Consider the following 48,206-nt stretch of genomic DNA (forward strand, 5'->3'; position numbering starts at 1 on the left):
ATGCGTCGCGCGACCAGTTGCTGATCCAGTTGCAGGACTGGTGTCATCGCGCTGAGCAAAGCGGTATCAAAGCGCTGCAGGACTTTGCGATGCGACTGCGCCGTTATGCTTGATCGCGAAATCCATTAAAATTTCGTTACGTCACAAAACCCCGCGTTGGCGGGGTTTTGCTTTTTGGGCCGCGGAAATTGCAACGACACGAGATTGACGGTCGGCGGCGGCAGAGCGAAGGCAGAGGAGATCATGGATCAGCAGGCGATCAGGACGGTCGAATATGACCGGCCGCTAGCGCAGGGCACGACCTGCGGGATCGGGCAGGCGTGGGCAAAGGTGCCCGACATGCCATCGGCGAAAGAGAAAGTGGCGCTCAAGGCGCGCATCCGTGCATTGCTTGAGCGCGAAAAGGCTGTGCTCGTCGCGCACTATTATGTCGACGCGGAGTTGCAGGAGCTTGCCGATGAGACCGGCGGCTGCGTAGCCGATTCCCTCGAGATGGCGCGCTTCGGACGCGATCACGCGGCGCAGACGCTCGTGGTGGCCGGTGTGCGCTTCATGGGCGAGACCGCGAAAATCCTCAGTCCGGACAAGCGGATTCTGATGCCGGACCTCGATGCGACCTGTTCGCTCGACCTTGGCTGCCCGGTGGACGAATTTTCCGCGTTCTGTGACGCGCATCCGGATCGCACGGTGGTCGTGTATGCGAACACCAGCGCGGCGGTCAAGGCGCGCGCGGACTGGATGGTGACGTCGTCGATCGGGCTGGAGATCGTCGCCGACCTGCACGCGCGCGGCGAAAAGATCATCTGGGCGCCGGACCGGCATCTCGGCAGCTACATCCAGAGCAAGACCGGCGCGGACATGTTGCTCTGGCAGGGCTCGTGTCTCGTGCATGACGAATTCAAAGGGATCGAACTCGATCTGCTGCGTGCCGAATATCCGGGCGCCAAAGTGCTCGTGCATCCGGAATCGCCGGCCAACGTGGTCGCGCAAGCGGATGTGGTGGGTTCGACCACTCAGCTCATCGACGCCGCGCAAAAACTCGACGCCACGCATTTCATCGTCGCGACCGACCTCGGCATTCTGCACAAGATGCAACTCGCGGCGCCGGGCAAGACGCTGATCGCCGCGCCGACGGCCGGCAACAGCGCGACCTGCAAGAGTTGCGCGCATTGCCCGTGGATGGCGATGAACGGTCTCGCGAATCTGGCGGACGTGCTCGAGCGCGGCCACAACGAAATATTCGTCGATCGGTCGATCGGCGAGCGGGCGCGTTTGCCGATCGACCGCATGCTGGATTTTGCCGCGCGTCACAAGAAGCGTGTGCAGGCAAGCGGCGATCTTGCGCGCGACGCGCAACTGTATTCGAACGTGGGGGCAGCGTAATGGGAGCCGTTCAGGAAGCGGTTGCGCGCAATCAGACCGAGGCGGTGTCGCCGCTGTTCGCTGAGATTCACGCGCAGTACGGCGCGGCTTTCGACGCGGCGCTGGCGCGCAATGTCGCCGACGCGCTGGCCGAAGATATCGGCACGGGCGATCAGACCGGCCGCCTTGTTCCCGCCGACGACGTGCGCAATGCACGCATCATTGTTCGTGAGGACGCGGTGCTATGCGGCGTACCGTGGTTCAACGCGGTGCTGCGCGAGGTCGATCCGCGAATCGACGTGCAGTGGCTCTACCGTGAAGGTGACCGGATGGCCGCGGATGCGCCGGTGTGCGAACTGCGCGGCCCGGCTCGCGCGTTGCTCACAGCGGAGCGCAATGCGCTGAACTTCCTGCAACTGCTGTCGGGCGTGGCGAGCGCAACGCGCCGCTATGTCGACGCGATCGCCCACACGCGCACGCGCGTTCTCGACACGCGCAAGACTTTGCCTGGCTTGCGGCTCGCGCAGAAGTACGCGGTGCGCGTGGGCGGCGGGGCGAATCAGCGGCTCGCGTTGTACGACGGCATTCTCATCAAGGAAAACCATATCGCCGCCGCAGGCGGTGTGGGTGCGGCGATGGACGCGGCGCTCGCATTGAATGCGGGCGTCTCGATCCAGATCGAAGTCGAGACGCTCGAGCAATTGAAGACCGCGCTGGCGCATCGCGCGCAATCCATTCTGCTGGACAACTTCTCATTCGAAGCGATGCGCGACGCGGTCCGCATCACGGCGGGGCGAGCAGTGCTGGAGGTGTCCGGTGGCGTGAACTTCGAGACCGTGCGGACGATCGCCGAGACGGGTGTCGATCGCGTGTCGATCGGCGCGCTGACCAAAGACGTTCGCGCAACGGATTACTCGATGCGGATCGTGTGATACTCGCGCGTTAGCGCGCGCACCTGCTGTTGAGAAAAGTCATCGCCGGATGAATCCGGCGATGACTTTTTCGTTTTAGCGCATCGCCATCACACGTTGCGATTGCGCACGTGTTCCGGCGACAGAACCGTCGGCAGCGCTTTGGGCAAGGTGGCCGGCCAGTCGCGGCTGAAATGCAGACCGCGGCTCTCACGCCGCGCGCGCGCGCCCTCGACGATCAGCGACGCGACGTCCACCAGATTGCGCAGTTCGAGCAGATCGCGGCTGACCTTGAAGTTCGCGTAATACTCGTGAATTTCGTCACGCAGCAACGCCAGCCGATGCTTCGCGCGCGCGAGCCGCTTGTCGGTGCGCACGATGCCCACGTAATTCCACATCAGCCGCCGCAGCTCGTCCCAATTGTGCGCGACCACCACTTCCTCGTCGGGGTCGGAGACGCGGCTTTCGTCCCAGTCAGGCAACGGTGCATGGACTGCCGCGCTGAAACCTTCTTCCTCGATCGCTTGCGCAGCGGAGCGGCCGATCACGAGGCATTCGAGCAGCGAGTTGCTGGCCAGCCGGTTCGCGCCGTGCAGGCCGGTACAGGACGTCTCGCCGACGGCATACAGGCCGGCGAGGTCGGTGCGGCCCGCAAGATCGGTCACGACGCCCCCGCACGTGTAGTGTGCGGCCGGCACGACCGGGATCGGCTCTTTGGTGATGTCGATGCCGAACTCCTCGCAGCGAGCCAGGATCGTCGGGAAGTGCTCGCGCAGAAATTCAGGCGGCTGATGGCTGATGTCGAGGTACACGCAGTCGATGCCGCGTTTCTTGATTTCGAAATCGATCGCACGCGCGACGATATCGCGCGGCGCGAGTTCGGCGCGCTCGTCGTGATGCGGCATGAAACGCGTGCCGTCCGGCAGCTTCAGGACGCCGCCTTCACCGCGCACCGCTTCCGAGATCAGAAACGACTTGGCGTACGGGTGGAACAGGCAGGTCGGATGGAATTGAATGAATTCCATGTTCGACACGCGGCAGCCGGCCCGCCATGCCATCGCGATGCCGTCGCCTGTCGCCGTGTCGGGGTTGGTGGTGTACAGATAAACCTTGCCGGCGCCGCCGGTGGCGAGCACCGTATGCGGCGCTTCGATCGTCACGGTGCGGCCGCTTTGCAGATCGAGCGCGTACAGGCCGTGACAACGGCGGCCGGGCAAACCGAGGCGGTCGGAGGTGATCAGGTCGATCGCGTAGTGATCTTCGAGCAGCGTGATGTTGGGGTGGCGGCGCACGCGTTCGCTGAGCGTGGCGACCACGGCGTGGCCGGTCGCGTCCGCGGCATGAATGATCCGGCGATGGCTATGGCCGCCTTCGCGCGTCAGATGAAAGCCGAGTTCGGCTGCGTCATCCTTGGTGAACGGAACGCCTTGTCCGATCAGCCATTCGATCGCGGCCCGGCCATGCTCGACAATGAAGCGCGTGGCAGCTTCGTCGCACAGGCCGCCGCCGGCAACCAGCGTGTCGCGTACGTGATTTTCGGTGCTGTCCGCCGAATCCAGTACCGCTGCGATGCCGCCTTGGGCCCAGTCGCTCGCGCCTTCAGTCATCGATCGCTTGGCGATCACCGCGACCCGCCGGGACTCCGCAAGATTGAGCGCGACGCTCAGACCAGCCAGACCGCTACCGACAATCGCCACATCGAATTCCATTGCCTACATCTCCGTCTTTCGTTTTGCCGTGACGGCGCGCATTTGCACGCCGCTAAAACGAGAAAGGATACGCGTGGCAGCGGATGAGGGAAAGCTGGCTGAAGGGGATAAGACTGTTTGAGAGGAACGGGAGCGGATAAACGACGCAATGACGCTGCAACGACGCGCCAAACAAAAAAGCCCCGCACGGATGCGAGGCTTTATTGCATGTCTTTTGCCTTCGTCAGGCAGGAACCAAGATTTACTTGATCTTGGTTTCCTTGTAGTCAACGTGCTTACGGACGACCGGATCAAATTTCTTGATCAGCATCTTTTCCGGCATGTTGCGTTTGTTCTTCGTCGTCGTGTAGAAGTGACCCGTGCCTGCGGTCGATTCCAGCTTGATCTTGTCGCGTGCGCCTTTCGCCATGATTTACTCCTTAGGCTTCACCGCGTGCGCGCAGATCTGCGAGCACAGCGTCGATACCGTTCTTGTCGATCAGGCGCAGGCCGGCGTTCGAAACGCGCAGACGCACCCAACGGTTTTCGCTTTCCACCCAAATGCGGCGGTTTTGCAGGTTCGGCAGGAACCGGCGCTTGGTTTTGTTGTTCGCGTGGGAAACGTTGTTGCCGCTCATCGGCGCTTTCCCAGTTACTTGGCATACGCGTGCCATGAGAGCACTCCTAATACGCTAATTCTGAGTTCGAACGCCGTGAAAGTTTCCCGAAAAGAGCCGCGCTTAAGTTCCTGGAACTAAAGTCGCTTGGTCCTTCCCGGAACGCCTTGATGGCTTCGGAACAGGGGGTTGGAAATAGGCAAACCGGAATTATAGCGGAAAAAAAGCCGCAAAATCAAACCTTATTTGCGATGCCGGACACGGCATGTCGCGCGTGCGCCCCTGCTTCGTGCGCAATCATGGCCAGCCGGCGCGCGCGAACGAGTAGACACTGTCGGCTCCGATCACCAGATGGTCGATCAGTTGCACGTCGATCAAAGCCAGCGCATCGCGCAGCGTGTGCGTCAGGCGGCAATCGCTCGCGCTCGGCTGGACGGCGCCGGAAGGGTGATTGTGCGCGACGATCAGACTGGCGGCATTCACGCTCAGCGCGCGCCGCACGATTTCGCGTGGATACACCGCCATGCGCGTGAGCGAGCCTTGTGCGCTTTCCTCGCAGCGGATTAGCCGATGCCTGGCGTCGAGAAAGAGCGACACGAAAACTTCCTGCGGACGGCCGCCGATCAGCAGCCGGAGATAGCTTTCCACGGCTTCGGGCGAGTTCATCAGCGAGCGCTTGCGCATTTTATCGTCTAGCGAGCGGCGTGCCATTTCCATGATCGCAAGCAGTTGCGCCTTTTTCGCCGGCCCGAGGCCGCGGATGCCGTCGAAGTCCGCGTAACTCGCGTCTAGCATCGCGCGCAGCGAGCCGAAGCGGTCGAGCAACGCCCGCGCGACGTCGAACACGTCGTGACCGGGCAGGCCCGAGCCCACCACCAGCACGATCATCTCAGTGTCCGACAGTACGCTGGGCCCGCGTTCGATCAAGCGCTCGCGCGGCATGTCGCTTTTGTGCCATTTGCCGCGCACGAGCGCTGAAGGCCCGCTCAGTGCACTTTCGCCGGCAGCGTCGACGACGCGCGCCCGTGGCCGTGGCGACGGCGCCTGCGAGGGCGCATCGTCAAGTGTGCAGACGTGATCGGTCATATAGATAGAAACCTCCGCTTCGGGTTGGTGGCGCGGGCGGCGCCGCAGCCGTGCCGCTGTGCGCACGACTGACCCACGCCGCCGGCCGCTATGTGGCTTACAATAGACGCTTTGCGCACGGCACCCCGAGGGTCTGCCACACGCGTGAACCGCGGCGTCAACTGCGTCTGCGGCGCACGCGTGGAGCGCGCTTCGACTGAGCGAGCATTGCATGAGCATCATCGACATTTCCGAAGTGAAGCCCGGTTCACATGTGACGCTTCATTACCGGCTTTCCCTTGCCGATGGCGCAGAAGTCATCAACACTTTCAACGACAAGCCGGCCACGCTGCTGCTCGGCGCCGGTCAACTGGCGCCGCCGCTGGAAGATATTTTGCTGGGTTTGAAGGTGGGCCACCATTCGACCTTTCAGCTAACGTCGAGTCAGGCGTTCGGTCCCCGCAATCCGGAGCTGATCCAGCGCGTGTCGCTGGCCACGCTGCGGGAAAACAGCATGATCGGCGAAGATTTTTCGCCAGGTGATCTGGTCGAATTCAACGCCCCGGGCGGCGGGCGCTACGCCGGTGTGCTCAAGGAAGTCGGCGAAACGTCGGCCCTGTTCGATTTCAACCATCCGCTTGCTGGCCAGGCGCTGGCGTTTGAAGTGAAAATCATCGGGATTCTGTAAACATGAGCATCACGGATACGACTCTTGCCGAAGCCGAGATCCTGCTGGCGCAGCCGCGCGGATTTTGTGCCGGCGTCGATCGGGCGATCGAGATCGTCGAGCGGGCCATCAAGCTGCATGGTTCGCCGATCTACGTGCGCCACGAAATCGTCCATAACGCCTATGTGGTCGAAGATCTGCGCAAGAAGGGTGCGATCTTTATCGAACGGCTGGAAGAAGTGCCGGCTGGCAACACGGTCATCTTCAGCGCGCACGGCGTGTCCAAAGCCGTGCGCTCGGAAGCGGAGTCGCGCGGCCTGCGGGTGTACGACGCCACCTGTCCGCTCGTGACCAAGGTGCATATCGAAGTCGCGAAGATGCGCCAGGACGGCTTCGACATCGTGATGATCGGCCACAAGGGCCACCCGGAAGTCGAAGGAACGATGGGGCAGGCGGGCGAGGGTATGCATCTCGTCGAGGACATCGAAGACGTGCAGGCCTTGCAGTTGGCCGATCCGGAGCGCATTGCGTTCGTCACGCAAACCACGTTGTCGGTCGACGACGCGGCCGAAATCATCGGCGCGCTGAAGGCCAAGTACCCGTCCATCCGTGAGCCGAAGAAGCAGGACATCTGCTACGCCACGCAGAACCGCCAGGACGCGGTGAAGTTCATGGCGCCGCAATGCGATGTCGTGATCGTGGTCGGAAGTCCGAATAGTTCGAACTCCAACCGGCTGCGCGAACTGGCCGAAAAGCTCGGCGTGCCGGCCTATATGGTGGATTCGCCCGACCAGATCGATCCGGTCTGGGTCGAGGGCAAGCGCCGCATCGGCGTGACGGCCGGCGCATCCGCGCCGGAGGTGCTGGCGCAGGCGGTGATCGCCCGGTTGCGTGATCTCGGCGTGCGCAATGTGCGCGCGCTCGACGGCATTGAGGAAAACATCGCGTTTCCGCTGCCGCGAGGACTAGGTCTGCCGGCCTGACAATCAGCTGGCCGAGTTGAAAGGAGAGCGCGCCCAAGGGCGCGCTTTTTTACGTCCGCGGCGCGGGCGAGTCCCTTCTAAATAAAGTGCCAGATCGTCAGAGCAAGCGGGTTTAAGTGAGCTGGCGCACAAATTCCTTTGAATTGTGATCCGGCTTTTTATGGGTTTTCAGTGATGCGGCCCCGTTTTAAAAGCCGTTAATCAGCTGCACCGAATTTTGACGCACTAAAATAGTGCGCCGTCCTCGGTATTGCGCAAAAGGTAATACTTATCGCAAAGCGCGCTGTAACAAGCAATTGCCGCAATGGACGGCAACACTTGATGCCATCGGCTTCCGAGGTGGTGCAACTGATGCACGAAAAACAGGCGCAACCAGGTTGCGCCTTTTAACGAATTTAGCTTCAAAAATAAGGTTGCAATGCAGGAAAACCCTGCCGGTTCAACAATATTGCCAGCTGCATAATTGGAGTTACAATGCGCGCGTTCTCAAGGCCTTAAGGTCCCGAACAATGGATTTTGCAAGGCGCAGGAGACCTACTTAATGCGAGTCAAATTTGCTTACGCCGTGTCCATCGCGACAGCGGTTGCGATGTTGACCGCGTGCGGCAAGAAACAGGAAGGCGAGGCGGGAGCGGGTGCATCGGCGGCTGCGGTTGCCGCGGCCCCCGCAAGTGAAGCGACCATTGTGAAGATCGGTCATGCGGCCCCTTTGACGGGCGGCATCGCGCATCTCGGTAAGGACAACGAAAACGGCGCGCGGCTGGCGGTCGAGGAAATCAATGCGCAGGGTTTGACCATCGACGGCCAGAAGATCCAGTTGCAGCTCGACGCGCAAGACGATGCGGCGGACCCGAAAACGGGTACGGCGGTCGCGCAGAAACTGGTCGACGACCACGTGGTCGCGGTGGTCGGGCATCTGAATTCGGGGGTGTCGATTCCGGCTTCGAAGATCTATAGCGATGCGGGCATCGTGCAGATCTCGCCGTCGTCGACCAATCCGGCGTACACGCAGCAGGGTTTCAAGACGACCTACCGGGTCGTCGCCACCGACGCGCAGCAAGGTCCGGCGCTCGCCAATTACGCCACGAAGGCGTTGGGCGCCAAACGCATCGCGATAGTGGACGATGCAACCGCCTACGGCAAGGGCCTCGCGGACGAATTCGCGAAGACCGTCGAGGCGAGCGGAGCGAAGGTCGTCGCGCGGGAGGCGACGAACGACCGGGCCACGGATTTCCGGGCCATCCTCACAAAGATCAAGAGTGTTCAGCCGGACGTGATCATGTTCGGCGGCATGGACGCGACGGGCGGGCCGCTTACGAAGCAGGCGGCGGGGCTCGGTATCAGGGCAAAAATCCTTGGCGGCGACGGTGTGTGTACCGACAAGGTGGGTGAGCTGGCGGGAACCGCCGTGCAAAACCTGGTCTGTTCGGAAGCAGGACTCGCGCTTTCGAAAATGGACCGCGGAGCGGACTTCGAAAAGAAGTACGAGGACCGCTTCCACACGCCGGTGCAGATTTACGCACCGTTCACGTATGACGCTGTGTACGTGATTGTCGATGCAATGAAGCGCGCTAATTCGATCGAGGCGCCCAAGGTGCTGGCTGCGATGCCGTCGACCGACTACAACGGGGTAATCGGTCACATCGCGTTCGACGACAAGGGTGATTTGAAAGAGGGCGCCATTACGCTTTACGACTTCAAGGACGGCAAGAAAGCCGTTCTCGACGTCGTGAAGATGTGATGACGGGATGTTCAGCCTGACGGCACCGAACCACCCAACGGTGCCGTTTTTGCATCCGTCCAAAGGCAAGCCCGCGACCGCATCCCGGTCGTAGAGCGAACCGGCGGCGGATAACCCTTACCGGTCTTTTACATCAGTACCCGCAGTGCCGTTGAGATTCCGTAGCGCATCACCGCCCACCGGCTGATGAAGAACGCGAATCCAGTCGCACGGGCTAAGGAGCATTAAATGGATATCTTCATCCAGCAGATCCTAAACGGACTGGTGCTTGGCAGCGTTTATGCCATCATCGCACTGGGCTATACGATGGTTTACGGCATCCTGGGCATCATCAACTTCGCTCACGGCGATGTGTTGATGGTGGGCGCGATGGTCGCGCTTTCCGCCATAGGCGTGCTGCAGAACCACTTCCCCGGCCTCGGCAACGTGCCGACGCTGATCATCGCGCTGATCATCGCGGCGGTGGTCTGCTCGGTGGTCGGCTACACGATCGAGCGCGTGGCCTACCGGCCGTTGCGTAAAGCACCGCGTCTCGCCCCGCTGATCACCGCGATCGGGGTGTCGATCCTGCTGCAGACCCTCGCGATGATGATCTGGTCGCGCAACCCGCTGCCGTTCCCGCAGCTCTTGCCCACCGACCCGATCAACGTGATCAAGGCCACCGACACGACGCCGGGCGCCGTGATCTCGATGACCGAAATCGTGATCATCGTGGTGGCGTTCCTCGTGATGGGCGGCCTGCTGCTACTCGTGCACAAGACCAAGCTCGGCCGCGCGATGCGTGCGATCGCCGAGAACCCGGGTGTCGCGAGCCTGATGGGCGTGAACCCGAACTTCGTCATTTCGGCGACCTTCATGATCGGCTCGGCGTTGGCCGCCCTGGCCGGCGTGATGATCGCGTCCGAATACGGCAACGCACACTTCTACATGGGCTTCATCCCCGGCCTGAAGGCCTTTACCGCAGCGGTGCTGGGCGGTATCGGCAATCTCGGCGGCGCGATGGTGGGCGGCGTGATCCTCGGCCTGATCGAACAGTTGGGCGCGGGCTACATCGGCAACCTCACGGGTGGTGTTTTCGGCAGTAACTACCAGGACGTGTTCGCCTTCATTGTGCTGATCGTCGTGCTGGTGTTCCGTCCGTCGGGTCTGCTCGGCGAACGCGTTGCGGATCGCGCTTGATCCCGGGCCATAAGGAGTAAACAGACATGACCTCAATTCAACCGATCGAGCCGTCCACGACGCTTATCCCTGAAAAGAACCTGACGAAGACGCTGACCGTCGGCATCATCACGGCGATCTTCGTGATCGCCGCACCGATGATCATCGGCGCGGCCGGCGGCAACTACTGGGTCCGCGTGCTCGACTTCGCGATGCTGTACGTGATGCTCGCGCTGGGCCTGAACGTGGTGGTCGGCTTCGCCGGCCTGCTGGACCTGGGCTACATCGCGTTCTACGCGATCGGCGCCTACACGGCGGCCTTGCTGAGTTCGCCGCACCTCGCGACGCAATTCGCGTGGATCGCGCATCTGGCTCCGAACGGGCTGCATGTGCCCATCTGGATCATCGTGCCGGTCGCGATGTCGTTCGCGGCGTTCTTCGGGATCGTGCTCGGTGCGCCGACCCTGCGTCTGCGTGGCGACTACCTCGCGATCGTGACCTTGGGCTTCGGGGAAATCGTGCGGATCTTCATGAACAACCTCGACCGTCCGGTGAACATCACCAACGGCCCGAAGGGGATCACGGGGATCGATCCGGTGCACGTGGGCGGCTTCAGCCTCGCGCAGACGCACTCGCTGTTGGGCTTCCAGTTCCCGTCGGTGTACTCGTACTACTACCTGTTCGTGCTGTGCGCGCTGTTCGTCATCTGGACCTGTACGCGTTTGCAGCACTCGCGTATCGGCCGCGCGTGGGCCGCTATCCGTGAAGACGAAATCGCCGCCAAGGCGATGGGCATCAACACTCGCAACGTGAAGCTGCTGGCATTCGCGATGGGCGCGTCGTTCGGCGGCCTGTCGGGCGCGATGTTCGGCTCGTTCCAGGGCTTCGTGTCGCCGGAATCGTTCACGTTCTGGGAATCGGTGGTGGTGCTGGCGTGCGTGGTGCTCGGCGGCATGGGCCATATTCCTGGCGTGATCCTCGGCGCGGTGCTGCTCGCGGTGTTCCCGGAATTCCTGCGCTCGACGATGGGGCCGCTGCAGAACATGATCTTCGGCCACGAAATCGTCGATACCGAAGTGATCCGTCAGCTGCTCTACGGTCTCGCGATGGTCGTGATCATGCTGTATCGCTCGGAAGGCCTGTGGCCGTCGCCGAAGCACGAAGACAAGATTGCGAAACTGGCGAAGCGCAGCGGCAAGAAGCCGGTGCGCGCCTAAAAGGCTAGTGCAGGGCCACGGCCCTGCATGGGACCAGAGTAAGCGCTGAAGCGCCAACTCTGGTCGACAGGAGAAATCATATGAGCGATAACGTAAGCAACAACGCGGGCACCGGTTCGGGCAGCGAGCAGATCCGTCTGTCGGTGAAGGGCGTCAACAAGCGCTTCGGTGGCTTGCAGGCGCTGTCCGATGTCGGCCTGCAAATCAAGGCCGGCCAGATCTACGGTCTGATCGGCCCGAACGGCGCCGGCAAGACAACCTTCTTCAACGTGATCACGGGTCTGTACACGCCGGATTCGGGCGAATTCAAGCTCGACGGCGAGAACTACACGCCGACCGCGGTGTATCAGGTGGCGAAGGCGGGCATTGCGCGCACGTTCCAGAACATTCGTCTGTTCGGCGGCATGACCGCGCTGGAGAACGTGATGGTCGGGCGCCATGTGCGCACCAAGCACGGCCTGATCGGCGCGGTGTTCCAGACACCGGCCGAACGCAAGGAAGAACGCGAGATCAAGGAACGCGCGATCGAACTGCTTGAGTACGTCGGCATCGCGCAGTACGCGGACTACACGTCGCGCAATCTGTCATATGGCCACCAACGTCGTCTGGAAATCGCCCGCGCATTGGCGACCGATCCGAAGCTGCTCGCGCTCGACGAGCCTGCGGCCGGCATGAATGCCACCGAGAAGGTCGAGCTGACCAAGCTGCTCGACAAGATCCGCGCGGACGGCAGGACGATCCTGCTGATCGAACACGACGTGAAACTCGTGATGGGTCTGTGCAACCAGATGACGGTGCTCGACTACGGCAAGGTGATTGCGCAAGGTCTGCCTTCAGACGTGCAGAAGGATCCGAAGGTGATCGAAGCTTATCTGGGTGCGGGGGTCCACTAATGGCAACGGCAATGTTGAAAATCAAGGGCCTGCAGGTCAATTACGGCGGCATCCAGGCAGTCAAGGGCATCGACCTCGAAGTCGCGCAGGGGGAGCTGGTCACGCTGATCGGCGCGAACGGCGCGGGCAAGACCACGACGATGAAGGCGATCACCGGTCTGAAGCCGTACTCGGCGGGTGACATCGAGTACATGGGCCAGTCGATCAAGGGCATCCCGGCGCACGAGCTGCTCAAGCGCGGTCTCGCGATGGTGCCGGAAGGGCGCGGCATCTTCGCGCGCATGTCGATCGTCGAGAACATGCAGATGGGCGCGTATCTGCGCACGGACACGGACGCCATCAAGTCGGACGTCGATCGCATGTTCGGCTTCTTCCCGCGTCTGAAGGAACGCGCGTCGCAATACGCGGGCACGCTCTCGGGCGGCGAACAGCAGATGCTGGCGATGGCGCGCGCGATCATCTCGCGCCCGAAACTGCTGCTGCTGGACGAACCGTCGATGGGCCTGTCGCCGATCATGGTCGAGAAGATCTTCGAAGTAGTGCGGGCGATCTCGGGCGAAGGCATGACCGTGCTGCTGGTCGAGCAGAACGCGCGACTCGCACTGCAGGCGGCGAACCGCGGCTACGTGATGGACTCGGGTCTCGTCACGATGTCCGGCGACGCGAAGCAGATGCTGGATGATCCGAAGGTGCGGGCGGCTTATCTGGGTGAATAAGCGGGTGACTGATCCACTTGAGTGAGCCCGGCTGAGTCATTCAGCCGTACCGATGAAAAAAGGCCGCATGCGAGAAATCGCATGCGGCCTTTGCCATTCAGGCGTGCAACCGATCAGGCAGCCGGCGCAGAATCCGCCAATGCGCCAAGCCGCTTGCCAAGACTGATCACCGCATCGGCGCGATACCCGAGCCCTTCGTAGAACGCGCGCAGATCGGCCTTCGCCGACAATATCTGCAGATTCAGCTTCGGACAGCCGCGCTCGGTCAACGCCTGTTCGACATGCGCGACGAGGCGCGTGCCGATCCCATGACGACGCAGCGACGCATCCACCGCGAGCGAGTACATCCAGCCACGGTGGCCGTCGTAGCCGCCCATCACCGTGCCGACGATGCGCTCGTCGAACACCGCGACAAAGAACAGTTCGGGCTGCGTCGCCAGCTTGTTGGCGATCGACAGATGCGGGTTGCGCTGCGGCCTCGTCATGTCCCGGTACTCGGGGAAGGCTTGCTGCCATAGCGCGACCACCGCATCGGTATCGCGCGCGTCGAAGCGGCGGATCGACAGCGTGGCGCCCGTCGTCGTCATCAGCGTGCTCCTGTTCGGTTACAGCGTGTCGAGAATCGAACGCAGCATCGCCATCATCTGGTCGATCTCTTCGTTCGTCACGTTCAACGCCGGCATGAAGCGCAACAGATTCGGACGCGCCGCGTTCAGCAGCAGGCCGTCGGGCTGCATGTCGCGCGCCTTCTCGACGATCCGGGGGCCGGTGTCCTTATCGAGCAGCAGTGCGCGCAGCAGGCCTTCACCGCGTTCACCCTTGAAGCCGCGTTCCTCCGACAGCTCCAGCAGCTTCGAGCGCAGATATTCGCCGCGCGCCCGCACGCCTTCGAGAAAGCCCGGCGCGGTCAGTTGCGAGATCACCGAATAGCCGACCGCGGTCATCAGCGGATTGCCGTTGTAGGTGCCACCCTGATCGCCGGCTTCGAACACCGCAACGTCCGCCTTCGACAACAGCGCCGCGAGCGGCACGCCGCCGCCGATGCCCTTGCCGAGCGTCATGATGTCCGGCTCGATGCCCGACAGCTGATACGCGAACAGCGTGCCCGCACGGCCGCAGCCGCTTTGCACTTCGTCGACGATCAGCAGCAGGTTGTGCTTCTTCGTCAGCGCGCGCAGCTGCTGCATGAATTCGCGCGACGCGGGAATCACGCCGCCTTCGCCTTGAATCGGTTCGAGCATCACGGCGACCGTCTTCGCATTGATGAGCTTCTCCACCGATGCGATGTCGTTCAGATCCGCCTTCGGGAAGCCCGGCACTTGCGGTGCGTAGATCGTGTCCCAGCCCGGCTTGCCGCTGGCCGACATGGTGGCCAGCGTGCGGCCGTGGAAGCTGTGATCGAACGTGATGATTTCGAACGCGCCGTCCTTGAACTTCCTGCCCCACTTGCGCGCGAGCTTGATCGCGCCTTCGTTGGCTTCGGCGCCGCTGTTCGCGAAGAACACCTTGTCGAAGCAGCTGTGTTGCGTGAGCAGACCGGCGAGTTGCGCCATCGGTTCGTTGTAGAACGCGGGCGACGGATTGAGCAGCAGCTTGGCCTGCTTGTTCAGCGCTTCGATCATGCCGTCGTTGCAATGACCGAGACTGTTGACCGCCCAGCCCTGGATGAAGTCGAGATAGCGCTTGCCGTTATTGTCGTAGAGCCACGAGCCCTTGCCGTGCGTGAAAACGATGTCGGGCCGGTTCGTGATGTACATCAGCGACTCGATAGGGTACTCATTGAAATTCATGACGGCGGGCTCCAGGGAACGAGGTGAAAGCAGGTGAAAGTGAATGACGGGCAGGCCGAAGATGAAACTGCGGCCGGGAAAACAAAAAGCCACGGCATGCCGTGGCTTTCATGATTCGAACAGCTTGCGCCCTTGTGCGGCGCGAATCCGTGACGAAGCCAGCGGCGTCCCTATGGGAGCGGCGAGCGGCGACGTCGAAGTTCGGACTGGATGCGGTTCATGCGCGAAAGAATACGACAAGAAAAGCGCCGGTGTAAACCACGAATTTGCAGCGCGGCGCACGAAGGCGGATTTTTACGCTCCCGTCTGCATGCTGACACGTTGTGCGAGAACGGTCTTATCGACGTGTCGACAAAACCGTTCGATTGCTCAAACCGCGTTCGCCAGATCCGCTTCGCTCGTGAACGAGTCCGCGTAGAACTCGTCTTCCGGCAGACCGTGATGCTGGGTGAAATCGCGCTGCGCCGATTCGACCATCACCGGAGCGCCGCACGCATACACCTGGTACGCCGACAGATCGGGCAGGTCCTCGATCACCGCGCGATGCACGAAACCGACGCGGCCTGTCCATGCATCGCTCGGGTCCGGTTCGGACAGCACCGGCACGAACTTGAAGTTCGGAATCTCGCGCGCCCATTGTTCGGCCAGCTCGAGCAGATACAGATCTTTCTTGCGACGCGCGCCCCAGTACAAGGTCATGGGCCGCTCCAGGTTCTTGAACACCGCGTGCTCGACGATCGCCTTCAGCGGCGCGAAGCCCGTGCCCGAAGCGAGCAGCACAATCGGCTTGTCCGAATCTTCACGCAGGAAGAACGTGCCGAGCGGTGCTTCGAAGCGCAGGATGTCGCGCTCTTTCATCGTGTTGAATACGTGATCGGTGAAGGCGCCGCCGGGCATGTGACGGATATGCAATTCGACGGGGCCTTCCGTATGCGGCGCGCTCGCCATCGAATAGCTGCGCCGCTTGCCGTCCTTCAGGATGAATTCGAGGTACTGGCCGGCCAGATATTGCAGACGTTCGTTGGCGGGCAGTTGCAGCTTCACGACGATCACGTCGTCGGCCTTGCGCTCGATTGCGTTCACGCGGCACGGCAGCTTCTTGACCTGGACGTCGCCGACACCAGCCACTTCGCGGATGTCCACTTCGAGATCGGAGCACGCGGTCGCGCAGCACAGCAGCGCCATGCCGCGCGTCCTTTCGTCGTTCGACAAGGCCGACGACGAATGCGCGCGCTGTTCGACCTCGCCGCTCACCACAGTGCCCTTGCACGAACCGCAAGCGCCGTTCTTGCAGCCGTACGGCAGGCCGATGCCCTGGCGCAAGGCGGCGCTCAGTACCGGTTCGTCCTGTTCTACCTGAAACTGCCGGCCGCTTTGCCGGAGCGTGACGTTAAAAGCCATAGAGTGTTCGAAATCGTAAAGTCGGGAATCGTTATCGGACCCGCCGATCAACCGCGCGCTGCCTGCCGCGAGTGACGGCTACAATGCATCCACCATGAAAGCGACACGAAACTTCCGCCGGCCGCGCGTGTTGATCGTAGGATGCGGCGATGTCGGCATGCGCTGCGTGCCCTTGCTGCGGCCGCGCGCGCATATCTTCGCGCTGACCAGTCATGCCGGGCGCAGCGCCGAATTGCGCGCCGCAGGCGTGACGCCGCTGGTCGGCGATCTCGACGTGCGCCGTAGCCTGAAACGGCTCGCGGGCCTGGCTCCTACGGTGCTGCATCTCGCCCCGCCGCAGAAAACCGGCGACGACGACCGTCGCACCCGCGCGTTGCTCGCCACACTGAGCGCGCGCGGCGACGTCGCGCTGCGCGCCGCGGTGACGCCCGCAGTCTCGCTGACCGGGCGATTGCGCCGCGGGTTGCGCTCCGTTCGTGCCTCGTGGGCGCCATCTGAAACAGCCAATATTGTACCCGACGGGGTGCGCCGGCTTGCCGGTTCGCGTGCGTCCGTGCGTCTCGTGTATGCGAGCACGACGGGCGTCTACGGTGATTGCGGCGGTGCGTGGATCGACGAAACGCGCGCAACGCAACCGGCCACCGCGCGCGCCAAACGCCGCGTGTCGGCCGAGCGGCAGTTGCGGCGCGCGACCGCGCGGGGGAGCGTCACGGCGAGCATCGCGCGGATTCCGGGCATCTATGCGGGCAATCGTCTGCCGCTCGCGCGGCTCGAAAAGGGCACACCCGCGCTGATCGACGCCGACGACGTCTACACCAATCACATTCATTCCGACGACCTCGCCGCGATCCTCGTGCGTCTTGCCACGCAAGGCAAACCGGCGCGCGCGATCCACGCGTCCGACGACTCGTCGCTGAAGATGGGGGCGTACTTCGATGCGGTGGCCGATGCATTCGGCCTGCCGCGCGCGCCGCGCATCACGCGCGCGCAAGCCGAGGAGCAGATCAATCCGAGCCTGCTGTCGTTCATGCGCGAATCGAGGCGGCTGGTGAACCGGCGTCTGAAGGATGAGTTGCGCGTGCGGTTGCGGTATCCGAGCGTGACGGACTTTGTGCGTGAGGCTGGCGCGAAGTCGGGACACGAAGCGAAGCGGTGAAGCCGCAGTGTGAAGGGGTGGCGTGAAGCGAAGAAACGAGCGGACGGCGCAAAGGCGGTGAGGGGCGCTGGAAGCGCCACGGCAAGCCTGCCAAAAAATCCCGATAAAAGCCATCCACGAGTCAGGTTGGACCCAGGCACGCACACGCTCAAAACCCGACAAACGCTCGCCACGCCAGGCATCGCCCGGCGCAATTCCATCACGCGTCGCGCTCCGGCTCAGGTCAGCGTCGGCAAAAATTCCAGCAGCACGAAGCACAGAATCCCGCCAATCAAAGCGCCGATCAGGTTCGGATGATATTTGTGCCGCAGCCGCATCACGATCAGCAGTCCGGCGACCAGCAGCAGTGCGAGACATGTGAAAGCAATCGTCACCTGCGACATCGCGATAGTGTCGTCGATATGCATGGCGCCCCTCCTTGTAACTCTTTGTAGTCGTTTGTTTAGACGAGTATAGGGCGGCGTGTAAGGAAGAGCATGCTGCGGCGCAGCGCCCGCACGCGCGCTTTGCACCACTTATCCGTCAGCGCGCAGGCTTTCCCTGCTGGATCAAGACCTTGAGAAAAGCTAGCGGTTTACCCGCTCCGTAGAGAACCGAGGTCGGTTTCGTCGAGCCATTGCCATGCGCCGGGCGCAAGCGTCGCAGGCAACGCGAGTCCGCCGATCCGCTCGCGATGCAGCGCCTCGCAACGGTTGCCGGCCGCCGCGATCATCCGCTTGACCTGGTGGTACTTGCCTTCCATCACGGTAAGCGCGAGTGTGTGAGCGTCGCGTGCTTCGGCGTCGACCGCGGCGATCGGCCTGGTCTCGCCGTGCAGCAAAACGCCGCCGCGCAGCGCGCTCAATTGCGCGTCGTCGAGCGGGTGACGCGTGGTGGCGACGTACAGCTTCGGCACCTTGCGTTTCGGCGACGTGAACAGGTGCACGAATTTGCCGTCGTCGGAGAGCAGCAGCAGGCCGGTCGTGTCCTGGTCGAGACGGCCGACGCATTGCACGCCGCGCTCGGCGAACTGCGGCGGCAGCAGGCTGAACACGCTCGGATGGTGTTGCGGCTCGCGCGAACACTCGTAGCCGGCGGGCTTGTTCAGCAGCAGATACGCGTGCTCGCGATACGGCCAGACGACCCCGTCCACGCTGAAGTGCAGGCTGTCACCGTGGGTCGGGAAATCGGCGTCGGGGTCGGTGCAGACAGCGCCGCCGATGCTCACGCGAGCGTCGCCGATCAGCGCACGGCATTGACGGCGCGAGCCGAAACCTTGGGTGAAAAGGATGCTTTCGAGATTCATGGCGAGCGAAGAATAACACCGCAAGAACCGGAGCGCCGCGCGGCGCGGGACGGACGACGATGGTCTCCCCAAGTCCCGCCGCAGGAGTTCATCCATGCATGCCCCGTCCTCGACATCGTCCGCGTTGCGTTTGCCGGCCGCGTTCCAGCGGCTCGCCTGGTCGAATCTGGCAGCGCAATCCGCCGAGCAGATCAGCCTCGCCGCCGCGCCGCTCGTCGCGGTGTTCGCGCTCGGCGCCGATGCGCACGGCACCGGCCTGTTGCAAACCGCGCAGACGCTGCCGTTCCTGCTGCTGTCGATGCCGCTCGGCGTATGGGCCGACCGCCGTTCGCGCCGCCTGCTGATGACGCTCGCCGAAAGCGTGCGCGTGTTCGCGATGCTGTGCGTGCTGCTGCTCGTGATGACGCATGCGTTGAGTCTGCCGCTACTCGCCGCGCTTGGCTTCATCGCGGCGACCGGGACGGTGGCCTACAACGTCGCGGCGCCTTCGCTGGTGCCATCGATGGTGCCGCGCGAAGCCTATGCGAGCGCGAACGGCCGGCTTGAACTCGCGCGCAGTGTCGCGTATTCGGCGGGGCCGGCGTTGGGCGGCCTGCTGGTCGGCTGGATCGGCGCGGGGTGGGCCTACGGTTGCGCGGCGGCGTTGTCGGCGCTGGCCGTCACGTTGCTGGCCGGACTGCGCGAACCGCCGCGCGCCGCCGCGCCCGCGCGTCACTTCATGCTGGAACTGCGCGACGGCACGCGCTTCGTGCTGCGCGACGCACTGCTGCGGCCGATGCTCGCGACCGCCGTGTTCTTCAACCTCGGTTTCTTCATCCTGCAAGCGGTGTACGTGCCGTACGCGGTGCATCGGTTGGGGCTGAGCGCGTCGGCGGTCGGCGTGACGCTCGGCGCTTACGGCGTCGGCATGGTATGCGGCGCGCTCGCCGCGCCCGCCATCGCGCGACGCCTCGCGTTCGGCCGTGTGCTGATCATCGGGCCGTCGTGCGGTTTGCTCGCCTCGCACGTGATGGTGGCGACGCTCGTTGCGCCGTCGTTCTGGCTCGCGACGGCGAGCTTCTTCCTGCTCGGCGCCGGCCCGATTCTGTGGGTGGTCGGCTCCACCACGCTGCGCCAGGCGATCACGCCCGAGGGGATGATGGGCCGGGTGTCGGCGCTCATCAGCACGGCCACCTACGGTGCGCGGCCAGTCGGCGCGTTGCGCGGCGCGCTTCTCAGCGCGCGCTGGAACGTCGACGCGTGCCTCATCGCGGCGGCGGCGGCTTTTCTCGTGCAGGCGCTGATCATCTTCATGTCGCCGGCGGCGCGGCTCGCGCGCATTCCCGAGCCGGCTGCCGCAGCCTGCTGATGTGAAAACGCATTTTCATCGCGCGGTGTTAGGGTGGCGGAGCCGGCGTTTTCAGCACGACGCGGATCGGTGAATACCCTCGAAAATGAAAATGGATTTTTTTCTAAAAGATTTCCGTGTAAATATACTTTCATGCATTCCAACTTCAATCGACGCGCCAATCCGTTCGCATGATCCATCATCCGCCCGCAGCATCCAGTCCCGCCGAGCAGGCCATTGCCGCGCGCATCGCCGCGGCCATGCCGACGCTGACGCCGATTCACCGCCGCATGGGTGACTACGTGCTGGCCAATCTGTTTCGCGCGGCGACCATGCGGATCGATGAACTGGCGAGCGTGGTCGGCGCGTCGGTGGCGACGGCGAATCGCTTCGCCCGCGCACTCGGTTTCGACGGCTATCCGCAGTTTCGCGAGGCATTGGTGCGCGGCTTCGAGGCGACGCTCGCGCCGGTCGAGCGCTTGCGCAGCGCGCAGGAATCGCTCGCGGCCGGCGACGCTCTCATCGACGCGTCGCTCGAGCAGGCCGCCAACAATCTGCACGCGACGCGCACGGCCATCGACCGCGCCGCCGCCGACGCCGCTGTCGAAGCGATCATCGCCGCGCGCCGCGTGTTCGTGCTCGGCTATGGCGCCAGCGCGTTTCTCGCCGGCCTGATGGAACACGGCCTGATGCCCTATCACGACAACGTGCAGTCGCTCGCGTTGATCGGCGGCCCGTCGCATGCGGCGCGGCGCCTGTTCGCTTCGAACGAGCGCGATCTGGTGATCGGCATCGCGTTTCCGCGTTATGTCGAAGACACGATCGAACTCGCGCGCCGCGCAGCCAGCCGAGGCGCCCGGGTGCTGGCGCTGACCGATGGCCCGCGCTCGCCGCTCGCGCAATTCGCGAATCTCTCGCTCTTTATCCGCGCCGACCGGCGTCTCGCGGCGAACGCCGATTCGGCCGTGCTCGCCGTGATCGAAGCGCTGTGCGACGCGGTCGCGTATCGCGCCAAACGCTCGGTGAAGGCGGCCGCCGACGTCAGCGAATTCGTGCTGCCGTGGCTCGTCGACCCGCAAGCCGGCGCGGCCGATGCTGCGGGCGACGCGCCGCGCGCCACCCGCCGCACTTCCCGAACCACCCGCACGACCAAGACCAAACGATGAACTCCAACGCAGTCATTGCCATTCATGGCGGGGCAGGGACGATCCTGCGCGCGTCGATGTCGGCCAGCGCCGAGACCGAATACCACGCGGCCTTGCACGCGGCATTGAGCGGCGGCCAGCGCGTGCTCGCCGACGGCGGCAGCGCGCTCGACGCAGTCAGCGAAGCGGTGCGTCTGCTCGAGGACTGCCCGCTCTTCAACGCGGGACGCGGCGCGGTATACACGGCAGCCGGCACCCACGAACTCGACGCGGCCATCATGGACGGCAGCACGCTCGAGGCCGGCGCGATCTGCTGCGTGAAGCGCGTGCGCAACCCGATTCTGGCCGCGCGCCGCGTGCTCGAAGGCAGCGAGCACGTGCTGTTCACCGGCGAGGGCGCGGAGGCGTTCGCAGCCGCGCAAGGGCTCGAATTGGTCGAGCCTGCCTACTTCGATACCGAAGCGCGTCATCGTCAGTGGCTGCTTGCGCGCGATCAGCATCGCGCGATGCTCGATCACGACGGCGCCGCGCTCGCCGCCGCATCGTCATCGAATCACGGCGACGAACCCACACCGCACGAACCGATCGATCCGAACCGCAAGTTCGGCACCGTCGGCGCGGTCGCGCTGGATCGGCACGGTCACGTGGCGGCGGCAACGTCGACCGGCGGCGTCACCAACAAGCAGGTCGGCCGGGTCGGCGACACGCCGCTGATCGGCGCGGGTTGCTATGCCGACGACGCGACCTGCGCGGTATCGACCACCGGCTCCGGCGAGATGTTCATGCGCATGGTCGCCGCCTATGATGTCGCCGCGCAGATGGCGTACCGCAACGTCTCGCTGGAAGAAGCGGCTCACGACGTGGTGATGAACCGCTTGCCGAAGATCGACGGACGCGGCGGCCTGATCGCCGTCGATGCGCGCGGCAACGTCACGCTGCCATTCAATACCGAAGGCATGTATCGCGGGTTCGCGCGGCTCGGCGAAGCGCCGGTAACGGCGATCTATCGCTAGACCGCTTGCCCGCCCGCAGAACCTGAACCTTCGCCCGACTCCACGTTAGCCGCGTTCGAATTCAAAGGAACCACCGTGTCGACTTCTTCGCACACCGCCCGTCCGCTTATCGAAACCATGCCGCCGCAACGCGTGCTCGCGGTCGACGACCTTTCGGTCGCGTTCCGCCGCGGCGGCTCGACCTTCAACGCGGTGCGCAATCTGTCGCTGACGGTCGAGCGCGGCGAGACGCTGGCGATCGTCGGCGAATCGGGCTCGGGCAAATCGGTGACGTCGCTCGCGTTGATGCGGCTGATCGAGCACGGCGGCGGGCGCGTGGCCGGCGGCAGCATCGCATTCCGGCGCCGCGACGGCAGCGTGCTCGATCTCGCGAAGGCGTCGGGCGGCACGATGCGGGCGATTCGCGGCGCCGACATCGCGATGATCTTCCAGGAGCCGATGACATCGCTCAATCCGGTCTTCCCGGTCGGCGACCAGATCAGCGAAGCGATCGCGTTGCATCAGGGCAAGAGCCGCCAGGCCGCGCATGCCGAAACGCTGCGCCTCCTCGAACTCGTTCGGATTCCTGAAGCACGGCGCGTGGCGGCGCGCTTTCCGCATCAGTTGTCGGGCGGCATGCGCCAGCGCGTGATGATCGCGATGGCGTTGTCGTGCAAGCCCGCGCTGCTGATCGCCGACGAGCCGACCACCGCGCTCGACGTGACGATCCAGGCGCAGATCCTGCAACTGATCCGCGGCCTGCAGGACGAGATGAACATGGGCGTGATCTTCATCACGCACGATATGGGCGTGGTCGCCGAGGTGGCCGATCGCGTGCTGGTGATGTATCGCGGCGAGAAGGTCGAAGAGGGCGCATCGGAGGCGCTGTTCGCCGCGCCGTCGCATCCTTATACGAAAGCCTTGCTCGCGGCCGTACCGCGTCTGGGTGCGATGCAGGGCACCGATCAGCCCGCGCGCTTTCCGATTCTGACCGTCGAACAGGCCAGCCTGGGCGGCGGCGATCAAGCCGTGCGCCCCGCCGCCTCCGTGGCCGGGGAAATGCAACCGCTGGTGCAGCAAAAAGCACGCCGCCGATTCTGCGCGTGCGTGATCTGGTCACGCGCTTTCCGGTTCGAAGCGGCCTCTTCGGCCGGGTCACGGGCCGCGTGCATGCGGTCGAAAAAGTCAGCTTCGATTTGCGTCCCGGCGAAACGCTCGCGCTGGTCGGCGAATCGGGTTGCGGCAAGTCGACCACCGGGCGCTCGCTGTTGCGTCTGGTGGAGAGTCAAAGCGGCTCGATCGAATTCGACGGCAAGGAAATCAGTTCGCTGACCGGGCCCGCGTTGCAGGCGCTGCGGCGCGACATCCAGTTCATTTTTCAGGACCCGTTCGCGTCGCTGAATCCGCGTCTGACGGTCGGCTTCTCGATCATGGAGCCGCTGCTCGTGCACGGCGTCGCGCAAGGTGCGCAGGCTCAGGCGCGGGTCGCATGGCTGCTCGAAAAAGTCGGCTTGCCGGCCGAGGCCGCGCGCCGCTATCCGCACGAATTCTCCGGCGGGCAGCGTCAACGCATCGCGATTGCGCGGGCGCTCGCGTTGAACCCGAAAGTCGTGATCGCCGACGAATCCGTGTCCGCGCTCGACGTGTCGGTGCAGGCGCAGATCGTCAATCTGATGCTGGATCTGCAACGCGAACTCGGCGTCGCGTATCTGTTCATTTCGCACGACATGGCCGTGGTCGAGCGTGTCAGTCATCGCGTCGCCGTGATGTATCTCGGCCAGATCGTCGAGATCGGTCCGCGCCGCGCGGTGTTCGAAGCGCCGCAGCATCCGTACACGCGCAAGCTGATGGGCGCGGTGCCGGTGGCCGATCCGGCGCGCCGCCACGCGAAGCGCATGCTCGCCGCCGACGACATTCCGAGCCCGATCCGCGCGCTCGACGACGAACCCGTCGTCGCACCGCTCGTGGCGGTGGGAGCGGATCATTTCGTCGCGCAGCATCGGGTCGGCGGCGCGTACTGATGCGACGACGCGAAACGATCAACGAAGCAATAAACCAAAGCAAGCAACCGAAGCAAGCAACCGAAGCAAGTAAGCGAAGCAAAGACCGAAGCCCAACCCAAAGCAAAGCGATTTCTCTCGCAACCTCAACCTGTTTCATCTCGCAGCCTGGAGCCAACCTCATGAACCTGCTGGTCCCGTCTTCTCCGTTTCGTTTGCGCGCGCTGGTCAGCGGCGGCGCGGTGGTGTTCGCGATGCTCGCGGGCAATGCGGCGCACGCCGACACCACGGCCGTGATGGCCGTCGCGTCGACCTTCACGACGCTCGATCCGTATGATGCGAACGACACGCTGTCGCAAGCCGTCGCGAAGTCGTTCTATCAAGGCCTGTTCGGTTTCGACAAGGACATGAAGCTGATCAACGTGCTGGCCGACAGCTACGAAGCGAGCCCGGATGCCACGGTCTACACGTTCAAGTTGCGTCACGGCGTGAAGTTCCAGGATGGCACCGACTTCAACGCCGCAGCAGTGAAAGCGAACTTCGATCGCGTGACGGATCCGGCGAACAAGCTCAAGCGCTACAACATGTTCAGCCGCATCGAGAAGACCGAAGTGGTCGATCCGTACACGGTGCGGATCACGCTGAAAGCGCCGTTCTCCGCGTTCGTCAACGTGCTCGCGCATCCGTCGGCGGTGATGATCTCGCCGGACGCGCTGAAGAAGTACGGCAAGGACATCGCGTTTCATCCGGTCGGCACGGGTCCGTTCGAACTCGTGAAGTGGGAACCGGCGGGCGATCTGACGGTGAAGAAGTTCGCCGGCTACTGGAAGAAGGGCTACCCGAAGATCGACGCGATCGACTGGAAGCCGGTGGTGGACAACAACACGCGCGCCGCGCTGATGCGCACCGGCGAAGCGGACTTCGCGTTCCAGGTGCCGTTCGAACAGGCCGCGCAATTGCAGGCGAGCCCGAAGGTCGATCTGATCGCTTCGCCGTCGATCATTCAGCGCTACATCAGCCTGAACGTGAACCAGAAGCCGTTCGACAACCCGAAGGTGCGTGAAGCGCTGAACTACGCGGTCAACAAGGAAGCGCTGACCAAGGTCGTGTTCGCCGGCTACGCGACGCCGGCCGACGGCGTGGTGCCGCAAGGCGTCGACTACGCGACCAAGCTCGGGCCCTGGCCGTATGACCCGGTGAAGGCGCGCGCGCTGCTGAAGGAAGCGGGCTATCCGAACGGTTTCGAAACCACGCTGTGGTCCGCGTATAACTACTCGACCGCGCAGAAGGTGATCCAGTTCGTGCAGCAGCAACTCGCGCAAGTCGGCATCAAGGCGCAGGTCGAAGCGCTCGAAGCTGGGCAGCGCGTCGCGAAGGTGGAGAGCGCGCAGGACGCGGCCACCGCGCCGGTGCGGATGTACTACTCGGGCTGGTCGTCGTCGACGGGTGAGGCCGACTGGGCGATCACGCCGCTGCTCGCGTCCGTATCGTTCCCGCCGAAGATGGTCAATACGGCGTACTACAGGAACGACACCGTCGACAGCGATCTGAAGCAGGCGCTCGAAGTCACCGACCGCACGCAGAAGACCGCGCTCTACACCGATGCGCAAAAGCGCATCTGGGCCGACGCGCCGTGGATCTTCCTCGTCAAGGAGAAGGTCGTGTACGCGCGCAGCAAACGTCTGTCGGGCGCTTACGTCGCGCCGGACGGCTCGTTCAACTTCGACGAGATCGCGATCAGGTGACGAGGTAACGCGCTGAACGCGCGAGCCGGGCGCGCTGCTGTTGTCGTTGTTCCAGCAGCGCGCCGGACCGCACGGTCGCGATACCGCCGCACACGATTCCTCGTTGCCCGCATCATTGCCGGATTGGGTTCCATGCTGAACTTCCTCGTCAAACGTCTCTTTGGCCTGCTGCCGACGCTCTTCATCGTCGCCGTGCTGGTCTTCCTGTTCGTGCATCTGCTGCCGGGCGATCCGGCGCGGCTCGCCGCCGGTCCCGAAGCGGACGAGGCGACCGTCGCGCTGGTGCGCGCCGACCTCGGTCTCGACCGGCCGATGCCGCAGCAGTTCGTCCGCTTCTTCTGGCGCATCGCGCAAGGCGACTTCGGCATCTCGACGCGCAGCAAGCGGCCGGTGAGCCAGGAAATCGCCGAGCGCTTCATGCCGACGCTGTGGCTCACGGTCGCGAGCATGGTGTGGGCGGTCGTGATCGGCATGGCGCTCGGCATCGTCTCGGCGGTGTGGCGCAACCGCTGGCCCGACCGGCTCGGCATGACGCTCGCGGTGTCGGGCATTTCGTTTCCCGCGTTCGCGCTCGGCATGCTGCTGATGGAGATTTTCTCCGTGCAACTCGGCTGGCTGCCGATCGTCGGCGACGGCTCGTGGCAGAGCTACGTGCTGCCGTCGCTCACGCTCGGCGCGGCCGTCGCCGCAGTGATGGCGCGCTTCACGCGGGCCTCGTTCGTCGAAGTGATGCACGAGGATTTCGTGCGCACCGCACGCGCCAAGGGGGTGCCCGAGCGGCTCGTGATCGTCAAGCACTGCCTGCGCAACGCGCTGATCCCCGTCATCACGATGATGGGGCTGCAATTCGGCTTTCTGCTGGGCGGCTCGATCGTCGTCGAAGTGGTGTTCAACTGGCCAGGGCTCGGACGCCTGCTGGTGGACGCCGTGTCGATGCGCGACTATCCGGTGATTCAGGCCGAAGTGCTGTTGTTCTCGCTTGAATTCATCATCATCAACCTGGTCGTGGACGTGCTGTACGCCGTGATCAATCCGACCATCCGTTTCAAGTGAGGCCCGCATGAGCACGACCGCCACCGAGCCGAACGCGGCCACTGCCGCTCCTGCCGAACGCGCGATCCGCACCCCGTGGAGCGAGTTCTGGCGCAAATTCCGCAAGCAGCACGTGGCGCTCGCCGCCGGCATCTTCGTGCTGCTGCTGATCGTGATCGCGATCGCCGCGCCGCATATCGTGCCGTACGACCCGGAGAATTTCTTCGACTACGACGCGTTGAACGCGGGGCCGTCCGCCGCGCACTGGTTCGGCGTCGATTCGCTGGGCCGGGATATTTTCAGCCGCATTCTCGTGGGTTCGCGCATCTCGCTCGAAGCGGGCTTTCTGTCCGTGGCGATCGGCGCGGTGATCGGCACGTTCTTCGGACTGTTGGCCGGTTACTACGAAGGCTGGTGGGATCGCATCACGATGCGCGTGGCCGACGTGCTGTTCGCGTTCCCCGGCATTCTGCTGGCGATCGGCGTGGTGGCGATTCTCGGCAACGGCATGATCAACGTGATCTGCGCGGTGGCGATCTTCAGCATTCCCGCGTTTGCGCGGCTCGTGCGCGGCAATACGCTGATGCTCAAGCAGCTCACGTATATCGAAGCGGCGCGCAGCATCGGCGCGTCGGACTGGACCATCATCGTGCGGCACATTTTGCCGGGCACGATATCGTCGGTGGTGGTGTACTTCACGATGCGTATCGGCACGTCGATCATCACGGCGGCGAGCCTGTCGTTCCTCGGCCTCGGCGCGCAACCGCCGACCCCCGAGTGGGGCGCGATGCTCAACGAAGCGCGCGCCGACATGGTTACCGCGCCGCACATCGCGCTGTTTCCGAGTCTCGCGATTTTCCTGACCGTGCTGGCGTTCAATCTGCTCGGCGACGGTTTGCGCGACGCGCTCGATCCGAAGCTCGACCGGCCATGAGCGCAGCCGATCATTCAGCGCTGCCCGCGCCGCATATCGGCACGTTGCCGAGCGGGCCGCTCGGCACGATCGCCGATGTCGCGGGCGTGACCGTTGGACATTGCACGCTCGATCAAGGCGCGCTGCAAACCGGTGTGACCGTGATTCGTCCGCATCAGGGCGATCCGTACGTCGACAAGGTGCCCGCGGCGGCCTCGGTGATCAACGGCTTCGGCAAAAGCATCGGGCTGGTGCAGGTCGACGAACTCGGCACGCTCGAAACGCCGATCGCGTTGACCAATACGTTCGGCGTCGCGGCGCTCGCGCAGGCGCAGATTCGTGCGGCGATCCGCGCGAATCCGCAGATCGGACGCGAGTGGTCGACGGTCAATCCGCTGGTGTTCGAATGCAATGACGGCTACCTGAACGACATTCAGGCGCTGGCCGTCACCGGGCAGCATTTCGACGACGCATTCGACAACGCCAGCGCGCAGGTCGCGAGCGGCGCGGTCGGCGCGGGACGGGGGATGTCGTGCTTCGATCTGAAGGGCGGCATCGGTAACGGGTCGCGGGTGGTGGACGTGGCGGCCCATCGCTATACCGTCGGCGCGCTGGTGCTGGCGAACTTCGGCCGCCTGCCGATGCTGACGATCGACAGCGCGCCGCTCGGCCGCGTGCTGGCCGAACGCGCACGCGCGGCGCAAGCGGCTGCCGAGGCAGCGGCTGCGGATGCGTCGGTCTCGAAGCCCGAGCAAGGCTCGATCATCATGATCGTCGCCACCGATGCGCCGCTCGACGCGCGTCAACTCAAGCGTCTCTCGTTGCGCGCCGCAGCCGGTCTCGCACGAACCGGCTCGGTGTACGGCCACGGCAGCGGCGACCTCGCGCTGGCGTTTTCGACCGCCTATACCGTGCCGCACGCCGCCGACTTCATTGCGCTGCCGCCGCTCGTCGCCGACGCGCGTCTGGACTCGCTGTTTCGCGCGTGCGCGGACAGCGTCGAGCAGGCGATCGTCGATGCGTTGTGGAGCGCTGTTTCCGTGACGGGTCGCGACGGTCATCGGCGCTTGTCGCTGCACGACAGCGCGCCCGACCTCGCTCAACTACTGAAGCCCAAGTCCTGATGAAAGTCCTGATTTCCGCCGATATCGAAGGCGTGGCCGGCGTGTTTCATCCCGAGCAGACCCGCGCCGGCAATGGCGAATACGAAGCCGCGCGCCGCTGGATGACGCTCGAAGCGAACGCCGCGATCGAAGGCGCGTTCGACGGCGGCGCCACCGAGGTATGGGTCAACGATTCGCACGGCGGCTTTCGCAACCTGCTGCCCGACCTGCTCGATGCACGCGCCCAGGTCGTGCTCGGCAAGCCGCGCACGCTGGGCATGATGGCCGGGCTCGAATACGGCGCGGCGCTGGTCTTCATGATCGGCTATCACGCGATGTCGCAAACGCGCGGCGTCCTCGCGCACACGATCAACAGCTTTGCTTTCGCGCGGGTTGCTTTCAACGGCGTCGAGCTTGGTGAGGCGGGTGTGTATGGCGCACTGGCCGAAGAATATGGCGCACGCGTCGTGCTTTTATCCGGCGATGACATCTTTGCCGAAGAAACCGCGCCGCGTTTTCCGCACGCGCGTTTTGTCGTCACGAAGAGCGCGACCGGGCATGCGAGCGGCGTCACGCAATCGCCGGCGGCCGCGCGCGCGGCGATAAGAAGCGCCGCGCGGGAAGTGGTCCGGCAGCATGTCGAGGATGGTTATGCGCCGCACGCGACGCGTGTCGACGCGAAGCCGGTCGACTGCGAACTGCGCGTGCAGACCAGCGCGCTCGCCGATCTGTTCTGCCAATGGCCGACGCTCACGCGCGTCGACGCGGTGACGTTGCGCTTTCGCGCGGCGTCGGCGGAACATGCGGTGCGAATGCTGAACTGTCTGTCGGCGATGTCGTTCATGCTGCGATAGCGGTAGTGATCGCAGCAGGCGGCCGCTAGCCGTGTGGCTCGCCAGCGCGGTCATTTCATCACGCTTACGGCTCGCCGCGAACGAGCCTCCGCGCGACACGTTTTGCGCGCAAGCTGTACTCTCTGGCATTCCAGAGGCACCGTCTTTCTCACCGAGCGGGGTACAGCATGGGTAAGCAGACTATTGCGGATTATCTGGCCAAAACACTGGCGGCAGCGGACGTCGAACGGATCTGGGGCGTGACGGGCGACAGCCTGAACGGCTTGTCGGATAGCTTGCAACGGCTCGGCTCGATTCGCTGGATGCACACGCGTCACGAAGAAGTGGCGGCCTTCGCCGCCGGCGCCGATGCCGCCGCGACCGGCAAGCTCGCGGTCTGCGCGGGCAGTTGCGGTCCGGGCAATCTGCACCTGATCAACGGCCTGTATGACTGTCATCGCAATCATCAGCCCGTGCTCGCGATCGCCGCGCACATTCCATCCTCGGAAATCGGCCTCGGCTACTTTCAGGAAACCCATCCGCAAGAGTTGTTCAAGGAGTGCAGCCACTTTGTCGAACTGGTGACGAATCCCTCGCAGTTTCCCCGCGTTCTGGCGCGCGCGATGCGTACCGCGATCGAGGAACGGGGCGTCGCGGTGATCGTGCTGCCGGGCGATGTCGCGCTCGGCGACGCGCCCGAGGAGACGCCGGCGTGGGCCGGCACGCTGGAGCGCTCGACGGTGGTGCCGTCCGCGGCGGATCTCGACCGGCTCGCCGATCTGCTCAATCAGGCGGGCGGCGTGACGCTGCTGTGCGGCAGCGGCTGCGCGGGTGCGCACGACGAAGTAGTCGCCTTCGCCGACCAGCTCGGCGCGCCGACCGTGCATGCGCTGCGCGGCAAGCAATACGTCGAGTGGGACAATCCGTTCGACGTCGGCATGACCGGGCTGATCGGCTTCAGCTCCGGCTATCACGCGATGATGTCGTGCGACACCCTGGTGATGCTCGGCACCGACTTTCCGTATCGCAACTTTTATCCGTCGCATGGCAACGTGGTGCAGATCGACCGGCGCGGCTCCGCGCTCGGCAAGCGCGCGCCGTTGAAGCTGGGTCTCGTCGGCGACGTCAAGGCGACCTTGCAGGCGCTGTTGCCGAAGCTCAAACGCAAGACCGACCGGCGCTTCCTCGACAACGCGCGCAAGCATTACGCTGACACGCGCAAGGGTCTCGACGATCTCGCGCGGCCGTCCGATCCGGGGCGCGCGATTCATCCGCAGTACCTCACCAGCATCGTCGACCAGGTCGCCAACGAAGACGCGGTGTTCTGCGCCGACGTCGGCACGCCGACGCTATGGGCCGCACGCTATCTGACCATGAACGGCGGGCGCAGCCTGCACGGGTCGTTCAACCACGGTTCGATGGCGAATGCGATGCCGCAGGCGCTCGGCGCGCAAGCGGCCGAGCCGGGCCGCCAGGTGATTTCGCTGTCGGGCGACGGCGGGCTGTCGATGCTGCTCGGCGATCTGCTCACCGCGCGGCAGCTCGATCTGCCGATCAAGGTCGTGGTGTTCAACAACAGCACGCTCGGCTTTGTCGCCATGGAGATGAAGGCGGGCGGCTACCTTGAAGCCGGCACGGATCTCGCCGCGACCGACTTCGCAGCGATTGCGCGAGGCGCGGGAATCTACGGAGTCCGTATCGAGCAATCGGAGAATATCGAGCCGGCTTTGCGTGAGGCTTTCGCCCATCCGGGGCCCGCGGTGATCGACGTGGTGACCGCGAAGCACGAGCTCGCGTTGCCGCCGAAGATTCAGTGGGCGCAGGCGAAGGGCTTCAGCCTGTATATGCTGCGGGCGGTGCTCAATGGGCGAGGGGACGAGGTCGTCGAACTGGCGACCACGAATCTGCGCTGATCGCTGCGGTGGACTGATGCGCGGTTGAATGAGCGCTCAGGTGCGAGTGGACGCGTGCCGACAATCGCTAATGATCGTCGGCACGCACGCGCATCCCTATCCGCCACGCTACTGCTGCCGGCTCAACTCGCGGGCCGCGCGGTCGATCACATCGGCGAGCGCGCCCGCATGCGACACCGGCACGAGGTGGCTCGACGCCATCGGCACGACTTTCGCGCCCATCCGGTCAGCCATGAATTTCTGCACTTCCGGCGACACCGCGCGGTCCTTGGTCGTCAGCACGTACCACGACGGCTTTTCCCTCCAGGCGACCTGGCTCACCGTCTCGCTGAACGCCTTCGCGGAGATCGGCACTTGCGCGGCGGAGAGCACGCGCGTCACGTTCTCGGGCACGTCCGCGGCGAAGTCGGCGTGATAGCGGCCACGGTCGAGCCACAGGAAGCCGCTCGAGTCCGTAATCGTGGCTTCGCCCGCGGGCATCGGCGCCGTGCGCTTGAGCAGATCCATCGCCGACTCGCGCAGCGTCGGCGCGAGCGCGGCGACATACACCAGGCCCGCGACGTTCGGCGCGTTCGCGCCCACCTCGGTGATCACGACGCCGCCCCACGAGTGGCCGACCAGCATGGTGGGGCCATCCTGGCGCCCGAGCACGCGGCGGGTCGCGGCGACATCGTCGGCGAGCGACGTGAGCGGGATCTGCACCGAGCTCACGTGATAGCCCTTCTGTTGCAATTTCGCGACCACGCCGTTCCAGCTCGACCCGTCGACAAACGCGCCGTGAACCAGCACGACGTTGCGCACCGGGCCGCTCATCGGCGCGGCGGCGGCTTTGGGAGCTACGGCCATTGACGGGGCGGGTGTGGCGGCCGGCGCCGTGGCGGCAGGCGCGGGCGCCGGCGCCTGGGGCGCGCTGGCTGGTGCGGCGGGCTCGTCGGCTTGCGCAGGCGTGGGCGTCGCCGTTTGCGCGACGGCGGCCACCCCCGCGAAGCAGAGAGACACAGCAGCAGCGCAAAGCAGACGTTTGAGCAACATATTGAATCTCCGCAGGCTGAAACCGGACTAGGGGACCATACCGAAGCGCCACGCGAGTGACAATCACAATCCTCACCGTTAAGTGCGGCGCAGAACCAACGCGGGTTGATCCCAGTATTTAGGGCATTTCCGCCGAGGTAAACTCATTGGTTTTGCCGGGCCGGGCCACAAGTCCGACTGGGTGTTCGATATCCATACACTGGAGCGCAATTTGAATAGTGCACAGCAGCAAGACGGCCTGAAGCGCGGGCTGAAGAATCGCCACATCCAGTTGATCGCGCTGGGCGGCGCCATCGGCACGGGCCTCTTTCTCGGCTCCGCGAGCGTGTTGCAGGCAGCCGGGCCGTCGATGATTCTCGGCTACGGGATCGGCGGCATCATCGCTTTCATGATCATGCGGCAGTTGGGCGAGATGGTCGCGCAGGAACCGGTCGCCGGTTCGTTCAGCCACTTCGCCTACAAATACTGGGGTGATTTCCCCGGCTTCCTGTCCGGCTGGAACTACTGGGTGCTGTACGTGCTCGTGAGCATGGCCGAGCTGACCGCGGTCGGCACCTATGTGCATTACTGGTGGCCGGGTGTGCCGACGTGGGTGTCGGCGCTGGTGTGCTTTGCCGGCATCAATGCGATCAATCTGGCCAACGTCAAGGCCTACGGCGAAACCGAGTTCTGGTTCGCGATCATCAAGGTCGTGGCGGTGATCGGCATGATCCTGTTCGGCGGCTATCTGCTGATCAGCGGGCACGGCGGCCCGCAGGCCTCGATCACCAACCTGTGGAGCCATGGCGGCTTTTTCCCGCACGGCTTCCACGGCCTCTTCATGATGCTCGCGGTGATCATGTTTTCGTTCGGCGGGCTGGAGCTGATCGGCATTACCGCCGCTGAGGCCGCCGATCCGCAGAAGAGCATTCCGAAGGCCGTGAATCAGGTGATCTACCGGATTCTGATTTTCTACATCTGCTCGCTGGCGGTGCTGCTGTCGCTGTATCCGTGGAACGAAGTCGCCGCGGGGGGCAGCCCGTTCGTGATGATCTTCTCGCAGATCGGTTCGACCCTGACCGCGAACGTCCTCAACGTGGTGGTGCTGACGGCGGCGCTGTCGGTGTACAACAGCGGCGTGTATGCGAACAGCCGCATGCTCTACGGTCTCGCGGAGCAGGGCAACGCGCCGCGCGCGCTGATGAAGGTCGACCGGCGCGGCGTGCCGTACATGGCAATCGGTTTGTCGGCGCTCGCGACGTTCACCTGCGTGATCATCAACTACCTGATCCCGGCCGAAGCGCTCGGCCTGCTGATGGCGCTGGTGGTCGCGGCACTGGTGCTGAACTGGGCGCTGATCAGCCTGACGCATCTGAAGTCGCGCAAGGCGATGGTGGCGGCGGGCCGGACGCTCGTGTTCAAGTCGTTCTGGTTTCCGCTCAGCAACTGGATCTGCCTCGCGTTCATGGCGCTGATCCTCGTGATTCTGGCGATGACGCCGGGGCTGTCGATGTCGGTGTTGCTCGTGCCGCTGTGGCTGGCGGTGATGTGGGGCGGCTATGTGTTCAAGCGCCGGCGCGCGCAAACGCAGGGCGGCGCGCAAGTGGCGGGGCGCTAAGGATGCGGTTAGGCGGCGTGGGCGGCGGGATTTGCGCTCACGCTGTCTGGCTTGGCCAGGCGCGAGGCGGCCTGGTTCGATGCGCTCTTGCGGGCGGCCTGATCCGGCCGCCCAGAAACGACAAACCCCGCAGGCAGCAAGCGCTGGCGGGGTTTGAGGAAAAGCAGAACAACCGGTCAATCGAATTCTTTGGTGCCCAGGGCCGGAATCGAACCGGCACGCCTTGCGGCGGGGGATTTTGAGTCCCCTGCGTCTACCAATTTCACCACCTGGGCAGATCTTGCAGCGTACGCGTCAGAACATGGCGCGCCGCGAAGACGCAGATTATGGCCGAAAATTCGACGACGGGCAAGCCACTTGCTTGCGCCCGCCGCGAAGCGCCTAGACCGTGCGGGAAAACCGGTCGAGGGTCTGCTGACCGAGATAGCGGTCGAACACCATCGCGATGTTGCGCACCAGCATGCGTCCGGCCATCTGCACTTCGAGCTTGCCCGCGCTGATCGACACCAGACCGTCCCGCTCGGAGCCGCGCAAGCGCTCCAGCTCCGGCGCGAAGGTTTCGGCGAAGCGCAGGCCGTAAGCGGCTTCGAATTCATCGAAGCGCAATTCCAGGTTGCACATCACCTGCGTGATCACGTCGCGGCGCAGGCGATCGTCGGCGGTGAGGCGCACACCGCGCGTGATCGCCAGCTCGCCCGCGTCTATCGCCGCCGCATAGCCGGGTAGGTGTTTCGCGTTCTGCGCGTACACGTCGCCGACCTTGCCGATCGACGATGCCCCGAAGCCGATCAGATCGCATTCCGCGCGCGTGCTATAGCCCTGGAAGTTGCGCTGCAAAGTGCGTTGCGCTTGCGCGCGCGCGAGTTCGTCGGTAGGCAGTGCGAAGTGATCCATGCCGATGTACACATAGCCCGCCCCCGTCAGACGTTCGACCACCCGTTGCAGCAGCGCGAGCCGCTGCTGCGCCGAGGGCAGCATGGCGGGGTCCATCTGACGCTGCATCTTGAAGATCTGCGGCATGTGCGCGTAGGCGAACACCGACAGACGGTCGGGCGCGAGTTCGATCATCGTGTCGAGCGTGCGGCTGAAGCTGTCGACGGTTTGATGCGGCAGGCCGTAGATCAGATCGACGCCGATCGAATGAAAGCCGGTGTCGCGCGCGGCCTGCATCACCGAGGTGGTCATCCCGAGCGGCTGAATGCGGTTGATCGCCTGCTGCACGAGCGGATCGAAGTCCTGCACGCCGAGACTCATCCGGTTGAAGCCGAGTTTGCGCAGATGCGCGACGGTGTCGGGCGACGCTTCGCGCGGGTCGACTTCGATCGAATATTCGGCTTCGGCATCGGGCAGCAACTTGAAGTGCTGACGCGTCGCGGCCATCAGCTCAGCCATTTCATCGTGCGATAGAAACGTCGGCGTGCCGCCGCCCCAATGCAGTTGCGACACCGGACGCTGCTGGTCGAAGCACGCGGCCTGCAGCGCTATTTCGCGCTTCAGGCGATCGAGGTAGGGACGCGCGTGCGCGCGGTTTTTCGTCGCGACCTTGTTGCAACCGCAGTAGAAGCACACGGTGTCGCAAAACGGAATGTGGAAGTACAGCGAGAGATCGGTGCCGGACGCGCCCGGGTCGGCGGCGGCGCGCAGATAGTCGGCGGGGTCGAAGTTGTCGTGGAACTGTAGCGCGGTCGGATAGGACGTATACCGTGGGCCGTTCGCGCTGTATCTGGCGAGCAGGTCGGGACGGAATAGCGTGTTGGCGACGGTAGGCATGAGCGGCTCGGGTCGGTTGGCCACAGTGGCGCAGGCGGGTGCGGACGGAGTGCGGAGCAAACCGGACAGCGCGGACGCCTCGCGCGCGTGGCCTTTTGGAGCCTTCGAGTTTAAGGGCGCGACCCACGGCCGGATTGCGTAAAAAGGTCGCACGGAATGCGGTGGCACAATGCGGGTCTGATAATGCATTGCCCGTTTTCGGGATCAGGAAGAGTGCCGTGAGCGATGTACAGAAAAGCGTGCGAGAGAGTGCGCGGACAAACCTGCCAAACCTGGCAAAGGGCGTCGTGAAGCGTGAGTCGCCGTTTCGCGTGGCCGATCATGCGTGCCGCCCCGATTGCGGCGCGTGCTGTATCGCGCCGTCGATTTCGAGCCCCATTCCGGGCATGCCGGATGGCAAGCCGGCGGGCGTGCGCTGCGTGCAACTCGGCGACGACCTGCGCTGCGCGATCTTCGGCCGGCCGGAGCGGCCGGCGTGCTGTTCTGGCCTGCAGCCGCAAAGCGAAATGTGCGGGACGAATCGCGCCGAAGCGCTCGCATGGCTGACGCAGCTCGAAGTGCAAACCCAGCCGCAAGCGGCCGCGCGGTAGTCCCGCAGTGGTGCCGCGGTAGTCCTACAGCGCTTCAGGCACGTTAAGTTAATGACCTTCGCCACGCGCGCCAGTCCAACCCCCATCGGCCCAACCTCGAGCCCGCCCACCCGCATGCTCGACAAGCCTTTCCCAAGGAGATCTCGCATGACTCGACCCGCAGCGCCGGCCCGGCGCCGCTTTCTGCACGCCGCGCTGACCGGTTGTAGCGCGCTTGGCATCACGGTATCGCTCGCGGCCTGCGCGACGCCGATTTTTCCGTTCATTCCGTCGCACTACACGTTCTCGCAGCAGCAGGTGCAGGACGCAGTGCAGCGCAAATTCCCGTATCAGCGCACGGTCTCGCAAGTGTTCGATGTCGCGCTGACCCACCCCGTGGTCGCTTTACTGCCGGACGCGAACCGCGTGTCGGTGAAGCTCGACGCGCGCTTCGCGAGCCCGTTCATGCCGCAGCCGGTCGACGGCGTGTTCACGCTGTCGAGCGAACTGGCCTACGACGCTGCCAGCCGTTCGGTCGTGCTCAAGTCGCCGAATGTCGACAACGTCAGCGTGAGCGGCCAGGCGCAGGTCTACACGCAGCAGATCAATGCGGCCGCGGCATTGCTCGCGACGCAATTGCTGACCAACTATCCGATCTACACGTTCAAGCCAGAACAACTGCAATTTGCCGGAGTGAACTATGAACCCGGTACAATTACCATCCTTACAAACGGCATACGCGTTCAAATCGTCGAAAAATGACGGCGGGCGCGGCCGGCCGGGCCGCGCCCGCATGTGACTGTACGTGCCGGTCCTGTTCGTTCCGACAATCTACCGCGATGGGGAGCACGGATGGACTGGCTACTGGCTTGCAAGGCGCTGATTCTGGGCGTCGTCGAAGGTTTGACGGAGTTTTTGCCGGTGTCGAGCACCGGGCATCTGATCGTCGTCGGCAGTCTGCTGAATTTCACCGACGAGCACGCGAAGACCTTCGATGTCGTGATCCAGCTTGGCGCGATTCTCGCCGTGTGCTGGGAGTTCCGCCGCCGCATCGGCAGCGTGGTGGCCGGCCTGCCGAGCCGGCCGGAGGCGCGCCGCTTCACGCTGAACGTGATCATCGCGACGATTCCGGCGATCGTGCTCGGGCTGCTATTCGAAAAATCCATCAAGGCAGCGCTGTTTTCGCCGGTGCCGGTGGCCTTTGCGCTGGTGGTCGGCGGCCTCGTGATTCTGTGGGCGGAGGCCCGTCAGCGGGCGCGCGGTGACGCGGTGGTGCGCGTGCGCGAGGTGGACGACCTGAGCGCGCTGGATGCGCTGAAAGTGGGCCTCGCGCAGTGTTTCGCGCTGATTCCGGGCATGTCGCGCTCGGGCTCGACGATCATCGGCGGGATGCTGTTCGGGCTGGAGCGGCGCGTCGCCACGGAGTTTTCGTTTTTTCTCGCGATTCCGATCATCTTCGGCGCGACCGCTTATGAACTGCACAAGGACTGGCACCAGCTGTCCACCGACGCGCTCGGCAACTTCGCGCTCGGTTTCGCCGCGGCGTTCGTCAGCGCTTTTGTCTGCGTGCGGTGGCTGTTGCGTTACATCGCTTCGCACGACTTCACCGCGTTTGCGTGGTATCGGATTGGCTTCGGGCTGTTGATCCTGCTGGTCGGCTATAGCGGGGCGTTGAGCTGGACCGATTGACGGCTTTCGTTGCGCACGCGCCATGAAAAAAGGTCCGCGTTTGCGGACCTTTTTGCTATCGGCCAGCGGGCGGCCGGTGCGCGGTTTCTAAGCCGCGCCGCGTTTGCGGAACACCAGATCCCACACGCCGTGTCCCAGCCGCAGCCCGCGGCGCTCGAACTTCGTCACCGGACGATATTCCGGGCGCTTGGCGTAGTTGTCGGCGGTGTTCGCCAGCGTGGGCTCGGCGCCGAGCACGTCGAGCATCTGCTCGGCGTAGTTCTGCCAGTCGGTCGCGCAATGCAGATAGGCGCCGGGCTTGAGCCGCGAAACCAGCAGCGCGACGAACTTCGGCTGGATCAGCCGGCGCTTGTGGTGACGCGCCTTGTGCCACGGGTCGGGAAAGAAGATGTGCACGCCGTCGAGGCTGTCCGGCGCGATCATCTGTTCGAGCACTTCGACCGCATCGTGCTGAATGATGCGGATATTCGACAGCGACTGCTCGCCCATCAGCTTGAGCAACGCGCCCACGCCGGGTTCGTGCACTTCGACCCCGAGGAAATCGTCGCCCGGACGGTGCGACGCGATTTCCGCGGTGGTCGCGCCCATCCCGAAACCGATTTCCAGTACGCGCGGCGCCGCGCGGCCGAACACGGTGTCCCAGTCGGGCTGCTGCGGCGCGAAGGGCACTACGAAACGCGGGCCGAGTTCGTCCATTGCGCGGCGCTGGCCGGTCGACACTCGGCCAGCGCGCGTGACAAAGCTGCGGATGCGGCGGCGATGCAGCGCTTCCCGGGATGCTTCCTGGGGCGCGGCGTCGCTGGCGGGTTGGCCTTCGGCTTGGTTGGAGGGCGTCGGGAGTTCGTCCGGCAGGCCGGTGTCGTTTGGATCGTGGATCATCGTCGATGCTGCTGCTAGGGTGAGGGCTTCGCGGCTTGCGTGATACGGCAACGCGACCACCTGGCTGCGCTGGCGCGGCGGGAGCCGCGCATCGTGCGCGCGGCAGGCAGACGCAACTCGTCACGCCGAGCCGTCGCCGCTACAAAAAAGCCGCCTTCATGGAGGCGGCTCGTGCTGGATTTCCGCTGAAGGCTCAGCCGGAAAGGTGGAGCGGGCGTTGCAAGTGCGCGTAAGGTAGCACAACCGAAAAGGGTGCGTCCAGACGAGGGGCGCTTGATGGAGCCGCTGGGGTCGTGTAGATGGACGTGCCGACGACAGGCTGGCTGGAAAGTATCTGGAGCGGGCGATGGGAATCGAACCCACGGCTCTAGCTTGGGAAGCTAGGGTATTACCATTATACGACGCCCGCAGAGCGCACAATTCTACTCGGGAAAGGGTGGTCAGCGCAAATCACACACCCTTTCCCGCAAACGCATCACTTCGTCAGATCACGAAGTAAGTCAGCTGAACGGCTGCGCGCGTGACCACCATCAACAGCACCTGCACGATCACGAAGAGCAGAATCGGCGACAGGTCGATCCCGCCGAGTTGCGGCAACACGCGGCGCAGCGGATTCAGAAACGGCGCGGTGAGTTGATACAGAATCGGCATGGCAGGCGAGCGCGGATTGAGCCACGACAGCAGCGCCATCAGGATCGTCATCCAGATGATCAGATTCAGCGCCCACTTGATGAGTGTCAGCACGGCGACGATCAGCAGCGTCGGCAGCAGCGTGAGCGGATCGGCACCGGTGAGGACCACCATCAGCACCACATAGACGATCGCCGCGAGCAGCGCTGCGACAAGGCTCGCCCAGTCGATGCTGCGTGTGCTAGGCAAGATGTGGCGCAGCGGCAGCACGATCCAGTTGGTGGCTTGCAGCACGGCATTCGTCACCGGATTGTAGGGCGGCATGCGCACGACCTGCAGCCAGGCGCGCAGCAGCAACGCCGCGCCGAACAGCGTGAAGACGGTATTGAGCAGAAAACGGGCGATATCGCCAAACATCTCGTGTCCTTATGCTTCGGATGGCGGCCGCCGATCGGCCGCGGGGGCCGGCGTGGACCGATCGGTGCGCGCCGGCGATTCATTGGGATTACATGCGTGTTTCGCGCGGTGATTCGGTGACGCGACTTCGATCCGGATGCGCTGGCTGCCTGAATGAGACGCCGCCGTTTCGCCTCCGTCTGCTCGTCATCACACGGAAATCTTGATCTCGCTGATCAGAATCGTGCCGTTGCCGCCGTCGGTGTAGTTGGGGATGTCGGCCATGAGCCGCTCGGAAGCCGGCTTGAAGACCTTGTAGAAATCATCCGCGCTATCGAACAGGAAGTGCCCCGCGGCGACGTACGGCGGCGGCGTTCCCGGCGGCCCGGCATTGATGCCGACATCGACCGACCAGCCCTTCAGCGACGCCCCGAACAGCTTCGCCGCCAGCGGCATGTGCGTGACGCAGTAATACTCTACGTCGAAGTGCCCGTTTTCCCGGTACGGATAGAGGATGCTGACCTTGATCATTGTGCGTTCTCGTCTGTTGGTCCCGATGCGCGGCGTTCGCGGATTGCGTGCGGCGCCGGACGCCACATTATCACGGCTTACTTGACCCTTGCACCTGCTGCGGCCTGATTCAGCGACCGATTGAGCGAATCCTCGACCGTCGCGGCGATCGCTTCGAGCGCGGCGGGCGGTGTTGGGCGGCGTTCGGCCAGTCCGACGGCGCGCCGCGACAACAGACCGTAGAGCGCCGCGTGGTCGCCGCCGAGCCCTTCGAGCAGCGCCAACTGCTTGGCCACGACCCCCGTATCGCCACGCGACACCGGGCCCGCGAGCGCGTTAGGCAAGCCCTTGTCGCGGGCGGTTTCGATCGTGCCCGCGAGCATCGGCAGCACCGCGCGCAGCGCGTCGTCTTCGGCGAAACCGAGCGTGCGCCATAGCGCGACGCATTCGGCGAGGCTGCACAGCGCGAAGCTGGCCGCATAGTGCGCGGCGGCATGATAGAGCATGCGGCCGCCCGCCGGAATCGACAGAGGATGGCAGCGCAACGCCACGGCCAGCGCGGTCAGCGAGTCCTTCAACGCACCGTCGGCCTCGATCGTCACCGAGCAGCCGGCGATCCGCTCGAGGTCGGCGAGCTCTCCGCTAAAGAGGTACAGTGGATGAAAACCGCCGATCGACACCCCCTGGTCGCGCGCCGGGGACAGCAGTTCGACCGGCGAAGCACCGCTGCAATGCACGAGCGCCTTGCCGTGCCGGCTGGCGGCGTCAAGGCCGAACCGCAGTGTGTGCGCTGACGTACCGATGCTGTCATCAGGAACTGCTAAAAACACAATGTCGGCGGCGTCGACGACCTGTTGCGGATCATCAGATGCCGCGCAATGCTCGATTTGACTGGCAAGGCGGCCGGTCGACGCCGCCGAACGGCTCGCCACCGCCGTGACCGGGTAGCCGGCGCGTGAAAAGCTCAGCGCGAGACAACGCGCGAGTCGGCCCGCACCGATAAAGCCAAGGCGCGGCAAAGGGAACTGGGACATGATTGCCTGCTCCGGACGGAACATTTGAACGGGAAAGCAGGAGTATCGCGCATTCGGTGTCGGCGGCGTGATCCGGCTCGATTTTCCCGAGAACAGTTTGCGCCCGATATGGCACATGCAGCCGGACATGCGCCGGCGCGCTGCCCGCAAGTTCGAAAACTGCTCACAATCGTTCAAGACTCGTTTGGCAGTGGCTGTTTCTGGGTACTTCGTTACGCAGTCAGATTCCGGAGGTTCACGATGAGTATTTTTTCTTACCGAAAACATTTGCGGTTCCTGACACACGCACAGCGCCGTCGCTGGTGGGACCAGAAAAAGCGCCTGACTCCGCGCGTTCGCATTAGCGGCGCGTACGTTCCGCCCAGCGTGTCCCGCGAATTTGCGTACGTGAAAGTGGGCTGAATCCGCTGCGTTGACTGGTGAGAAATGCCCGGCGATTCGCCGGGCATTTTTTATTGGCGGCTCGGTAGGGTTGTCAGCACGGTTGCGTTGTCAGTATTGAAGCTAATTTGTAATCAAAGATTACCGAAACGCGAAGCCGGAAATGGCGCGCGCCGCATGAACCGGTGCTCTACGCGCGTTGACGCCGCCCAAACCCTTGATCTTCAGTTCAAAACGCCGCCGCGGCGTGACCGGACGCGCTCGCGCGAATCGGGGCTGAATGACGGCCCATTGGCGCCCATTGCAATTTGCAACAAATGCGAACAGATACGCCCGGGCTTTTTCGATACATTGATTAAAGAGCATGCAAGGCATGCGCAGTCGGCGTCCTTGATAGGTCGCGCTAGGAGAATAAAGTGAAAAAGATCGTTCCGTTTGTCGTTGCTGCAATCGGCTTGGGACTCGCCGGGGCGGCAGAGGCCCATGTTTCCGTTGGTATCGGCATTGGGGTTCCGGTCGCGCCGGCTTATCCGGTATATGCAGCGCCGCCGCCAGTCTATTACGCACCGCCGCCGCCGGTTTATGCGCCACCTGTCGTGTACGCGCCGCCGCCCGTCGTGGTGGGTGGCTATTACGGCTATGGCCGTCCGTATCCGTATTATCGTCACGGCTATTACCACGGTTATTACGGTCACGGGTATTACCGCCGCTAACCGCGGCAGGCAAAGCGTGATCGCCCGCGGCGTAGCGCCGGCTTGATTGCCGGGTTACGCCGTTTTTGTTTCCACGTTTGTTTCATTCCTGCGCGCACAAGGGCGGCGTTCCAAAGCATGGACGAAGCTGGGAGAATGGCTGTTTCGCCACCGCTCAGGAGAGTTTCGCCGATGCAAGCGCTTCCCGCTCCCACTTTCGACGACGTACTCGACGCCGCAGCGCGGCTCGAAGGCGTCGCCCACCGTACCCCCGTGCTGACCTCGAGTACATTCGACGAGCGCACGGGGGCGTCGGTCTTTTTCAAGTGTGAAAATTTCCAACGCATGGGCGCGTTCAAGTTTCGCGGCGCCTATAACGCGATTTCACACTTCGATGCGGTGCAGCGCAAAGCGGGCGTGCTGACCTATTCGTCGGGCAATCATGCGCAGGCCATCGCGCTGTCGGCTCGCCTTGCCGGCATCCACGCGACGATCGTCATGCCGCACGACGCGCCCGCGGCCAAGGTCGCGGCGACCAAGGGGTATGGCGGCGAAGTGATCACCTACGATCGCTATACCGAGAACCGCGAAGAGATTGGTCGGCGGCTTGCGCAAGAGCGCGGCATGACGCTGATTCCGCCGTACGACCATCCGCACGTGATCGCCGGCCAGGGCACCGCGGTGAAAGAGTTGATCGATGAAACCGGTCCGCTCGACACGCTCGTCGTGTGCCTGGGCGGCGGCGGATTGCTCGGCGGCAGCGCGTTGTCGGCGGCGGAACTGAGCCCGGCGTGCATGGTGATCGGCGTGGAGCCGGAAGCCGGCAACGACGGCCAGCAATCGCTCGCGCGCGGCGAGATCGTGCATATCGACACGCCGCGCACGATCGCCGACGGCGCTGCCTCCACGCATCTCGGCCACTACACGTTCGCGATCATCCGCGAGCGGGTGGCGCGGATCGAGACCGTCAGCGACGAGCAGTTGATCGACACGATGCGCTTTTTCGCGCAACGCATGAAGATGGTGGTCGAGCCCACGGGTTGTCTGGCCGCGGCGGCGGTGCTCAACGGCATCGTGCCGGTGAGGGGCAAGCGGGTTGGGGTGGTGGTCAGCGGCGGCAACGTCGATCTGCCCAAACTCGCACAGTTTCTCGCCTGAGCGAACGGCGCGAACCCGATTGGAGAAAACGGCTTGCCGACGCAAGCCGTTTTTTTATCAGCTCGCCACCTGCGAGGTCTGCACGATCAGATCGCGATACCCATTGACGATCACGCTGTACGAGAAATACGCGAACAGCAGCGCGGATAGTACGTGGCAGGCGCGCAGCAAACCAGCGCCCGCGCGCTTGCGCCCGTGACTGCCGAGTCCGCAGATAAAGAGCGTCCAGCTCAGACCGCCGAGAAAAAATCCACCGAGGAACACCAGCGCGGTTGTCGGGCTGGTGGCCCCCGCTTTCGCGATCAACGCGCCACCGACCGCCGCGAACCACAGAATCGCCGACGGCGACGACACGGCCAGCAGCACACCACGCAAAAAACCGCGCCAGGGCGAAAGATGCGGCGCAGCGGCGTCGCTGCCGCCTGCCACCGCCGGTGCCGCTGCCGGGAACATCGCTTCGCGCGCCATCTTCCAAGTCAGGAATAGCAGGATCGCCGCGCCGCCGATCCATACCACCCAGCGCACCGACTCGAACTGCAGCAGCGCGGCCATGCCCGCGAGCGCGAGCGCCGCGTAGATCAGATCACCGATGCAGGAGCCGAGGCCGAGCCAGAAGCCCGGCTTGAAACCATGCGACAACGTCAGCGAAATGATCGCGACGTTCACGAGACCGATATCCAGGCACAGCGACAACGACAGAAAAAAACCGTCCGACATCATTGAAAAGGCGTGCATCAGTGCAACTGCTCCATTTTTTTGTTGTTACGGCTCGCCTTACAGGCCCAACTCGTTCCACAAGGTATCGACACGCTGCTTGACCGCGTCGTCCATCACGATCGGGCGGCCCCACTCGCGGTCGGTTTCGCCGGGCCACTTGTTGGTCGCGTCGAGCCCCATCTTCGAGCCGAGGCCCGCCACGGGCGACGCGAAATCCAGATAGTCGATCGGCGTGCGATCCACCAGCACCGTGTCGCGCGCCGGATCGATGCGCGTGGTGATCGCCCAGATCACTTCCTTCCAGTCGCGGATATTGACGTCCTCGTCGACCACCACAATGAACTTCGTATACATGAACTGCCGCAGAAAGCTCCACACGCCGAACATCACGCGCTTGGCGTGGCCGGGGTAGCTCTTCTTCATCTGCACGATCGCCATGCGGTAGCTGCAGCCTTCGGGGGGCAAATAGAAATCGGTGATTTCGGCGAACTGCTTTTGCAGCAGCGGCACGAACACCTCGTTGAGCGCGACGCCGAGCACCGCGGGTTCGTCGGGCGGTTTGCCGGTGTAGGTGGAGTGGTAGATCGCGTCGCGCCGCATCGTGACGCGCTCGACCGTGAAGACCGGAAACCACTCCTGCTCGTTGTAGTAGCCGGTATGGTCGCCGTACGGGCCTTCGAGCGCATGTTCGTAGCCCGCCGACGCGCCCTTGACGGGTCGCGGCGGCGCGCCTGCGGGCGCGGGCGAGGGCGTGCCCTCCTGCGGATAGATGAAGCCTTCGAGCACGATTTCCGCGCGCGCGGGCACCTGCAGGCCGTCGACGCCCGGCGTGAGGCACTTCGCAAGCTCGGTCCGTGCGCCGCGCAGGAGGCCGGCGAACTGGTATTCGGACAGCGTGTCGGGCACCGGCGTGACCGCGCCGAGGATCGTCGCCGGATCGGCGCCGAGCACCACCGCCACTGGATACGGCTTGCCGGGATTGCGCAGCGCGAATTCGCGGAAATCGAGGGCGCCGCCGCGATGCGCGAGCCAGCGCATGATCAGTTTGTTACGGCCGATCAATTGCTGGCGATATATTCCTAAATTTTGTCGGCTCTTGTTCGGCCCTTTCGTGACGGTCAGGCCCCATGTGATCAACGGTCCGGCGTCGCCTGGCCAGCAGGTCTGAATCGGCAGCCTGGCGAGGTCGACGTCATGGCCCTCCCAGACAATTTCCTGGCACGGCGGCGCGCTCACCGTCTTGGGCGCCATGTCCCACACCGCCTTGGCCAGCGAAAAAAGTTTGCCCGCGTCTTTGAGCCCCTTCGGCGGCTCCGGCTCCTTCAGCGCGGAGAGTAGCCGGCCGACGTCGCGCAACGATTCCAGCGCCGCGCCGTCGCCTTCGCCGGCTTGCGCATCGACACCCATGCCGAGGGCGACCCGGCGCGGCGTGCCGAACAGGTTGCCGAGCACCGGGAACCCATACTGGGCTTTGCTCTCGAACAACAACGCGGGGCCGCCGGCGCGCAACACGCGGTCGCACAGTTCGGTCATTTCCAGCTTGGGCGACACCGGTTGCGAGATACGGCGCAGTTCACCGATCGTTTCGAGGCGGCGGACGAAATCGCGCAGGTCTTTGTATTTCATCTGTTGCGGTTCAGTGCCGCGTTGGCGGCGAAAGGAAAGGGCGGGGCGGGGTGCGCGGCGCCAGCGGAATTGTCGATTTTACCTGCGTTGGCTAGCGCACGTAGATCGACCAAATGGCCTAGGCGGAACGGCGGAGTGCAGATCGCGCAAAAGGCGCATGCCGCGCGGTTTTCGGCGGACTGAACACCGTTCATTATTACAAATAGTTATACATTTTCTGTTTCATAGTGTTGACGATCTATAAAACCCTGCATAGAATCCGGTCACATTGGTTGCAGGGCGTGAACATTTTTACCACTGCCCCCGGTCCCATCTGACGCAACGCGTCACCGCATTACCGCCCCTGCACGGTATTTGGCGGCTATTGAATTTCTCACCAGCGCTTGCCGACGCTGGTTTTTTCGCGTGGGAGCCAACGCCTGCATGCTCTTTTGGCATGGCGCGGGCCATTTCAAGATGGCTCCCCACAGACGGTATTTGCCGTTTTCCCGACGTCGCTGCTGCCCTAACCAGACAGAGCACGCGATGTCTTGACTCTTCGAACGTGTGGTGCCGCCGTTTTCATCTATTGGCGGAGTTCGCGGATCATGCAACATGGGAGATCTGAATGAACGCCTGGTTATCGTGGCGTCCCGATGCGCGAATCGCGCAAGTTGTGCGCGGTGTATTGCGTCGCGGGACGCGAATGAGTCATCACCTGTTCAGCATCGTCGGCGGTATCGCTGTCGTGCTGGCAATCGCACTGTGGCTGATGCCGGCCTGGCGCGGCACCTTGGCCGCGCGGCTGATGCCGGTCATCTCCGCCGCTGTGCAGGCGGGCCCCGCCCGTCTGCTGCAAGGCAATCCGCTGCCGTCCTTCGGGCCGCCCAGCAACGCTGCTGCGCCGTCCGACGACTCGCTGTCGTCCAACTCGCCGAATGGCGCCGAGACCGCAACCGCGGCGAACAACGGCAGCACCAGCTTCACGGTGGGTAACACCAGCTTCGACGGCGCTTTCGACAGCTCCGGTTCGACCGGCCTGGGCGTCGCGGCGCTCAATGGGCTCGATCCGCGTACGATGCAAAGCGTCAGCGAGTTGGCGCGCCTGATCCCGGCCCAGCGGGTGTCGGCCGAAGCGCGCGACGATCGCGTGCTGGTTTCGCACCGCGAGCAGAATCTGGTCGCGACTTACCTGGCGCGGCGTTATCGCGTGGCTCAGGAGCCCGTCAGCGAGCTCGTGAAGGCGGCGTTCGATACCGGCCGCGAAGTCGGTCTCGATCCGCTGCTGCTGCTGTCGGTGATGGCGATCGAATCGGGCTTCAACCCGTACGCCGAGAGTGGCGTGGGCGCGCAAGGTCTGATGCAGGTGATGTCCAAAGTGCATTCGGACAAATTCCAGTATTTCGGCGGCGAGGCCGCAGCGCTCGAGCCGGTCGCGAACATCAAGGTGGGCGCGCTGGTGCTGAAGGATTGCATCGCCCGCGGCGGCTCGTTGCCGGGCGGCTTGCGGCTGTATGTCGGTTCGAGCACGCAGGACGACGGCGGCTACGGCGCCAAGGTGATGGCCGAGCGTGGCCGTCTGCGTGACGTGGCGCGCGGCCGCAAGGTGCCGATCAACGCAACGCAAGCGCCGGTTCTGACCGCATCGGCCAATACGAATACAGCGGCGGTTGCTGCCGGTGGCGGCAAGCGTGTGCAGGTGACGCTTGGGAGTGGCCATCCGTCGAGCGCGGCGACGCCGTCGAAGACGCCGGATTCCGAGCAGGACGACGCCGACTCCAATACGAAGCACGTGGCATCGGCTTCGGAGTTGGGCGCCTGAGTTGGAGCGCCTAATTCCGATGGCGTGATTGACGCAAGAGCGGCTGCGAGAAAAAAAGGACACCGATTGGTG

The 48,206-nt window shown here is 64.1% G+C and carries 44 protein-coding genes, 2 tRNA genes and 1 pseudogene (1 of these 47 only partly in view); 28 read left to right on the forward strand and 19 right to left on the reverse strand.

From position 1 onward, the window contains the following. From PQR02_RS19420 to nadC, 3 genes are all read left to right on the forward strand, one after another. Positions 1-113, forward strand: partial view of a DesA family fatty acid desaturase gene (locus PQR02_RS19420; RefSeq protein WP_408234305.1) — the end only. Its footprint begins 1,084 nt before the window's first position; only the last 113 of its 1,197 coding nucleotides appear in the window; the start codon falls outside the window, past its left edge; its stop codon occupies positions 111-113. Positions 114-243: 130 nt separating this feature from the next. Beyond that, the gene (gene nadA, locus PQR02_RS19425; RefSeq protein WP_408234308.1) at positions 244-1,383 is read left to right on the forward strand and encodes a quinolinate synthase NadA; all 1,140 of its coding nucleotides are present in this window, start codon (positions 244-246) and stop codon (positions 1,381-1,383) included. Further along, complete coding sequence (nadC, locus tag PQR02_RS19430; protein ID WP_408234311.1) at positions 1,383-2,294, forward strand: carboxylating nicotinate-nucleotide diphosphorylase; 912 nt, start codon at positions 1,383-1,385, stop codon at positions 2,292-2,294. Before nadA ends, nadC begins: the two co-directional genes overlap by 1 nt. Positions 2,295-2,383: 89 nt before the next feature. Here nadC and nadB read toward each other — a convergent pair whose 3' ends face one another. From nadB to radC, 4 genes are all read right to left on the reverse strand, one after another. After that, positions 2,384-3,982: an L-aspartate oxidase gene (nadB, locus tag PQR02_RS19435; protein ID WP_408234314.1), complete on the reverse strand. Its 1,599-nt coding sequence runs from the start codon at positions 3,980-3,982 to the stop codon at positions 2,384-2,386. Positions 3,983-4,223: 241 nt separating this feature from the next. After that, complete coding sequence (gene rpmG, locus PQR02_RS19440; protein ID WP_006050116.1) at positions 4,224-4,391, reverse strand: 50S ribosomal protein L33; 168 nt, start codon at positions 4,389-4,391, stop codon at positions 4,224-4,226. Positions 4,392-4,401: 10 nt separating this feature from the next. Beyond that, entirely contained in the window at positions 4,402-4,635 is a 234-nt protein-coding gene (gene rpmB, locus PQR02_RS19445) for a 50S ribosomal protein L28 (RefSeq protein ID WP_007180631.1), read from the reverse strand. 240 nt (positions 4,636-4,875) lie between these two features. Beyond that, positions 4,876-5,664, reverse strand: a complete 789-nt coding sequence (gene radC / locus PQR02_RS19450; RefSeq protein WP_408234318.1) for a RadC family protein — start codon at positions 5,662-5,664, stop codon at positions 4,876-4,878. Between the two features lie 211 nt (positions 5,665-5,875). Here radC and PQR02_RS19455 point away from each other — a divergent pair, with 211 nt between their 5' ends. From PQR02_RS19455 to PQR02_RS19485, 7 genes are all read left to right on the forward strand, one after another. Then, on the forward strand, positions 5,876-6,331 hold the full coding sequence (locus PQR02_RS19455) for an FKBP-type peptidyl-prolyl cis-trans isomerase (RefSeq protein WP_408234321.1): 456 nt from the start codon (positions 5,876-5,878) through the stop codon (positions 6,329-6,331). A gap of 2 nt (positions 6,332-6,333) precedes the next feature. Beyond that, the gene (gene ispH, locus PQR02_RS19460; RefSeq protein ID WP_149675422.1) at positions 6,334-7,293 is read left to right on the forward strand and encodes a 4-hydroxy-3-methylbut-2-enyl diphosphate reductase; all 960 of its coding nucleotides are present in this window, start codon (positions 6,334-6,336) and stop codon (positions 7,291-7,293) included. Between the two features lie 541 nt (positions 7,294-7,834). After that, positions 7,835-9,034: a branched-chain amino acid ABC transporter substrate-binding protein gene (locus PQR02_RS19465; RefSeq protein ID WP_408234326.1), complete on the forward strand. Its 1,200-nt coding sequence runs from the start codon at positions 7,835-7,837 to the stop codon at positions 9,032-9,034. 228 nt (positions 9,035-9,262) lie between these two features. Next, positions 9,263-10,213, forward strand: coding sequence for a branched-chain amino acid ABC transporter permease (locus tag PQR02_RS19470; RefSeq protein ID WP_408234329.1), 951 nt, complete (start codon positions 9,263-9,265; stop codon positions 10,211-10,213). A gap of 26 nt (positions 10,214-10,239) precedes the next feature. Beyond that, complete coding sequence (locus PQR02_RS19475; protein ID WP_408234332.1) at positions 10,240-11,409, forward strand: ABC transporter permease subunit; 1,170 nt, start codon at positions 10,240-10,242, stop codon at positions 11,407-11,409. An 80-nt stretch (positions 11,410-11,489) separates the two neighbouring features. Next, positions 11,490-12,302 (forward strand): ABC transporter ATP-binding protein, encoded by an 813-nt coding sequence (locus PQR02_RS19480; RefSeq protein WP_408234335.1) that lies wholly within the window; start codon positions 11,490-11,492, stop codon positions 12,300-12,302. Continuing rightward, positions 12,302-13,018, forward strand: a complete 717-nt coding sequence (locus PQR02_RS19485) for an ABC transporter ATP-binding protein (protein ID WP_408234338.1) — start codon at positions 12,302-12,304, stop codon at positions 13,016-13,018. The genes PQR02_RS19480 and PQR02_RS19485 overlap by 1 nt, the downstream gene beginning before the upstream one ends. A gap of 113 nt (positions 13,019-13,131) precedes the next feature. On the opposite strand, the gene PQR02_RS19490 is transcribed toward PQR02_RS19485, so the two are convergent. The 3 genes from PQR02_RS19490 to PQR02_RS19500 form a co-directional block, all read right to left on the reverse strand. Continuing rightward, positions 13,132-13,605, reverse strand: a complete 474-nt coding sequence (locus PQR02_RS19490) for a GNAT family acetyltransferase (RefSeq protein ID WP_408234341.1) — start codon at positions 13,603-13,605, stop codon at positions 13,132-13,134. A gap of 18 nt (positions 13,606-13,623) precedes the next feature. Then, the gene (locus PQR02_RS19495; protein WP_408234344.1) at positions 13,624-14,808 is read right to left on the reverse strand and encodes an acetylornithine transaminase; all 1,185 of its coding nucleotides are present in this window, start codon (positions 14,806-14,808) and stop codon (positions 13,624-13,626) included. Between the two features lie 369 nt (positions 14,809-15,177). Next, positions 15,178-16,209, reverse strand: coding sequence for a CDP-6-deoxy-delta-3,4-glucoseen reductase (locus PQR02_RS19500; protein ID WP_408234347.1), 1,032 nt, complete (start codon positions 16,207-16,209; stop codon positions 15,178-15,180). A 94-nt stretch (positions 16,210-16,303) separates the two neighbouring features. On the opposite strand from PQR02_RS19500, the gene PQR02_RS19505 reads away from it, so the two are divergent. Continuing rightward, positions 16,304-17,365, forward strand: coding sequence for a Rossmann-fold NAD(P)-binding domain-containing protein (locus PQR02_RS19505; protein WP_408234350.1), 1,062 nt, complete (start codon positions 16,304-16,306; stop codon positions 17,363-17,365). Positions 17,366-17,583: 218 nt separating this feature from the next. Here PQR02_RS19505 and PQR02_RS19510 read toward each other — a convergent pair whose 3' ends face one another. Both PQR02_RS19510 and PQR02_RS19515 read right to left on the reverse strand, forming a co-directional pair. Next, positions 17,584-17,772 carry a hypothetical protein gene (locus tag PQR02_RS19510; protein ID WP_408234353.1) on the reverse strand — a complete coding sequence of 63 codons (189 nt, stop codon included), beginning with the start codon at positions 17,770-17,772 and terminating at the stop codon, positions 17,584-17,586. Positions 17,773-17,939: 167 nt separating this feature from the next. Further along, positions 17,940-18,650: a pseudouridine synthase gene (locus tag PQR02_RS19515; RefSeq protein WP_408234356.1), complete on the reverse strand. Its 711-nt coding sequence runs from the start codon at positions 18,648-18,650 to the stop codon at positions 17,940-17,942. A gap of 94 nt (positions 18,651-18,744) precedes the next feature. Here PQR02_RS19515 and PQR02_RS19520 point away from each other — a divergent pair, with 94 nt between their 5' ends. The 10 genes and pseudogenes from PQR02_RS19520 (at position 18,745) to poxB (ending at position 31,653) form a co-directional block, all read left to right on the forward strand. Beyond that, the gene (locus tag PQR02_RS19520) at positions 18,745-19,998 is read left to right on the forward strand and encodes an MFS transporter (protein WP_408234359.1); all 1,254 of its coding nucleotides are present in this window, start codon (positions 18,745-18,747) and stop codon (positions 19,996-19,998) included. A 170-nt stretch (positions 19,999-20,168) separates the two neighbouring features. Next, positions 20,169-21,143: a MurR/RpiR family transcriptional regulator gene (locus PQR02_RS19525; RefSeq protein WP_408234362.1), complete on the forward strand. Its 975-nt coding sequence runs from the start codon at positions 20,169-20,171 to the stop codon at positions 21,141-21,143. Continuing rightward, on the forward strand, positions 21,140-22,135 hold the full coding sequence (locus tag PQR02_RS19530) for an isoaspartyl peptidase/L-asparaginase family protein (protein WP_408234365.1): 996 nt from the start codon (positions 21,140-21,142) through the stop codon (positions 22,133-22,135). Before PQR02_RS19525 ends, PQR02_RS19530 begins: the two co-directional genes overlap by 4 nt. Before the next feature lie 117 nt (positions 22,136-22,252). Next, positions 22,253-24,135, forward strand: a pseudogene (locus tag PQR02_RS19535) (dipeptide ABC transporter ATP-binding protein). A 161-nt stretch (positions 24,136-24,296) separates the two neighbouring features. Then, complete coding sequence (gsiB, locus tag PQR02_RS19540; RefSeq protein ID WP_408234368.1) at positions 24,297-25,859, forward strand: glutathione ABC transporter substrate-binding protein GsiB; 1,563 nt, start codon at positions 24,297-24,299, stop codon at positions 25,857-25,859. 132 nt (positions 25,860-25,991) lie between these two features. Further along, a complete protein-coding gene (gene gsiC / locus PQR02_RS19545; RefSeq protein WP_408234371.1) occupies positions 25,992-26,912 on the forward strand; it encodes a glutathione ABC transporter permease GsiC in 921 nt (306 codons plus the stop codon). 7 nt (positions 26,913-26,919) lie between these two features. After that, positions 26,920-27,825: a glutathione ABC transporter permease GsiD gene (gene gsiD / locus PQR02_RS19550; RefSeq protein WP_408234374.1), complete on the forward strand. Its 906-nt coding sequence runs from the start codon at positions 26,920-26,922 to the stop codon at positions 27,823-27,825. Continuing rightward, positions 27,822-28,928, forward strand: a complete 1,107-nt coding sequence (locus tag PQR02_RS19555; protein WP_408234377.1) for a DmpA family aminopeptidase — start codon at positions 27,822-27,824, stop codon at positions 28,926-28,928. The genes gsiD and PQR02_RS19555 overlap by 4 nt, the downstream gene beginning before the upstream one ends. Next, complete coding sequence (locus PQR02_RS19560; RefSeq protein WP_408234380.1) at positions 28,928-29,761, forward strand: M55 family metallopeptidase; 834 nt, start codon at positions 28,928-28,930, stop codon at positions 29,759-29,761. Before PQR02_RS19555 ends, PQR02_RS19560 begins: the two co-directional genes overlap by 1 nt. A gap of 167 nt (positions 29,762-29,928) precedes the next feature. Further along, the gene (gene poxB / locus PQR02_RS19565; RefSeq protein ID WP_408234383.1) at positions 29,929-31,653 is read left to right on the forward strand and encodes a ubiquinone-dependent pyruvate dehydrogenase; all 1,725 of its coding nucleotides are present in this window, start codon (positions 29,929-29,931) and stop codon (positions 31,651-31,653) included. Between the two features lie 108 nt (positions 31,654-31,761). On the opposite strand, the gene PQR02_RS19570 is transcribed toward poxB, so the two are convergent. After that, on the reverse strand, positions 31,762-32,685 hold the full coding sequence (locus PQR02_RS19570; protein ID WP_408234386.1) for an alpha/beta fold hydrolase: 924 nt from the start codon (positions 32,683-32,685) through the stop codon (positions 31,762-31,764). Positions 32,686-32,896: 211 nt separating this feature from the next. Here PQR02_RS19570 and PQR02_RS19575 point away from each other — a divergent pair, with 211 nt between their 5' ends. Then, a complete protein-coding gene (locus PQR02_RS19575) occupies positions 32,897-34,282 on the forward strand; it encodes an amino acid permease (RefSeq protein ID WP_408234390.1) in 1,386 nt (461 codons plus the stop codon). Positions 34,283-34,472: 190 nt separating this feature from the next. Here PQR02_RS19575 and PQR02_RS19580 read toward each other — a convergent pair. Together PQR02_RS19580 and hemN are read right to left on the reverse strand one after the other, a co-directional pair. Beyond that, positions 34,473-34,557, reverse strand: a tRNA-Leu gene (locus PQR02_RS19580). 106 nt (positions 34,558-34,663) lie between these two features. Then, positions 34,664-36,052 carry an oxygen-independent coproporphyrinogen III oxidase gene (hemN, locus tag PQR02_RS19585; RefSeq protein WP_408234393.1) on the reverse strand — a complete coding sequence of 463 codons (1,389 nt, stop codon included), beginning with the start codon at positions 36,050-36,052 and terminating at the stop codon, positions 34,664-34,666. 263 nt (positions 36,053-36,315) lie between these two features. Here hemN and PQR02_RS19590 point away from each other — a divergent pair, with 263 nt between their 5' ends. From PQR02_RS19590 to PQR02_RS19600, 3 genes are all read left to right on the forward strand, one after another. Next, positions 36,316-36,642, forward strand: coding sequence for a YkgJ family cysteine cluster protein (locus tag PQR02_RS19590; RefSeq protein ID WP_408234426.1), 327 nt, complete (start codon positions 36,316-36,318; stop codon positions 36,640-36,642). 147 nt (positions 36,643-36,789) lie between these two features. Further along, a complete protein-coding gene (locus tag PQR02_RS19595; RefSeq protein WP_408234396.1) occupies positions 36,790-37,383 on the forward strand; it encodes a DUF1439 domain-containing protein in 594 nt (197 codons plus the stop codon). 90 nt (positions 37,384-37,473) lie between these two features. After that, positions 37,474-38,310, forward strand: a complete 837-nt coding sequence (locus tag PQR02_RS19600) for an undecaprenyl-diphosphate phosphatase (RefSeq protein WP_408234399.1) — start codon at positions 37,474-37,476, stop codon at positions 38,308-38,310. Positions 38,311-38,397: 87 nt separating this feature from the next. Here PQR02_RS19600 and trmB read toward each other — a convergent pair whose 3' ends face one another. From trmB to PQR02_RS19625, 5 genes are all read right to left on the reverse strand, one after another. Continuing rightward, positions 38,398-39,189 carry a tRNA (guanosine(46)-N7)-methyltransferase TrmB gene (gene trmB, locus PQR02_RS19605; protein WP_408234402.1) on the reverse strand — a complete coding sequence of 264 codons (792 nt, stop codon included), beginning with the start codon at positions 39,187-39,189 and terminating at the stop codon, positions 38,398-38,400. Between the two features lie 335 nt (positions 39,190-39,524). After that, positions 39,525-39,598, reverse strand: a tRNA-Gly gene (locus PQR02_RS19610). 74 nt (positions 39,599-39,672) lie between these two features. Continuing rightward, positions 39,673-40,236, reverse strand: coding sequence for a YggT family protein (locus tag PQR02_RS19615; RefSeq protein WP_149675451.1), 564 nt, complete (start codon positions 40,234-40,236; stop codon positions 39,673-39,675). A 189-nt stretch (positions 40,237-40,425) separates the two neighbouring features. Further along, positions 40,426-40,746, reverse strand: coding sequence for an EthD family reductase (locus PQR02_RS19620; protein ID WP_149675452.1), 321 nt, complete (start codon positions 40,744-40,746; stop codon positions 40,426-40,428). Positions 40,747-40,823: 77 nt separating this feature from the next. Next, a complete protein-coding gene (locus PQR02_RS19625) occupies positions 40,824-41,759 on the reverse strand; it encodes a Rossmann-like and DUF2520 domain-containing protein (RefSeq protein WP_408234407.1) in 936 nt (311 codons plus the stop codon). Between the two features lie 797 nt (positions 41,760-42,556). Here PQR02_RS19625 and PQR02_RS19630 point away from each other — a divergent pair. Continuing rightward, positions 42,557-42,853: a hypothetical protein gene (locus tag PQR02_RS19630; protein WP_408234410.1), complete on the forward strand. Its 297-nt coding sequence runs from the start codon at positions 42,557-42,559 to the stop codon at positions 42,851-42,853. Positions 42,854-43,024: 171 nt separating this feature from the next. Then, on the forward strand, positions 43,025-43,990 hold the full coding sequence (locus PQR02_RS19635) for a threo-3-hydroxy-L-aspartate ammonia-lyase (RefSeq protein ID WP_408234412.1): 966 nt from the start codon (positions 43,025-43,027) through the stop codon (positions 43,988-43,990). A 57-nt stretch (positions 43,991-44,047) separates the two neighbouring features. On the opposite strand, the gene PQR02_RS19640 is transcribed toward PQR02_RS19635, so the two are convergent. Then, the gene (locus PQR02_RS19640) at positions 44,048-44,725 is read right to left on the reverse strand and encodes a LysE family translocator (protein WP_408234414.1); all 678 of its coding nucleotides are present in this window, start codon (positions 44,723-44,725) and stop codon (positions 44,048-44,050) included. Between the two features lie 39 nt (positions 44,726-44,764). Next, positions 44,765-46,333 carry a UbiD family decarboxylase gene (locus tag PQR02_RS19645; RefSeq protein WP_408234417.1) on the reverse strand — a complete coding sequence of 523 codons (1,569 nt, stop codon included), beginning with the start codon at positions 46,331-46,333 and terminating at the stop codon, positions 44,765-44,767. Between the two features lie 607 nt (positions 46,334-46,940). Here PQR02_RS19645 and PQR02_RS19650 point away from each other — a divergent pair. After that, positions 46,941-48,134 (forward strand): transglycosylase SLT domain-containing protein, encoded by a 1,194-nt coding sequence (locus PQR02_RS19650; RefSeq protein WP_408234420.1) that lies wholly within the window; start codon positions 46,941-46,943, stop codon positions 48,132-48,134. The last annotated feature ends 72 nt before the right edge of the window (positions 48,135-48,206 follow it).

The sequence above is a fragment of the Paraburkholderia sediminicola genome, assembly GCF_046026895.1.
GTDB classification, from domain to species: domain Bacteria; phylum Pseudomonadota; class Gammaproteobacteria; order Burkholderiales; family Burkholderiaceae; genus Paraburkholderia; species Paraburkholderia sediminicola_C.

Coding starts and splice junctions, on each gene's coding strand:
- radC (WP_408234318.1), bottom strand. CDS start 5,664: ATGACCGATCACGTCTGCACACTTGACGATGCGCCCTCGCAGGCGCCG.
- poxB (WP_408234383.1), top strand. CDS start 29,929: ATGGGTAAGCAGACTATTGCGGATTATCTGGCCAAAACACTGGCGGCA.
- PQR02_RS19480 (WP_408234335.1), top strand. CDS start 11,490: ATGAGCGATAACGTAAGCAACAACGCGGGCACCGGTTCGGGCAGCGAG.
- PQR02_RS19570 (WP_408234386.1), bottom strand. CDS start 32,685: ATGTTGCTCAAACGTCTGCTTTGCGCTGCTGCTGTGTCTCTCTGCTTC.
- PQR02_RS19595 (WP_408234396.1), top strand. CDS start 36,790: ATGACTCGACCCGCAGCGCCGGCCCGGCGCCGCTTTCTGCACGCCGCG.
- trmB (WP_408234402.1), bottom strand. CDS start 39,189: ATGATCCACGATCCAAACGACACCGGCCTGCCGGACGAACTCCCGACG.
- gsiC (WP_408234371.1), top strand. CDS start 25,992: ATGCTGAACTTCCTCGTCAAACGTCTCTTTGGCCTGCTGCCGACGCTC.
- gsiD (WP_408234374.1), top strand. CDS start 26,920: ATGAGCACGACCGCCACCGAGCCGAACGCGGCCACTGCCGCTCCTGCC.
- PQR02_RS19505 (WP_408234350.1), top strand. CDS start 16,304: ATGAAAGCGACACGAAACTTCCGCCGGCCGCGCGTGTTGATCGTAGGA.
- PQR02_RS19495 (WP_408234344.1), bottom strand. CDS start 14,808: ATGAATTTCAATGAGTACCCTATCGAGTCGCTGATGTACATCACGAAC.
- PQR02_RS19640 (WP_408234414.1), bottom strand. CDS start 44,725: ATGCACGCCTTTTCAATGATGTCGGACGGTTTTTTTCTGTCGTTGTCG.
- PQR02_RS19515 (WP_408234356.1), bottom strand. CDS start 18,650: ATGAATCTCGAAAGCATCCTTTTCACCCAAGGTTTCGGCTCGCGCCGT.
- PQR02_RS19650 (WP_408234420.1), top strand. CDS start 46,941: ATGAACGCCTGGTTATCGTGGCGTCCCGATGCGCGAATCGCGCAAGTT.
- PQR02_RS19530 (WP_408234365.1), top strand. CDS start 21,140: ATGAACTCCAACGCAGTCATTGCCATTCATGGCGGGGCAGGGACGATC.
- PQR02_RS19600 (WP_408234399.1), top strand. CDS start 37,474: ATGGACTGGCTACTGGCTTGCAAGGCGCTGATTCTGGGCGTCGTCGAA.
- PQR02_RS19475 (WP_408234332.1), top strand. CDS start 10,240: ATGACCTCAATTCAACCGATCGAGCCGTCCACGACGCTTATCCCTGAA.
- PQR02_RS19620 (WP_149675452.1), bottom strand. CDS start 40,746: ATGATCAAGGTCAGCATCCTCTATCCGTACCGGGAAAACGGGCACTTC.
- PQR02_RS19490 (WP_408234341.1), bottom strand. CDS start 13,605: ATGACGACGACGGGCGCCACGCTGTCGATCCGCCGCTTCGACGCGCGC.
- PQR02_RS19520 (WP_408234359.1), top strand. CDS start 18,745: ATGCATGCCCCGTCCTCGACATCGTCCGCGTTGCGTTTGCCGGCCGCG.
- hemN (WP_408234393.1), bottom strand. CDS start 36,052: ATGCCTACCGTCGCCAACACGCTATTCCGTCCCGACCTGCTCGCCAGA.
- PQR02_RS19510 (WP_408234353.1), bottom strand. CDS start 17,772: ATGCATATCGACGACACTATCGCGATGTCGCAGGTGACGATTGCTTTC.
- PQR02_RS19455 (WP_408234321.1), top strand. CDS start 5,876: ATGAGCATCATCGACATTTCCGAAGTGAAGCCCGGTTCACATGTGACG.
- nadB (WP_408234314.1), bottom strand. CDS start 3,982: ATGGAATTCGATGTGGCGATTGTCGGTAGCGGTCTGGCTGGTCTGAGC.
- PQR02_RS19525 (WP_408234362.1), top strand. CDS start 20,169: ATGATCCATCATCCGCCCGCAGCATCCAGTCCCGCCGAGCAGGCCATT.
- PQR02_RS19615 (WP_149675451.1), bottom strand. CDS start 40,236: ATGTTTGGCGATATCGCCCGTTTTCTGCTCAATACCGTCTTCACGCTG.
- PQR02_RS19465 (WP_408234326.1), top strand. CDS start 7,835: ATGCGAGTCAAATTTGCTTACGCCGTGTCCATCGCGACAGCGGTTGCG.
- PQR02_RS19485 (WP_408234338.1), top strand. CDS start 12,302: ATGGCAACGGCAATGTTGAAAATCAAGGGCCTGCAGGTCAATTACGGC.
- ispH (WP_149675422.1), top strand. CDS start 6,334: ATGAGCATCACGGATACGACTCTTGCCGAAGCCGAGATCCTGCTGGCG.
- nadA (WP_408234308.1), top strand. CDS start 244: ATGGATCAGCAGGCGATCAGGACGGTCGAATATGACCGGCCGCTAGCG.
- rpmG (WP_006050116.1), bottom strand. CDS start 4,391: ATGGCGAAAGGCGCACGCGACAAGATCAAGCTGGAATCGACCGCAGGC.
- PQR02_RS19555 (WP_408234377.1), top strand. CDS start 27,822: ATGAGCGCAGCCGATCATTCAGCGCTGCCCGCGCCGCATATCGGCACG.
- rpmB (WP_007180631.1), bottom strand. CDS start 4,635: ATGGCACGCGTATGCCAAGTAACTGGGAAAGCGCCGATGAGCGGCAAC.
- PQR02_RS19500 (WP_408234347.1), bottom strand. CDS start 16,209: ATGGCTTTTAACGTCACGCTCCGGCAAAGCGGCCGGCAGTTTCAGGTA.
- PQR02_RS19625 (WP_408234407.1), bottom strand. CDS start 41,759: ATGTCCCAGTTCCCTTTGCCGCGCCTTGGCTTTATCGGTGCGGGCCGA.
- PQR02_RS19470 (WP_408234329.1), top strand. CDS start 9,263: ATGGATATCTTCATCCAGCAGATCCTAAACGGACTGGTGCTTGGCAGC.
- PQR02_RS19635 (WP_408234412.1), top strand. CDS start 43,025: ATGCAAGCGCTTCCCGCTCCCACTTTCGACGACGTACTCGACGCCGCA.
- PQR02_RS19560 (WP_408234380.1), top strand. CDS start 28,928: ATGAAAGTCCTGATTTCCGCCGATATCGAAGGCGTGGCCGGCGTGTTT.
- gsiB (WP_408234368.1), top strand. CDS start 24,297: ATGAACCTGCTGGTCCCGTCTTCTCCGTTTCGTTTGCGCGCGCTGGTC.
- nadC (WP_408234311.1), top strand. CDS start 1,383: ATGGGAGCCGTTCAGGAAGCGGTTGCGCGCAATCAGACCGAGGCGGTG.
- PQR02_RS19645 (WP_408234417.1), bottom strand. CDS start 46,333: ATGAAATACAAAGACCTGCGCGATTTCGTCCGCCGCCTCGAAACGATC.